Source organism: Streptomyces sp. NPDC003038 (assembly GCF_040611115.1).
Lineage (GTDB): Bacteria > Actinomycetota > Actinomycetes > Streptomycetales > Streptomycetaceae > Streptomyces.
Window position 1 is genome coordinate 1 of the sequence record NZ_JBEXNN010000003.1, and the last position, 57,671, is coordinate 57,671.

Annotated in this window: 34 protein-coding genes (1 of these 34 running past the window's edge); 27 read left to right on the forward strand and 7 right to left on the reverse strand. The window is 72.2% G+C overall.

The window, feature by feature from the left end; genetic code table 11:
• Positions 1-112: 112 nt before the first annotated feature.
• From panD to ABZX75_RS05100, 6 genes are all read right to left on the reverse strand, one after another.
• Positions 113-574, reverse strand: a complete 462-nt coding sequence (panD, locus tag ABZX75_RS05075; RefSeq protein WP_355407964.1) for an aspartate 1-decarboxylase — start codon at positions 572-574, stop codon at positions 113-115.
• 338 nt (positions 575-912) lie between these two features.
• The gene (locus ABZX75_RS05080; protein WP_355407966.1) at positions 913-2,190 is read right to left on the reverse strand and encodes an aminotransferase class I/II-fold pyridoxal phosphate-dependent enzyme; all 1,278 of its coding nucleotides are present in this window, start codon (positions 2,188-2,190) and stop codon (positions 913-915) included.
• 45 nt (positions 2,191-2,235) lie between these two features.
• Complete coding sequence (locus ABZX75_RS05085; RefSeq protein ID WP_355407968.1) at positions 2,236-2,733, reverse strand: hypothetical protein; 498 nt, start codon at positions 2,731-2,733, stop codon at positions 2,236-2,238.
• Between the two features lie 5 nt (positions 2,734-2,738).
• Positions 2,739-5,294 (reverse strand): penicillin acylase family protein, encoded by a 2,556-nt coding sequence (locus ABZX75_RS05090; RefSeq protein WP_355407970.1) that lies wholly within the window; start codon positions 5,292-5,294, stop codon positions 2,739-2,741.
• A 38-nt stretch (positions 5,295-5,332) separates the two neighbouring features.
• Positions 5,333-6,742: an aldehyde dehydrogenase family protein gene (locus ABZX75_RS05095; protein WP_355407972.1), complete on the reverse strand. Its 1,410-nt coding sequence runs from the start codon at positions 6,740-6,742 to the stop codon at positions 5,333-5,335.
• Positions 6,739-6,984, reverse strand: coding sequence for an MbtH family protein (locus ABZX75_RS05100; protein ID WP_355407974.1), 246 nt, complete (start codon positions 6,982-6,984; stop codon positions 6,739-6,741). Before ABZX75_RS05100 ends, ABZX75_RS05095 begins: the two co-directional genes overlap by 4 nt.
• 93 nt (positions 6,985-7,077) lie before the next feature.
• Here ABZX75_RS05100 and ABZX75_RS05105 point away from each other — a divergent pair, with 93 nt between their 5' ends.
• On the forward strand, positions 7,078-7,950 hold the full coding sequence (locus ABZX75_RS05105) for a polysaccharide deacetylase (protein ID WP_355407976.1): 873 nt from the start codon (positions 7,078-7,080) through the stop codon (positions 7,948-7,950).
• Positions 7,951-7,970: 20 nt separating this feature from the next.
• Here the strand turns inward: ABZX75_RS05105 and ABZX75_RS05110 are convergent, their stop codons facing one another.
• The gene (locus ABZX75_RS05110; RefSeq protein ID WP_355407978.1) at positions 7,971-8,672 is read right to left on the reverse strand and encodes an amino acid racemase; all 702 of its coding nucleotides are present in this window, start codon (positions 8,670-8,672) and stop codon (positions 7,971-7,973) included.
• A 533-nt stretch (positions 8,673-9,205) separates the two neighbouring features.
• On the opposite strand from ABZX75_RS05110, the gene ABZX75_RS05115 reads away from it, so the two are divergent.
• From ABZX75_RS05115 to ABZX75_RS05240, 26 genes are all read left to right on the forward strand, one after another.
• Positions 9,206-9,520, forward strand: a complete 315-nt coding sequence (locus tag ABZX75_RS05115) for a phosphopantetheine-binding protein (protein WP_355407980.1) — start codon at positions 9,206-9,208, stop codon at positions 9,518-9,520.
• Between the two features lie 349 nt (positions 9,521-9,869).
• Positions 9,870-10,829, forward strand: a complete 960-nt coding sequence (locus tag ABZX75_RS05120) for a fatty acid desaturase (RefSeq protein WP_355407982.1) — start codon at positions 9,870-9,872, stop codon at positions 10,827-10,829.
• Positions 10,819-12,189 carry a condensation domain-containing protein gene (locus ABZX75_RS05125; RefSeq protein WP_355407984.1) on the forward strand — a complete coding sequence of 457 codons (1,371 nt, stop codon included), beginning with the start codon at positions 10,819-10,821 and terminating at the stop codon, positions 12,187-12,189. The genes ABZX75_RS05120 and ABZX75_RS05125 overlap by 11 nt, the downstream gene beginning before the upstream one ends.
• Complete coding sequence (locus ABZX75_RS05130) at positions 12,179-13,585, forward strand: condensation domain-containing protein (protein WP_355407986.1); 1,407 nt, start codon at positions 12,179-12,181, stop codon at positions 13,583-13,585. The genes ABZX75_RS05125 and ABZX75_RS05130 overlap by 11 nt, the downstream gene beginning before the upstream one ends.
• Before the next feature lie 2 nt (positions 13,586-13,587).
• A complete protein-coding gene (asnB, locus tag ABZX75_RS05135) occupies positions 13,588-15,441 on the forward strand; it encodes an asparagine synthase (glutamine-hydrolyzing) (RefSeq protein WP_355407988.1) in 1,854 nt (617 codons plus the stop codon).
• A gap of 43 nt (positions 15,442-15,484) precedes the next feature.
• Positions 15,485-17,377 (forward strand): non-ribosomal peptide synthetase, encoded by a 1,893-nt coding sequence (locus ABZX75_RS05140; RefSeq protein WP_355407990.1) that lies wholly within the window; start codon positions 15,485-15,487, stop codon positions 17,375-17,377.
• Between the two features lies 1 nt (position 17,378).
• A complete protein-coding gene (locus tag ABZX75_RS05145; protein ID WP_355407992.1) occupies positions 17,379-19,868 on the forward strand; it encodes a condensation domain-containing protein in 2,490 nt (829 codons plus the stop codon).
• Positions 19,865-24,415 (forward strand): amino acid adenylation domain-containing protein, encoded by a 4,551-nt coding sequence (locus ABZX75_RS05150; protein ID WP_355407994.1) that lies wholly within the window; start codon positions 19,865-19,867, stop codon positions 24,413-24,415. Before ABZX75_RS05145 ends, ABZX75_RS05150 begins: the two co-directional genes overlap by 4 nt.
• Entirely contained in the window at positions 24,412-26,205 is a 1,794-nt protein-coding gene (locus ABZX75_RS05155; protein WP_355407996.1) for an ABC transporter ATP-binding protein, read from the forward strand. Before ABZX75_RS05150 ends, ABZX75_RS05155 begins: the two co-directional genes overlap by 4 nt.
• Entirely contained in the window at positions 26,205-28,028 is a 1,824-nt protein-coding gene (locus ABZX75_RS05160) for an ABC transporter ATP-binding protein (RefSeq protein ID WP_355407998.1), read from the forward strand. Before ABZX75_RS05155 ends, ABZX75_RS05160 begins: the two co-directional genes overlap by 1 nt.
• A complete protein-coding gene (locus ABZX75_RS05165) occupies positions 28,012-29,595 on the forward strand; it encodes a class I adenylate-forming enzyme family protein (protein ID WP_355408000.1) in 1,584 nt (527 codons plus the stop codon). The genes ABZX75_RS05160 and ABZX75_RS05165 overlap by 17 nt, the downstream gene beginning before the upstream one ends.
• Entirely contained in the window at positions 29,592-33,326 is a 3,735-nt protein-coding gene (locus ABZX75_RS05170; RefSeq protein ID WP_355408002.1) for a condensation domain-containing protein, read from the forward strand. Before ABZX75_RS05165 ends, ABZX75_RS05170 begins: the two co-directional genes overlap by 4 nt.
• Positions 33,323-35,851 carry a lantibiotic dehydratase gene (locus tag ABZX75_RS05175; protein ID WP_355408004.1) on the forward strand — a complete coding sequence of 843 codons (2,529 nt, stop codon included), beginning with the start codon at positions 33,323-33,325 and terminating at the stop codon, positions 35,849-35,851. Before ABZX75_RS05170 ends, ABZX75_RS05175 begins: the two co-directional genes overlap by 4 nt.
• Positions 35,852-35,866: 15 nt before the next feature.
• Positions 35,867-39,325, forward strand: coding sequence for an amino acid adenylation domain-containing protein (locus ABZX75_RS05180; protein ID WP_355408006.1), 3,459 nt, complete (start codon positions 35,867-35,869; stop codon positions 39,323-39,325).
• A 4-nt stretch (positions 39,326-39,329) separates the two neighbouring features.
• The gene (locus ABZX75_RS05185; RefSeq protein WP_355408008.1) at positions 39,330-41,903 is read left to right on the forward strand and encodes a condensation domain-containing protein; all 2,574 of its coding nucleotides are present in this window, start codon (positions 39,330-39,332) and stop codon (positions 41,901-41,903) included.
• A 28-nt stretch (positions 41,904-41,931) separates the two neighbouring features.
• On the forward strand, positions 41,932-44,703 hold the full coding sequence (gene uvrA / locus ABZX75_RS05190) for an excinuclease ABC subunit UvrA (RefSeq protein WP_355408010.1): 2,772 nt from the start codon (positions 41,932-41,934) through the stop codon (positions 44,701-44,703).
• A gap of 71 nt (positions 44,704-44,774) precedes the next feature.
• Positions 44,775-46,310 carry an amino acid adenylation domain-containing protein gene (locus ABZX75_RS05195; RefSeq protein ID WP_355408012.1) on the forward strand — a complete coding sequence of 512 codons (1,536 nt, stop codon included), beginning with the start codon at positions 44,775-44,777 and terminating at the stop codon, positions 46,308-46,310.
• A gap of 134 nt (positions 46,311-46,444) precedes the next feature.
• A complete protein-coding gene (locus tag ABZX75_RS05200) occupies positions 46,445-47,602 on the forward strand; it encodes a hypothetical protein (RefSeq protein WP_355408014.1) in 1,158 nt (385 codons plus the stop codon).
• 21 nt (positions 47,603-47,623) lie between these two features.
• Positions 47,624-48,928, forward strand: coding sequence for a nucleotide sugar dehydrogenase (locus tag ABZX75_RS05205; RefSeq protein WP_355408016.1), 1,305 nt, complete (start codon positions 47,624-47,626; stop codon positions 48,926-48,928).
• Positions 48,921-49,901 carry an NAD-dependent epimerase/dehydratase family protein gene (locus tag ABZX75_RS05210; RefSeq protein ID WP_355408018.1) on the forward strand — a complete coding sequence of 327 codons (981 nt, stop codon included), beginning with the start codon at positions 48,921-48,923 and terminating at the stop codon, positions 49,899-49,901. The genes ABZX75_RS05205 and ABZX75_RS05210 overlap by 8 nt, the downstream gene beginning before the upstream one ends.
• Entirely contained in the window at positions 49,898-50,977 is a 1,080-nt protein-coding gene (locus ABZX75_RS05215; protein ID WP_355408020.1) for a glycosyltransferase family 4 protein, read from the forward strand. The genes ABZX75_RS05210 and ABZX75_RS05215 overlap by 4 nt, the downstream gene beginning before the upstream one ends.
• Positions 50,978-51,122: 145 nt before the next feature.
• Positions 51,123-52,274: a DegT/DnrJ/EryC1/StrS aminotransferase family protein gene (locus ABZX75_RS05220; protein ID WP_355408022.1), complete on the forward strand. Its 1,152-nt coding sequence runs from the start codon at positions 51,123-51,125 to the stop codon at positions 52,272-52,274.
• Complete coding sequence (locus ABZX75_RS05225) at positions 52,271-54,175, forward strand: beta-galactosidase (protein ID WP_355408024.1); 1,905 nt, start codon at positions 52,271-52,273, stop codon at positions 54,173-54,175. The genes ABZX75_RS05220 and ABZX75_RS05225 overlap by 4 nt, the downstream gene beginning before the upstream one ends.
• Complete coding sequence (locus ABZX75_RS05230; protein WP_355408026.1) at positions 54,172-55,053, forward strand: amidohydrolase family protein; 882 nt, start codon at positions 54,172-54,174, stop codon at positions 55,051-55,053. Before ABZX75_RS05225 ends, ABZX75_RS05230 begins: the two co-directional genes overlap by 4 nt.
• Complete coding sequence (locus ABZX75_RS05235) at positions 55,050-56,096, forward strand: alcohol dehydrogenase family protein (protein ID WP_355408028.1); 1,047 nt, start codon at positions 55,050-55,052, stop codon at positions 56,094-56,096. Before ABZX75_RS05230 ends, ABZX75_RS05235 begins: the two co-directional genes overlap by 4 nt.
• Positions 56,093-57,671, forward strand: partial view of an amino acid adenylation domain-containing protein gene (locus tag ABZX75_RS05240; protein WP_355408030.1) — the start only. The gene runs 1,673 nt beyond the window's last position; 1,579 of the gene's 3,252 nt are visible here — the first part of the coding sequence; it begins with the start codon at positions 56,093-56,095; its stop codon lies beyond the right edge, outside the window. Before ABZX75_RS05235 ends, ABZX75_RS05240 begins: the two co-directional genes overlap by 4 nt.

The window sequence follows — 57,671 nt, forward strand, 5'->3', positions numbered from 1 at the left end:
GGAGCGTCCTTGTACTGGACGTACTGGGGCGCTTCCGACAACGCAGCGAGGTGCGGTGCCGGGCAGCGCGGGCCCGGCAAGATCCGAAAGAGACGGCCTAGGCCCGGCCCCGTCACCGCAGCGCGGAGCCGGTGCCCAGCTGCGCCTCGGCCGCTGCCACCGCCACGGCGTGGGGGCTGCGTTCCTGGTCGGTTCCCGGCACCGGGGCGGACGGATCCGCACCCAGTTCGACGATCCGATTGTCGCCGTCGACGTGCACGACGCGGGGCTTGAACACCCGGGCCTCGGCATCCTCGACCTGCGCGTAGCTGATGAGGATCACCAGGTCGCCGGGGTGCACGAGATGCGCGGCGGCCCCGTTGATCCCGATGACCCCGGACCCGCGCTCCCCCTCGATGACGTACGTCTCCAGGCGCGCACCGTTGGTGATGTCCACGATGTGGACGAGCTCCCCGGGCAGCAGATCCGCGGCGTCCAGCAGATCGGCGTCGACGGTCACGGAGCCGACGTAGTGCAGATCGGCCTGGGTCACCGTGGCCCGATGGATCTTGGACTTGAACATGGTGCGCAGCATGAGGAAACTCCCGATTTGTCTGCTCCCTGCCTGCTTCCCGCAGGTCAAGGGCGGTCTCCGCAGACTACAACGATTCGCAAGTTCGGTCAGCTCTCCCCAGGTCTTTCAGGACTCATGCTGACCTGCTGCTGACTTTTCCGACGCACCATCAGGGCAGTGCAGCACCCCTCCCGCGCCCCGGCTCCCTGCCCCGGCGACGACCAGTCGAGACGTACCCGAGGGCGGAAGTCGGCGCCGGGACCTCGACCGCACCGGCAGGAACAAGGAGCCGACGACAAGACGGATCACTACCCCCGACAGCAGGTTCCGAGACTTCGGTACCTGCTGCCGGGGCGATCTCAGCTTCCGCCGCACATCTCGCGGAGGGTCTCGGCGATCAGTACGCTGCCCCGCGCCAGCACCGACAGGTCGGGGCTGAGACTGACGCGGAAGCACTGGGTGCGGTGGGCTCCCGATCCCTGGGAAGGCGCCGCCGGTTCGTCCACGAAGAAGTGCCGGCCGGGGACGATGAACACCCTCTTGCGCTTGAGTCGCTCGTACAACTCCCTGTCGTCGAAGCGGCTGTCGTTGATCCAGAACCAGCAGAACATGCCGCCGTCCCCGGAGTGCATCCGCCAGTCCACGCCGTCCGGCATGAGCTCGAGGAACATCTTCTCCGCCATCAGCCGCCGCTCACGGTAGAAGGGGCTGATGACCTCGGAGACGAGCGCGTCCAGCCGGCCCGTCGACAGTGAGCGCGCGATAACCGTCTGTGCGAGCTGGGGCGCGTGCAGGGCGGAGTTCGCGAGGAACGACACCATGGGGCTGATGTAGTGCTCCGCGCCGATGGCGAAGGCCACCCGCTCGCCGGGCAGTCCCGCCTTGGACATGGTGAAGCAGTTGATGACGTGCTCATGCCAGGTCGGTGATACTTGGGTGAGGCCGATCCGGGGGAAGGGCTCGCCGTACGCGTGGTCGAGCAGGAGCGGCACATCCCTCCGGGCGGCGAGGCCCGTCAGGAAGTCCAGCTCTGCGGCGTCGACGGTGCGGCCGGTGGGATTGCCGGGGCTGGACAGCAGCAGCATGCCGATGTCGTCCTGACGCTCCAGGGCCGGGAAGTCGAAGGAGTAACGGAAGAAGTTGCCCTCCTCCGCCACCGGTTGCGCCGGCACCCCGGTGATGCCTCCGGGGTGCATGGCCAGCCCCTGGTATCCCGTGTAGTCGGGTGCCATCGGCAGTACGACCTTGCTCAGGCGGCTTCCCGGCGGCTCCCCCGGCCCCGAGAACAGCGCTGCCGCGATGAAGCAGAGCATCTGGCTCCCGGGGCCGACCACGACGTTCGACGGTGATATCCCCCACCCGTAGCGGTCGTTGAAGTAATCGGTGATCGCCTGCACGAGCACCGGCGCCCCGCGGGATGGCCCGTACAGGCAGCTGGCGGAGGCGAAGTCCTCGGCGAGCGCCTGCTCGGTCAGGCTCCGCCATTCCGCGATGGCCTGCGGGATCGGGGCCGGGTTGCCGATCCCCAGGTTCAGCCAGTCCGCCGGACCCGAAGCCGTGCTGACCGCGATGTCTTCCATGATGTTGCGCAGGCCCGAGAGCGTGGCCATCTTGCTGCCGATGAGGGACAGCGCCATCTCGTGGTTCCCTTCTGCCGTGGGGGGGGTGACCGACTGCGGCGATCAGATCGTGGTGGCGGCCTGGGCGGGCGTCGCACGGCTTTGGCGCCTGGGGACGACCGTGCGTCCGAACCAGACGCCGGCCAGCGCCTGGACCACAGCGACCAGGAAGGTCAGTCCGAACGCCACCGCGGCCAGCGGCGGCAGGCCCGCGAGGGCGGCGGTCGTACGGGCCACCTCCCCCACCGGCGCTCCGCCCAGGGCCTGCACACCCAGCGGCAGCGCCCAGCCGAGTGCCGCCGCGCACGACGCGACGAGGTAGCCGCGCGGGCGCCCACCGGCCGTGAACGTGGACACGACGCCGGTCACGGCGCCCACCAGGAACGGCAGGAACCACATCGCGGCCAGGGTGCCCAGCCAGACGAGGGCGGCGCCGCCGAGGATCGTCACGGCTCCCCTCAGGGCCCGCCGACGTGTGACCGGGGCGGGAGAAGCGGTGAATTCCGCTTGCTCCGACACGGTCCGCGCGCCTGGGTCGTGCGGGGTCTCGGTCGTGGTCATGTCGGTCACCTTTCCGCCCGGAGCGTCCACTGGATGTCCCCGCTGCCCTGCTCGTCGGCGGTGCGCAGCGGCCGGAGCTCGCCCTTCCACCAGTACGGGGCGAGGTTCTTGTACCAGGGCGACGCGGGATGGTCGCTCTGGCCGCCCGGGTAGACCGCGCGGGCGTCGGCCGTACCGGAGGCGCTCCAGCCGACCACCATCCGCAGGCTCGGGCCGTAGTCGGACGTCAGGCCGTTCTCGGCGACGTTCACCGTCCACGGACTACCGCCGGCGGGGTAGGGCCCGTCTCCCAGCGCGGGTGCTCCCGTCAGGGACGGAATGACCCGCTCGTGGATCCGGCCCCAAGTCCAGCCGGCGGGGTCCTTGCCGAGACGTCCGTCGAGGAAGGCGACGGCACCGGTGAAGGCGGCCCGCATGGCATCGGTGGAGGTCCGGGCCGGCTTGCCCGGCGGCGTGAAGGCCGCGTTGCCGGGGTCGGTCAGGGTCCACTTCTCCAGGTTCTGCATGAGCGCGACGGGGGTGCGCAGCAGGTCCAGGCCGGCCGGGTCCGTCTCGACCGGGACCTTGGCGGAGTCCCACCAGGGTTGGAAGACCTCGGAGACGTACCCGCCGTAGAAGGCGAACCAGACGGCCGCCGCCGGGGATTGGGCGTCCATGGAGGCGTTCCACTCGGTGAGCAGCTTGCGGGCGGCCTCCTGCTGGGGGGTGAGCTCGGCGCCCTTGAGGGCTTCGAGCAGCTTGGGCAGCATGCGCTGGGCCAGCTCGTCGGTGACGTCGTTCTGAAGCTTCGAGAAGGCGTCCACCGTGTGCGTCTCGGCCTTGGTGAGCTCGCCGAGGATGCGGTTGGTGCGGTAGCCGGTGTCGAAGCTCGAGGCGGGGCCGATGTAGTACGGGTAGTCCGCGCCGACGGGCCGCTGGTTGGCGGTGACCAGGAGGTGCGACGGGGGGTTGTAGACCTGGGGGACCGCGTCGAAGGGGATGGTGCCGACGACGTCCGACTCGCCGGTGCCGGGGAGCGGGCCCCGGGCGTCGCCCTGGGCGATCTGCGGGTAGGCACCCGGCGCGATCACGCCGATGTTGCCCTTGCGGTCGGCGTACGCGAAGTTCTGGGCGGGGGCCTGCCAGTCACGCAGGGCGTTGCGGAAGCCGTTCCAGTCGCTCGCGGTGTTCAGGTTCAGCAGGGCGGTGAGGTTCTGGGAGGGCCGGTTGCCCATCCACTCGACGGCGGTGGTCTCGCCCTTCTTCGTGAGCAGGGGGCCGTGGACCGTCAGGTCCACCTCGATGGGGACGGGGGCGCCGCCACGGACCGGAACGGTGTACTTGATCTTCTGAACCGGGTGCCAGGCCCCCTTCCAGAAGTACGCGTCCTCGTGCTCCGGGTCGGTCTTCTCGCGGTAGAAGAAGGTGGACTGGTTCTGAACGGCCGTCAGCGACCAGGAGATGTCGGCGTTCCGGCCGATGAGGATGGCCGGCATGCCGGGCAGGCTCGATCCGCTGACGTCGTAGCCGGGGGACTTCAGCGACATCTGGTACCAGTACGAGGGCAGCGACAGCTTCAGGTGCGGGTCGCCCGCGAGGAGCGCGCCGTCGCCGGCCTTGGGGCCGTTGGCCACCCATGCGTTGCTGTTCGGGTACAGGTGCCGTGTGGTGTCGGGGAGTCCGGCCATGCTCGTGAGGATGGCGGTCGCGGCCTCGGCGGACGCCTTGCCGGTCTCTGCCACCGCGGGGGTCGCCGAGGTCGCGGGGGCGGTGGGAGCGGCCGGGGCCGCGGGCGAGCCGTCGGCGCGCGTTCCGGTGTGGCCCCCGGCTTCGGCGGCGTTGGCGTTCGGGCTGGGCAGCGGCGCGATACCGAGGTTCTGGTACGGGCCCGGCGCGTACGGGTGCTGCTCGTTGGCCGGCAGCACCGGGAACCACTCCGAGGCCCGTTCGGCGCCGAGGGAGCTGCTGAGCAGTGCGTAGGTCAGCGGCCGGGAGTCGAAGCTGAGCGTCTGGGTGAGCACGCCTTGGACGGTCAGGCTGTCCACCGGTGACCAGCGTTCGGGCCGCACTCCGGTCAGGCCGTAGACGGTGGGCCACTGTCCGTTGGCCTCGAGCTCGTCCAGCCGGGCGTTGACGCCTGCCGCGTAGGCGGTGAGCGCCTTCGCCGCCTTGCCGTCGCGTGGAGTGGCCGCCCACGTGGCCTCGGCGGTACGCCGGATGCCGAGGGACAGCTCGAAGACGTCCGAATCGATTCCGGAGGGGCCGTTGAGTTCGGCGAGCCGGCCTGCGCCGAGCCGGCGCTGCACGTCCATCTGGACGAGGCGGAAGCGCGCGGCGAGGTAGCCCTGCGCCACGAACAGGTCGTCGTCCGAGGAGGCCCGTACCGAAGCGACGCCGTCCGAAGTGAACGAGACGTCCACGGGCTTCGACAGCCCGGGGATGTGAAGCCGCTCGTTGCCGGGGGTGCGGGCGTCCTCGGCGGACTGCCAGACGCCGCCGCCGGGCGACAGCGCCTTGCCGAGGGCCGGCACCGGCCCGAAACCGGCCCCGAAGACGAACAGCGTGACGCCTGCGGTGCACACGGCACCCAGAATCCCGGCCGTGCGGCGGATCCCCGCTCTCATCGCTCCCCCTGTGAGGCACTGTTGCGGACCTTGATCCGGGTGTACTCCAGGAATCCCCAGTAGCCGTACTCGACGCCCAGGCCCGAGCAACGGGCACCGCCGAAGGGCACGTTGGGCCGCAGATCCCCGTGGGTGTTGATCCAGACCGTGCCGCTGTCCAGGAGCGGCGCCAGCTCCTGGGCAGCCTCTTCGGAGCCCCACAGGGAGGCGCCGAGGCCGTAAGGGGTGGCGTTGGCGCGGCGCACGGCCTCGGCCGGCTCGTCGTACGCGATGACCGGGATGACCGGGCCGAACTGTTCCTCCAGTTCGAGCTCCGTACCCTCGGGGAGCCCGGTGACCACGGTCGGGGGGTAGAAGTGGCCCGGACCGTCGAGCGGTGCACCGCCCGTGACCACGTGCGCCCCGCCCTTGACCGCGTCGTCGACGAGCCGGGCGACCCGCTCGAGCTGGGCGCGGCTGATGAGGGGGCCGAACACCGAGGCCGGGTCGCTCGCGGGGCCGACGACAGCGGCGTCCGCCAGGGCGGCGAGCGCCTCGGCGAGTGCACCGGCCTTCGCTCGCGGTACGTAGATCCGCTTGATCGCGGCGCAGAACTGGCCGCTGTTCACCATGGCGCCGTGGAAGAGCGCGGGCGCGATGGCCGCGACGTCCGCGTCGGGCAGGACGATCGCGGCGTCGTTGCCCCCGAGTTCGAGGACCACCGGGCGCAGGTGTCCGGCGGCCTGACGCGCGATGGCGCGGCCGGTCGCGACGGACCCGGTGAAGGAGATCATGTCGATGCCGGGGTGCGAGGTGAGGGCCTCGCCGAGCGCGTGGTCGCCGGCGACCACGTTGAGCACGCCGGGCGGCAGGCAGTCCCGGAGCACCTCCGCCATGCGCAGGGTGGAGAGCGGGGTCTCCGGAGAGGGCTTGAGCACCACCGTGTTGCCGGCGAGCAGCGCGGGCGCGAACTTACAGACGGACAGGATGATGGGGAAGTTGGACGGCGCGATCGCCGCCACGACCCCGTGCGGCACTCGCTCGAGGGTGATCGTGGCGCTGTCGTCGCCCAGTTCCTCCACGCCGAGGCGCAGGTCGGCGGTGTGGGAGAACCAGTCCGCCGACAGCTGGACTTCGGCGCGGGCGGCGGGCGCCGGCTTGCCCTGCTCGCTGCTCAACAGGGCGGCCACCTCGTCCAGGTGGGCGCCGAGGGCCGTACCGCAGGAGCGCAGGAGCTTCGCGCGCTCGTCGGCCGGCCGGCCGGCCCAGTCCGGGCCGGCCGCCGCGGCCGCCGCGACGGCCGCGTCGAGCTGCTCGGCGGAGCAGGCGGGCGCGTCGGCGAAGTGGCGGCCGGTTGCCGGATCCTCGACCGGCGTCAGGGCGGCGCCCGGCACGGCCTCGCCGGCGATCGTCAGGGAGAGGTTCATGATCCGGCCCCCGTGTCCGGGGCACCCGCAGACAGCTGCTCGCGCAGGCTGAGGGGGCGCATGTCCGTCCACACTTCTTCGATGTGGGCGAGGCACTCGTCCTTGGCGCCCTGCTTCCCCGCGTCGCGCCAGCCGGCCGGTATCTCCCGGTCCACCGGCCACACCGAATACTGTTCCTCGTCGTTTACCACGACTCGGAACTGTCCGTCGGTCGCCGCAATATCACTCACTGGATTTCCCATCTGAACGCGTCTTCCTTTTTCTTCGCGCATTGCTAGAGTATCGTCGGAAAGCCGCATGAACGGCCTTCCATTTCACCTGGAAAGGGTTTATCAGTGATAGAAGAGATCGAGGTTCCGACCGTCGACTGGCCGGAGCGGGCGCCGGTGGGCGACTGGTTGCAGGGGGCCTCCGCGGTCGTGGTCCTGAGCGTCGACGTCGACGCCGAGTCCCCCGTCCTCGCCCGGGGCGAGCACTACCTCAACCACCTGACGACCATGTCCCACCAGGCCTACGGACCCCGCGTGGGGGTGCCTCGGATCCTCGACCTGCTCGATCGCTACAGCCTTCCCGCCACTTTCTTCGTGCCCGGTGTGAGCGCCGAGCGGTGGCCCTCGGTCATGGAGACGGTGGCCGAGCGCGGACACGAGATAGCCATGCACGGATTCACCCACCGACACCCGGTCCACCTTTCCGAAAGCGAACAGCGCGAGGAGATCGAGCGCAGCCTCAAGACCTTTTCGAAGTTCGGGGTGGAGCCGGTCGGATATCGCGCCCCGAATTGGGAGATGACCCGCTTCACCCTCGATCTGCTCGGCGAATTCGGGGTGCGCTACGACTCCTCACTGATGGACGACGACCGCCCCTACGCGATGCGCACCGGCGGTTCGACCCTCGCGGAGCTGCCGGTGCAGTGGCTGCTGGACGACTGGGAGCAGTACGCCTTCCTGCCCGAGCCGAACATCGGGCAGCTGATCGAGGCGCCCTCCAAGGTGGTCGAGCTGTGGACCGCCGAGCTGGAGGCCATGCGCAGTTTCGGATCGCTGTGCATGCTGACCGTCCACCCCTTCCTCACCGGCCGGCCCTCGCGGCTGCACGCCTTGGAGCAGTTCATCCAGTTCGCGCTCTCCCGGGGTGACGTGCGGTTCGCCCGCGCCGACGAGCTGGCGGAACTGGTGCTGGCGGGCGGGTCGGCCGAACGGCCGTAGCCCGCTCCGCGGCGCACCGCTCAACTCCTCGCCCCGCCGGCCACCGTGGCCTGCGGGGTGTAGAGCATGTCCACGCACGCGGCGGCCAGGGCGGCGAGGCTGGAGACGGACCGCTCTTCAGGCAGCCCGGCGGCGGCGTAGGCGAGGGGAAGTTCGGTACAGGCACCCAGGACGGGAAGGTCGTGCCGCTCCCACAACCGGCGTATGGCAGCGGCCAGTACGGCCCCGGCCCGGTCCGGCCGCTTCGCCTTGACGAGTACGCCCGCCTCGTGGATGTCGCCCTGCTCGGGCTCTTCGGGGATCAGCAGCCGGTAGCCGAGGTCGGCCGCCCGCTTCTGGTAGATGCCGCTGAACACCGTGCCCGTGGTCGCCGCGAGCCAGCCGCCTTCCGGGTTGGCCCGCATGGCGGCGCGCAGGGTCGCATCGACGATGTGTACGACCGGCACCGCGATCTCGGGCACGATCCGGTCGATGAAGGCGTGCGCCGTATTGCACGGGACGGCGATGAAATCAGCGCCCCACGAAGCCAGTTGGGACATTCCGCTTCGCAGCGGGGGAACCGGCTCGTCGGTGCCGGCCAGAATGGCGCCGGTCCGCTCCGGGATACCGGGATCGGAGAGCATCACAATCCGCGGATGCTGCTGATCCGATTCAGCGGGGGCAGCGAGGGCGAGCAGGCGGAGGAACTCGGCGGTGGCCGCGGGGCCCATGCCGCCGAGCACTCCCAGTGTCCGCGGTGGCGCCGGCGCGCCCCTGCGGGCTGTCGGTTGATGGTCGACTCGTATCAAGGCACTGCCCCCTGCAGATCCCGGCCAAGGCGCGCGGAATCACGATGTCCAGCCCTATTGGGAATGCCCGGAGAAGACCACTCGTGGTCCCCGGCGCAGAATGTTTGAAGAGCGCTCCTGATTGATCGCCAGGTCGCGTGGGACCGGCAGGGAGCGCGTCGATTACCGAGCTTGCAAAAGAATTGAAAACTGCTTGAGCCCCCGACGCTGCCGTGACAGTACCACAGCGTCCGACCCTCGCAACCGAGGCGCGCCCAGCACCACCCGCCCTCGTCTTCGCAGGCCAGGGGCGAGACGCAACCGGGGACCTCGGAACCTTGCAAACCGGCTCGACAGCATGTTTGGATACGGGGGTTGCTCCAACTGTAAGGCGCCAACCGGTCGACGGGCGTGTCGAAATGACCATCCACGCACGTCCCGGCTCTTCCGTTGACACTCATTCACATTACGGGGGGATCCGTATGGGCATGGACAGCAGCACTACACCGCACGACACGACCGCGTACGCGGCGGAGTTGCCGGCGGTAACCGCCGTCGTGGCGGACATCTGGGCCGACGTACTCGAAATCGAGCCCGGCCTCATCGACGCCGAGACCAGCGACTTCTTCGAACTCGGCGGCTACTCCCTGCTCGCGCTCCAGAGCATCGGGCGACTCCTCGCCGCGCACGGCATCGACCAGGACTCCGCCCTCGAGCTCGAGGGCCTGCTGCTCAACCAGCTGTTCGAGCAGCCGACGGCCTCCGCCCAGGCGGCGTGCCTCGTCGCCAACCTTCCGCGGTAGCGGGCCCGCTCTCCGACGCATTCCGCTTCCGCCGACCCCTCTTCTCCCCAACTCCCGGGTAACAAACGGCTGTTGACCCATCACAGGCTCATCACGCGAGTCGGTCCGCAGACGTCTGCCGGCGGTCGCAGCCGACCGCGGGTCCCGGGACATCCAGTGCGGTCCCTCGACGCTTCCGCACGCCCTCGACGCGTTCGACGCCTCTTCATCCACGCGCACGCCCTCCCCCACCCTCGGGGCCGACGGGCGCCACTTCCAAACTTCGTGCCTCATCCACACTGAGGTCGCTGACGCCTGCCCCGGCTGCTGCAGCGACCTCGCAGGAGGCTGCCACAGGGGAAGGTGCCACATGACTTCCGACGCAAGCACAGCGTCGCCGCAGGACCTGTTCCGGCGGGCTAAGGTCACCGCCGCCGACGAGCGGACCTTTATCTTCAAACTCCTTGTCGCATACGCCATTTGGGTGCTCGGCGCGGCGCTCGCGCTGCTGGCCGGACCGTGGCCGCTGCGCGTGCTCGGCGTCGTACTGATCGGCGCGATGTACGCACACTGGCTGGAGCTTCAGCACCAGTGCCTGCACCACTCGGCATTCCGGCGCGCCCGCTGGCACCGGATCGCCGGCGTCCCCCTGGGCGTTCCCATGCTGGTTTCGTACAGCCACTACCGCGTCCGGCACCTGCAACACCACCGCTACCTGGGCACCGATCAGGACTCGGAGTTCTTCGGCTTCGACTCGCGTCAGCCCGTCACCTGGGGGGCCCTGGTCCGCGAGGCCCTGGCCTTCGGCCGGCTGGGCGGTGCGGCCGCGGACATCGTGCGCGCCTGGACCGGCTCCTGGACGTACGACACCGGGCAGATCGCCGAGGCCCGCAAGCGCGAAGTGGTCGCCGAATACAAGCTGTTCGCGCTGCCGATCCTGGCGGCCGTCGCGCTCATCGCGCTCGGCCAGGGCGAACTGGTGGTGTGGGTATGGCTGCTTCCCCTGCTGGTCGCGGTACCCCTGCACTTCCTGGTCGAACTGCCCGAGCACATCATGTGCGACAACACGAGCACCGACGTGCTGCGCAACACCCGTTCGATCACCGGCAGTTGGTTCAGCACCTGGTACACCAACGGCAACAACCTGCACATCGAGCACCACGCGGCCATGGTCGTCCCGATCAACCAGCTCCGCGAGCGCCACGATCTGACGCTGTCGTACGCGAAGCACACCTCCCCCAGCTATCCGCAGTTCTTCCGCGCCATTGCCCGGGAGGCCGCCGCCAACGGCCGAACGGCCCGGGCCCAGGGCGGCGCGCGTGCCGAATAGCACCACCCTCAACGGTGTCCGGCACCCACTGACCCCCGGGCAGCTGGGCATGTGGTTCCTCGAGCGGATGTCGGGATCCCCCGTCTACGTCGACCCGATGACCTTCCGGCTCACCGGCACGCTCGACGTCGGGGCCATGACGCGTGCGCTCGCGCAGCTGCGCGGGCGCCACGAAGCGCTCCGCAGCACCTTCCCGGTCGTCGACGGCGCTCCGGTGCAGGAGATCGGCGCCGACACCCTCCTCGACGTACCGGTGGTCTCTCTCGCCCACCTGCCGCAGGCGGAGCGCGAGAGCGAGCTGGCGGCGCTGCTCGAGAGCGACGTACGGCGGCGCTTCGACCTCGCCCAGGGGCCGACCATGCGCGCCCTCGTGGTCACCCTGTCCCCCACCGAGCACGTCCTGCGGATCACCCTGCACCACATCGTCTCGGACGCCTGGTCGTGGTGGAACGTCCTGCTCCCGGAACTGGCCTCGCTGTACGCGGCCGAGCTGGACGGCGGACCGGCCGGGCTGGAGCCGCCGACGGCGCAGTTCTCCGACTTCGTGCACTGGCAGCGCTCCTGGGCCGAAAGCGCGGGCGCAAAGCGGCAGTTGGACTACTGGAAGCAGCAGCTGGCCGGTCTGGAACCGCTCCCCGCCCTCGCCCCCGCAGCCACCCCGGACACCCGGCCTGCCGGCACCGGTCGGGCCGTCGCGACCCAGTGGACGACCTTCCCCCGCCCCGTCCACCGTGCACTGCAAGAGGTGGGGCGGCGCGAGCGGGTGACCCCGTTCATGCTGCTCCTCGCCGCCTTCACCGTCGTGCTGCACCGTGCCAGCGGAGCCAGCGACATCGCCGTCGGCACCAGGGCGGCCCTGCGCAGCAGGCCGGAGTTCGAGTCCGCGGCGGGCTTCTTCGTCAACCTGCTCGTGGTCCGCACCGACGTGTCCCGCGCGGCCACCTTCCGTGATCTGCTGGGACTGGTGCGCCGTAGCTCGCTCGGTGCGTACGCCCACCGCGAGCTGCCCTTCGAGCGCATCGTGGAGGAGCTGCGGCCGCGGCGCCGGGCAGGCTTCCAGTCCCTGGTGAACGTGCTGTTCTCACACCAGAGCACCCCCGAAGTGCCCCCCGCCTTCCCCGGCCTCACCGCCGGCCTGCTCAACCACGACCCGCACACGCTCTACGACCTCGACCTCGTCTTCTACGAGGATGACGGAGACCTGCGCGCGCTGCTCAGCCACGATCTGACGCGCTGCACCGAGCAGACGGCGACCGCCCTGCTCGCGGAGATCACCGACGTGCTCGTTGCCGTCGCGGAAGATCCCGGCACCGCCTTGGACACTCTTCTGGCAACGGCAAGGAAGCACCATGACGGATAGTTCCGAGTGGGGCCACGACCCGCGCGGCGGCGCCCCCCTGTCGGTCACCCAGGAGCAGCTGTGGCTGCTGGACCGCGTGGACCCGGGGAACGCCTCGTACAACTCCCCCATGATGTGGCGCCTCGACGGCCGGCTCGACGCCGCGCTGCTGACCCGGGCCCTGGAGACGGTCGTCCGTCGGCAGGAGATGCTGCGGGCGTACGTGGTGAGCGCCGACGGGGTGCCCCACCAGGTGGTGGCCGACGAGGTGCCGCTGCCGCTGGAGGTCACCGATCTGACGCACCTGCCGGAGGCGGAGCGCGAGGCAGAGGCGGAGCGGGTCCTCGCCGAGGCCGTGCACCGCCCCTTCGACCTCGGGCGGCCTCCGCTCTTCCGGGTGGCGCTGATCAGCACCGGCCCCGAGCGGCACATCATGGCCCTGGTCATCCACCACATCGTCTCCGACGGCTGGTCGCTCCAGGTGCTGCTGCAGGAGGTGGCTGACCTGTACGCCGGGTTCGTGACCGGCACCGAGGTCACCCTGCCGCCGCTCACGGCGCAGTTCACCGACTACGCCCGGATGCAGCGGGAGCGCCTCGCCGGACCGCGCGGCGAGGCACTGGCGGCGTACTGGACCCGGCAGCTCGCGGGCGCGCCCGTCGACCTGGGCCTGCCCACCGACCGGCCGCGTCCGGCGGTGGCCGGCTTCGCCGGCGACCGGTACGTCTTCCAGGTGCCCGAGGCCCTGCGCGCGGAGCTGGTCACGCTCGCCCGCGCCAACAAGGCCAGCCTGTTCATGGTCACCCTCGCCGGCTTCGTGTCCCTCCTCTCCCGGCTCACCGGCCGCCAGGACCTGCTGGTGGGCACGCCCGTCGGCAACCGGGACAAGCCCGAATGGGGCCCGCTGGTCGGCTACTTCGCCGACACCCTCGTCATCCGCGGCGACGTCGGCGGCGATCCGTCCTTCCGCGAGCTGCTCAGCCGCACCCGTGCCACGACCCTGGCGGGTTTCGTGCACCGGGACCTGCCGTTCCGGGCGCTGGTGGAGAAGCTCCAGCCGGAGCGGGCGGCCAACCGCAACCCGCTGTTCCAGGTGATGTTCATCCTCCAGAACATCCCTGCGCGGCGCCGCCGGGCCGAGATGCCGGGCGTGACCATGACACGGCTGGACGACGTGCGGTCGACCTCGATCTTCGACATCCGCTTCGACCTCTTCGAGTTCGAGGACGAGCTGCGCGGCCAGCTGGAGTACAGCACGCAGCTCTTCGACCGCGCCACGATCGAGCGGATCGCCGCGCAGTACCTGGCCCTGCTCACGGACGCCTGCGCCGACCCGGACCGCCCGGTCTCTGCGCTCTCCCTGGGCGAGGCGTACGCCGGTGCCGCCGGTTTCAACGACGATCTCGAGGAGGTCTGACCATGTGCGGCATCACCGGATACGTGAACCTGCCGGGCGCGGCCGTCGAGGACGACGGCGTGCTCGACCGGATGACCGCGACCCTGCTTCACCGCGGCCCCGACTCCGGCGGCCGGTACGTGCGCGACGGCGTGGCCATGGGCTTCCGCCGGCTCAGCATCGTGGGCCTCGAAGGCGGCGAGCAGCCGATCCTCAACGAGGACGGCTCGATCGCCATGGTCTGCAACGGCGAGATCTTCAACCACCGCGAGCTGCGGTCCGAACTGGAGTCCAAGGGCCACCGGTTCACCACAAGTACGGACGTCGAAGTCCTGGTCCACCTCTACGAGGAGCACGGAACCGGTCTCCTGGAGCGGCTGAACGGCCAGTTCGCCTTCGCGATCCACGACAGCCGGCGGCGGCGGCTCTTCCTCGCCCGGGACCAGATGGGCATCCTGCCCCTGTACTACGCGCAGCCGGCGGGGCAGTTCGTCTTCGGCTCCGAGATCAAGGCGGTCATCGAGCACCCCGCGGTCGCCCGGCGGCCCGACCTGACCGGCCTCGACCAGGTCCTCACCTTTCCGGGCACGGTCGGCGCGCGCACCCTGTTCCAGGGGGTCAGCAGCCTGGAGAACGGCCACTACCTCCTGGTGGAGGACGGCAAGGTCCGCACGGCCAAGTACTGGGACCTGGACTACCCGCTCGACGGCGAGGAGACGGGCGGCCACCCGGACGCGTACTACATCGACACGCTGCGGGATCTCTTGGAGCAGTCGGTCCGCAGGCGGCTCCAGGCGGACGTGCCGGTCGGCTACTACCTGAGCGGCGGCCTGGACTCCTCCCTGATCGGCGCGCTCGTGCACCGCGTCGGCACCGGCACGACCCCTCGGTCGTTCTCCATCTCCTTCGCCGACCGGGGCATCGACGAGTCCCGTTTCCAGCGGCTGATGGCGCGCCACCTCGGGTCCGACCACCACGAGACGGCCTTCCGCCCCGCGGACATCGCAGGCGACCTGCGACGGATGGTGTGGCACGCCGAGTGCCCGGTCAAGGAGACGTACAACACGTGCTCCATGGCCCTGTCGGCCTCGGTCCGGGAGTCCGGGACCCGGGTGATCCTGACCGGCGAGGGCGCCGACGAACTGTTCGCCGGCTACCTCGGCTACCGTTTCGACCTCGGCGGGCGGCGGGCCGCGGGCGACCCGTTCGAGGACGACCTGCGCCGTCTGATGTGGGGCGATCCCCACCTCTTCTACGAGCGCGACTACCACGCCTGGCGCGAATCGAAGCTCGACCTCTACGCGCCGGACGTCCGCGACTCCTTCGCCGGCATCGACTGCCTGGCGGAGCCGGTCGTCGACCCGGAGATGCTGCGCGGACGCCATCCGGTGCACCAGCGCTCGTACCTCGACTTCAAGCTGCGGCTCACCGACCACCTGCTCTCCGACCACGGGGACCGGATGGCGCTGGCCCACTCGGTCGAGGCGCGCTACCCCTTCCTGGACCCCGACCTGGTGCGCTTCGCGACCACGGTCCCGCCCCGCCTCAAGGTGACCGAGCGCACCGAGAAGTACGCGCTCAAGGAGGTCGCGCGGGGGCTCGTACCGGACGAGATCATCCACCGCGAGAAGTTCGGCTTTCGCGCCCAGGGCAGCCCGGCGCTGCTGCGCGAGGGGGTCGACTGGGTGGAGGACCTGCTGTCCTACGACCTGATCAAGCGGCAGGGGTACTTCGACCCGGACGTGGTCGAGCTCCTCAAGAAGCAGTATCGGCAACCCGGTTACGAGGTCCACCCGCACCTCGGGGACGACCTCCTGCTGACCGTGCTGACCTTCGGCGTACTGCTCGACACCTTTTCACTTCCCGACAACGCATGAACCCCGGGGCGCCGTACCCGCCCCAATCGATGGAGGAAGCTCGATGGCCTTCCAGGCAGTCCACGGTCTCGTACAGCAGACCGCCCAGCGCTTTCCCGAGCAGGTCGCGATCGAGTGCCCGCAGGGACAGCTGACGTACGCGGAGCTCGACGCCCGTGCCGACGAACTCGCGGTCGCCCTGCGGGCGTCCGGCGCGGGGGTCGGCTGCGTGGTGCCGGTCCTGGCGGACGACCGGCGCGAGCTGGTCGTCGCGGTCCTCGCCGTGCTGAAGGCCGGCGGCGTCTTCGTGCCCGTCGACCTGTCGGCGCCCCGGCTGCGGCTGCGCACCATGCTGACCGCGACCGCGCCCGAGTGGGTGATCGTCGGTACGTCCGCCGCCGACCGGGCCGGGGAGATCCTCGACGAGGCGCTGCCGCTGGCCCGGCGGGTCGGGCTGGACCTGTCGGCCGAGCCGGCCGGCGAGGCCCCGGAGCGCATCCACCAGCCCGACCCGGACGACGCCGCGTACATCTTCTTCACCTCCGGCTCGACCGGGCAGCCCAAGGCCATCGTCGGCCGGATGCAGGGCATCGACCACTTCGTCCGCTGGGAGAGCGGACTGCTGGGTGTGGAGCCGGGGTGGCGGGTGGCCCAGCTCGCCTCGCCCGCCTTCGACGCGATCCTGCGCGACCTGTTCGTACCGCTGACCACCGGCGGTACCGTGTGCGTCCCGCCGGCGGGCCTGACCCTCGACGGACCGGCCCTGGCCCGCTGGATCGACACCGAGCGGATCGACCTCGTCCACACCGTGCCGACCGTCTTCCGCGGCCTGCTGCCCACGATCGCCGCGCCCGGCGGCCCGGAGCTCGCGTCGCTGCGCTGCATGGCGCTGGCCGGCGAGCCGCTGGCGCCGAGCGACGCGGCCCAGTGGTTCGAGCGGTACGGCGAGCGCATCGCCCTCCTGAACCTGTACGGCCCGAGCGAGACCACCATGACGAAGACCTTCCACTTCGTCACCCCCGCGGACACCGAGCGGGCGAGCATCCCGATCGGCAAGGCCATGCCCGGCGCCCGCGTCGTCCTCCTCGACGGCCGCAACCAGCCCTGCGCGCCCGGCGCCGTCGGTGAGATCCACATCCGCACGCCGTACATGTCGCTCGGCTATTTCCACCAGCCCGACGCCACCCGCGCCGCGTTCATCCCCAACCCGCTCGGCGACGACCCCGAGGACTTCGTCTACCGCACGGGCGACTTCGCCCGGACGCTCGCGGACGGCAGCCTGGAGTACGTCGGCCGACGGGACCAGCAGGTCAAGCTCGGCGGCGTACGCGTCGAGCTCGGCGAGGTCGAGCACCTTCTGCGCGGCCACCACGCGGTCCGCGACACGGCCGTGGTCGTGGTACCGGACGAGGCGGGACATCCGCTCTACCTGTGCGCGTTCGTCGAAACGGCGCAGCCCGTGGCACCGGAGGAGCTGCGCGCCCACCTCGCGCCCCGGCTGCCCGACGGCCACGTCCCGCAGGTGTTCGTCCCCGTGGACCAGCTGCCCCGCACCATCAGCGGCAAGGTGGACCGGCGTGCGCTGCCCGCTCCGCTGCCCGCGCAGCAGGAGGCGGCCCAGGACCACGTCGCCCCCCGCACCGCCACCGAGGAATCCCTCGCGGCGATCTGGGCGGGACTGCTCCCGGTCGCCCATCCCGGCGTCCGGCACGACTTCTTCGCCATCGGCGGCCACTCACTGCTGGTGATGAGGCTCCTCGCGGCGGTCACCGCCGAGTTCGGGGTGGAGGTCCACCTCCAGACGTTCCTGGCCGCGCCCACCATCGAAGCGCTCGCCCTCGAGATCGAGGACGCGCTGCTGGCCGGCGGCTCGGACCTCGACGACCTGCTCGCCGACCTCGACGACGTGACCGAGGACGACGCCGAGCGACTGCTGACCCAGAACGGCGGCAACTGAGATGACCACGACCCCTGCGGAGACCCGGGGTTCCCTGGACCCCGAGCAGATCCGCCTGCTGGAGCGCCAGATCGAGGACGCTCTGATCGACTACGAGCCGATCGCCGACTGCGCGGTCGTCTTCCACGGCACGGCCGTCGAGTCGGTTCCGGCCGAGCGCTGTGTGCGCTGCGGCATGGACGCGGGCTACCCCGGCACCGTCCTGGACCAGGACGGGGTGTGCGATCTGTGCGTCATGTACGCCGCCCACGAGAAGGGCATCCTGTCCTACTTCGGTGAAGTGGACGAGTTCGTCCGCCTCGTGCGGGAGCGGGCCGAGGCGGCCGGATCGGAGTACGACGCGCTGCTGCTGTTCAGCGGCGGCAAGGACTCCACGTACGTGCTCCACCAGCTCGTGCGGCTGGGGCTGAAGGTGATGACCTTCACCTTCGACAACGGCTTCATCTCCAAGACCGCCCTGGACAACGTCGAGAGCATCACCAAGGCCCTCGGCATCGAGCACGTGACGATGACCCGGGCGGACCAGAACCGGATCTTCCTCCAGAGCCTCCAGCAGAACAAGAGCGTGTGCAACGGCTGCTTCCGCTCGCTGCTGGACCTGAGCAACCAACTGGCCCACGAGCGGGGCATCCCCAGCATCGTCACCGGTCTTTCCCGCGGCCAGATCATCGACGAGCGGCTGCTGTGGTTCTACCGCAACGGCGAGTTCGAGCGGGAGCGCATCGAGCACCAGCTGGAGGTCGGCCGCAAGGTCTACCACCAGGTGGGGTCCTCGCTGACCGACGGAGTGCTCGACCGGGTGGAGGTCATCGACTACTACCGCTTCTCCGAGGTCACGAAGGACGACATCCGGGCCTTTCTGACCAGCGGGGAATCGCTGTGGTCCGCGCCGAAGGACACCGGTTTCTGCAGCTCCAACTGCATGATCAACGACGTCGGCGTGTACGTGCACAAGCTGGAGCGCGGGTTCCACAACTACGAGTCCCCGACGCGCTGGGAGGTCCGCCTCGGGCACCTGTCGCAGGACGAGGCCGACGCCGAGCTGCGCACCCCCGTCAACATCGGGCGGGTCCGCTCGATGCTCGGGAAGATCGGGTACACCGACCCGGGCGACCGCAGCCAGCTCGGCCGGCGCATGACCGCGTACTACGTGCCGCGCGACGCGGTGAGCCCCGCCGAGGTGCGCGACGCGGTGGCCGCGCGGCTGCCGGAGATCCTGCTCCCCGAGTACTGGGTACAGGTGGCCGAGGTGCCGCGCGCCGCCGGCTCCGTGGACCGGCGGGCGCTGCCCGATCCGGCGCCCACGTCGGGCAAGCGGCTGTCGGGACCGGAAGGCTCCGGGACGGCCGACGCGGCGGTGGCCGGGACGGCGCTGACCGCGGCCCAGCGGCTGCTGCTGGCCGGGGACGGCGACGCGCTCGCGGGCCGGGCCCGCGCCCTGCTGCTGGAGCTCCCTTCGGGCATCGCTCCGGACACCGTGAAGAAGGCGGTCCTGGAACTGCTGATGCGCCACGAGACGCTGCGCGCCCCGTTCGAGCGGCACGACGGCGGCTGGCGCCGCGCGGCGGCCGGTCCGATCGGCCAGGTGCCGGTCGCCCGCCTCGACGTGTCGAAGCACGACGGCGCACAGGAGTCCAAGGTGCTGAGGGTGGCCGCCGAGCGGCTGCGCGGCCGCCTGGACATCACCCGGGGGCCGCTGGTGCAGGCCGCCCTCGTCGAGCGGGGTGAGGAGGCTCCCCGGCTGCTGCTGGTCGTGCACGAGCTGGCCGCCGACCTGCCCGGCTGGCAGCGGCTACTGACGGACCTGGGCAGCGCCCTGCGCCAGCTCGCCGAGGGGGGCCGGGTCGCCCTGACCGGTGAGCCCGCCCGCCCGGCCCCGGCCCCGGAGGAGGCCGCCCCCGCCGTGTACGAGGGGGCGCTGTGGGCTCCCCCGGCCGGTACGCAGGCCACTGCCCCGGCCACCACGCACCGCACGGTCCTGGACGCGGAGCGAACCGCCGCCCTGGTCCGCGGCGACGCCCCGGTCGCCGCGGCCGTGGCCGCCGCCGTCACCCACGCCCTCACCGGCGGGTTCCCGGCGCCGGCGGTGCTGCTGGGCGTCACCGACCACACCGGTGAGCTCGCCGCGGGTGTCTTCGCGCTCGCCGCGGACCCGCAGGCGGCGCCCGGCGCCGCGGTGCGCCAGGTCCGGGCCCTGCTCACCGTCCCCGTGGCGGCGCCCTCCGGTGCCGCCGTGGTCCGGCTCGGCCATCTCGGCGACCTGGACAACCTGTTCCCCGAGGACGGCCCGCTCCGGTCCGCCAACTCCGCGGACCACGACCTCGTGGCGCCGTTCGGACCGCAGCCGTACCCGCTGGCCGTCGTCAGCCACCTGCGCGGCGGACGGCTCCACCTCGACTGGACGGGTCCGGCCGAGCTGCTGGAGGCTGCCGGCGCGGCGGCCACCGCGCTCGCCTCCTTCGCCGGCACGAACGGGGAGGGCGCGGCATGAGCGACACCTCGGAGCGGCTGCGGCGGCTGCGCGAGCAGTCCCCCGCCAAGTACGCCCTGCTCATGCGGCAGCTCAAGGAGCGCGCCGCGGCGACGCCGGCCGGGATCGCCAGGCGCCCGGCGGGCGCGGGCGCCCCCCTGTCCTTCGCACAGCAGCGCCTGTGGTTCCTGGACCAGCTCGGTCCCGGAGACACGGCGTACAACATGCCGTACGCGCTGCGCCTGTCGGGTCCGGTGGACCTCGGCGTGGCCGCCCGGGCCTTCCAGGCCCTGGTAAGGCGGCACGAGACCCTGCGGACCACCTTCACCTCGGTCGACGGGGAGCCGGTACAGACGATCGCCCCGGCGGACACCTACGCGTGGGAGCCCCTGATCGTCGACCTGCGCGGCGTGGACGACGCCGAGGAGCAGGTGCGCCGGCTCGCGGCGGAGCACGCCCGGGCACCGTTCGACCTCACCCGGGGTCCACTGCTGCGGGTGACGCTGGTGGCGCTCACCGAGCGGGAAACCGTCGCGTTGATCAACCTGCACCACATCATCACCGACGACTGGTCGATGGCGGTGCTGACGGGCGAGTTCGGCCGCCTGTACGAGGCCTTCCTCGGCGGCGGCGCCGATCCGCTGCCGCCGCTCGCGGTCCAGTACGCCGACTACGCCCACTGGCAGCGCGAGCAGCTCGAGGGCGGGGCGGCGGGCCGGGTGGCCCAGGGGCTGGCGCACTGGCGCGAGCGGTTCCGCGGCGAGCTGCCCAGCCTGCGGGTGCCGACCGACCGCTCCCGCCCGCCGGTCCAGACGTACGCGGGCCGGACCCGCTCCTTCACCCTGTCCGCCGAGGTGACCGCAGGGCTGCGGGAGCTGGGCAGCGCTGCGGGCGCCACCCTGTTCATGACGCTGCTCGCCGGATACGCGGCCCTGCTGCACCGCTACTCGGGCCAGGACGACATCGTGGTGGGCACGTCGGTGGCCGGCCGCCACCGGCCGGAGACCGAGCCGCTCATCGGCTTCCTGGTGAACACCCTGGCCCTGCGTACGGACCTGGCCGGCGACCCGACGTTCCGCGAGCTGCTCTCGCGTACCCGTCAGGCGTGCCTGGCGGACTTCGCCCATCAAGACGTTCCCTTCGAGCGCGTGGTCGAGGAGGTGCAGCCGGACCGGGATCTCAGCCGCGCCCCGCTGTTCCAGACGATGCTGTCGCTGCACAACGTCCCCCGGGCCACGCTGGACCTGGCGGGGCTGCGCATCAGCCCGTTCAGCGGCGAGGGCCGGGCCACGGCGATGTACGACCTGAGTCTCGACGTGGTCGACGAGGGCGAGCGGCTGCGCTGTGACTGGGAGTTCAACGTCGACCTGTTCGTCGACGCCACCATCGAGCGGATGGCCGACCACTTCGAACGGCTGCTGGCCGGTGCCGTGGCGGATCCCGGTCTGCCGCTCTCCCGGCTGCCGCTGCTCTCGGAGCCGGAGCGGGCCGAGGTACTGACCCGGGACAACCGGATCTCCGTCGAGGTCGCCCCCGACGCCTGTGTGCACCGCCTGTTCGAGGAGCACGCCCGCACCACCCCCGACGCCGTGGCGGTGGTGGACGGGGAGGACCGGGTCACCTACCGCGAACTCGACCGGCGGGCCGGGATCATCGCCACCCGGCTGCGCGCGCTCGGCGTCGGCCCGGAGTCCCGGGTGGGGTTGTGCGCGCCGCGCTGCCCCGACTCGGTGGCAGCGGTGCTCGGCGTCCTCAAGGCGGGCGGCGCGTACGTGCCGCTCGACCCGGCGCACCCGGTGGACCGCCTGCGGTACGTGCTCTCGGACGCCTCGGTCCGGCTGCTCCTGACCCGCCACGACGTGGTGGCCTCGATACCGGGGCTCACCGACGGGGTGAGCGTCGGCCACTTCGACGACTGGCTCGCCGAGGGCGCCGGTGCGGCTGAGGGCGAGCCGTCCGCCGGTACGCCGGTGCGGTACGCCGAACCGAACGCGGACAACCTGGCGTTCCTCGTGTACACCTCGGGATCCACGGGGCGCGCCAAGGGCGCGATGCTCACCCACGGTGCCCTGATGAGCGCCTTCCGCTCCTGGGAGCGGGTCTACGGCCTGGGCACGGTGGTGCACCGGCACCTCCAGGCAGCGAACATCGCCTTCGACGTGTTCACCGGCGACATGGTCCGCGCACTGTGCTCCGGCGGCACGCTCGTGCTGTGCCACCGCGAGACGCTGCTCGACCCGGCGCGGCTGTACGCGCTGCTCCAGCGGGAGCGGATCGACTTCGCCGACCTCGTACCGGTCGTCATCCGCCTGCTCAGCGCTCATGTGGCCGAGCAGGGGCGGCTGCTGGACAACTTCAAGGTGCTGGCCGTCGGCGCGGACATCTGGTTCATGCGGGACTACTGGAACTTGGCGAAGCTGTGCCCCCCGGGCACCCGTCTGGTCAACTCGTACGGCATCACCGAATCGACCGTGGACAGCGGCCTGTTCGAGACACCGATGCCCGAGCGGGGCGACGAGGAGCCGGTGCCGATCGGACGCCCCCTGCCCAACACCGAGTTCTACGTGCTCGACAGCCGGCTCCAGCCCGTGCCCGTCGGCGTGAACGGCACCCTCTACATCGGCGGCCTGGCCCTGGCCCGCGGCTACGTGGGGCGCCCGGCGCTCACCGCCGAACGCTTCCTGCCCCACCCCTTCTCGGACCGGCCGGGCGCCCGCCTGTACAACACCGGCGACTTGGCGCGGATGCTGCCCACGGGGGACGTGGAGGTGCTGGGACGGGTGGACCGGCAGGTCAAGCTGCGCGGGTTCCGGATCGAGCTGGAGGAGGTCGAGTCGGTACTCGGCCAGCACCCGGACGTGCAGGCCGCCGCCGTGATCGTCCGGGAGGACGCCCAAGGTGAGCGGCGCCTGGCCGGCTACGTCGAGCCGCGGGCCGGACGCAGCCCCGGCCCGGAGGCCCTTCAGGAGCATCTGCGCACCCAACTGCCCTACTACATGGTGCCGTCCACCATCACGCTGCTCGAGCGGATGCCGCTGAACGCGAACGGCAAGCACGACCGCAAGGCCCTGCCCGCTCCGGCACCCGTGGCAGAGGCGGCCGAGCGGCCCGCCGCCGTGTTCGCCACCGCCACGCAGGAGCGCGTGGCGCAGATCTGGACCGAGGTGCTGGGGGCCGACGAGGTCACCGCCGAGCACGACTTCTTCCAGCTCGGCGGACACAGCCTGCTGGTGCCGCGGGTCCTCTTCGCGCTGCGCCGCGCCTTCGGCGTGGACCTGCCGCTGATCACCCTGTTCGAGGCGACGACGGTGGAGGAGCTGGCCCGCCGCGTCGACCTCGCCGTGTCGGCGCCCGCTCCGTCCGGGCCCCCCTCCGGGACCCCGTCGGCCGCGTCCGGGCAGGGCCCGCTGGAGGTGCCCGTACTGGATCCGGCGATCCGGGTCGAGCCGCACGGGGCGCGGCCCCGGACGGGAGCGCCGAAGGCGGTCCTACTGACAGGAGCGACCGGCTTCCTCGGTGCCCATCTCCTGGACGGGCTGCTGCACCGCACCTCGGCCACGGTCCACTGCCTCGTACGGTGCCAGGACCCGCAAGAGGGTCTGGAGAGGCTGCTGAAGGCCTTCGCCTCGTACGGGCTGCCGCAGCCCGACAGCAGCCGGATCGTGGTGGAGGCGGGCGATCTGGGAGAGCCCCTGCTCGGCCTCGCTCCGCAGCGCTTCGCCGAGCTCGCCGAGCGGCTAGACGCCGTCCACCACAGCGGCGCGTGGGTCAGCTTCACGCTGCCGTACGGGATGCTGCGCGCCGCCAACGTCGACGGGACGGCCGAAGTGCTGCGGCTGGCGGCGCTCGGCGGCGGCATCCCCGTCCACCACGTGTCCACCGCTTCGGTGCCCGAGCCCGGCGTCGACTCCGCGGCGCCCGTCTCGGGCGGCTACAACCAGAGCAAGTGGGCGGCCGAACACCTCGCGGTGGCCGCGCGCGAGCGGGGCGTCCCTGTCTCGGTCTACCGGCCGGACTACGTCGGCGGCCACAGCGCGACGGGGATCGGCAACGCGAAGGACTTGATCTGGGCGATGATCAAGGGCAGTGTGCAGGTGGGGTGCTGCCCCGACCTGCCCCTTCCGGTCCAACTGGTGCCGGTCGACCGGGTGGTCGACGCCTTGCTGACGCTCTCGCTGTGCCCTGCCGAGGAGCCCGGCTCCTTCGATCTGGCCCATCCCGAACCGGTCTGCCTGACCACGGTCTTCGAATGGGTCGAGGCCCACGGGTACGACCTGCGGGTCGTCCCCTACGCCGACTGGCTGGACGCCCTGCGGGAGTCGGCCCGGTCCTCGTGGGACAACGCGCTGTTCCCCTTCCTCACCCTGTTCGAAGGCCCCGCCGGGGCCCCGGGCGCCACCGCGGTTCCGGCAGCCGGCGCGGCGCGGTCGGCGTACGCGGCGGCGGGCGTCGACTGCCCGCCGCTCGACGAGCCGCTGCTGCACTCGTACCTGAACGAACTGGTCCGCAGTGGATACCTGCAGGCCACCGGTCCGGTTTCGGACCTCCCCCCTCTGGAGAACCCATGACCACGGCCACGAAGCGGCGCCCCGCTCCTCCCGCGAGCGCCGACGAACGGGTCGGCCGCTGGCTGCGGTCGCACCTGGCCCGTTCGAAGGGGTGGATCGCGGCCCACCTGGGCGGCACGGTGCTGTGGCACCTGCTGGCGGCCTCGACCCCGCTGGTGATCGGCGCGGCATTCGACGCGCTGCTGGGTGACACGCCCGACCGGGGCCGGTTCGACACGATGGTGGTGGTGCTGCTCGCCCTGGTCGCGGTGCGCGGTGTGGCCGGGTTCATCGCGACGTACTCGCTGGAGGCGTACGCCTGCGGCCTCGAACGCGATGTGCGCGCCACGCTCTTCTCGTCGCTGCTCCACAAGGGCCAGCAGTTCTTCAACCGGCGCCCGGTCGGGGACCTTTCGGCCCGTGTGACGGGGGACGCGCAGACGGTCAACCTGATGCTGTCCCCCGGCCTGGACCTCACCATCGACATGCTGCTCGGCCTGCTGGTGCCGATCGTCTTCATCGGACTGATCGACGCCCGGCTCCTGCTGGTGCCGCTGCTGTTCCTGCTGCTGTTCGCGCTGTCCCTCGTCGAGTACGGGCGCCGGCTCGACCCGGCGGCCGGCGCGACCCGGGCCCGCTTCGGCGAGCTCAGCGCGCACGTCTCGGAGACCATCTCCGCGATGGAGACGGTGGAGGCCACCGGACGCCGGCGTGCGGAGCAGCAGCGCTTCGTCGAGCGGGCGACGGCCTACCGGGACGCCTCGGTGCGCCAGGCCCGCGCCCAGGCCCTCTACCTGCCCACCCTGCTGCTGGCGCTCGCCCTCGCGGCGGCGCTCCTGCACGGGGCGTACCTGGTGGAGCAGAACCAGCTGACGGTCGGTCAGCTCATCGCCTACCTGGGGCTGATGAGCGCGCTGCGCAGCCCGACGCAGCTGGCCTCGTTCAGCATCGGCCTGGTCTTCCTCGGCATCGCCGGCGCCCGGCGCATCCTGGAGATCATCAACGACCGGGCCGGGTCCGAGGAGCAGGCCGCGGGGCACGAGGCGGAAGTCGAGGGCGCCGTCGTCTTCGACCGGGTCTCCTTCGGCCACGGCGCCGATCCCGTGCTGCGCGACATCTCCTTCCGGGTGGAGCCGGGGATGACGGTGGCGCTCGTGGGTCCGACCGGCAGCGGCAAGTCGACCCTGCTGCAACTGGTCAACCGTACGTACGTGCCGGACTCGGGCGAGGTGCTCGTGGACGGGGTCTCCACGGCGGACTGGAATCCGCAGACGCTGCGCTCGCAGATCTCCGTGATCGAGCAGGACGTCGTGCTGTTCTCCCGGTCGATCGCGGACAACCTCGCGTTCGGCGTGGGGAAGGACGTGAGCCGGGAACGGCTGGAGGAAGCTGCGCGGGCCGCGCACGCCCACACCTTCATCACCGAGACCGAGAACGGCTACGACACGATGGTCGGCGAGCGGGGCACGACCCTCTCCGGCGGCCAGCGCCAGCGGATCGCGATCGCCCGTGCACTGCTCGCGAACCCGCGCATCCTGCTGCTGGACGACTCCACGAGCGCCGTGGACAGCGCCACGGAGCAGCAGATCCAGCAGGCCATCCGGAAGGCCTCCGCGGGCAGGACCACCTTCATGATCACTCCGCGGCTCTCGCGGATCCGCAGCGCCGACCTCGTCCTGGTGGTCGACCAGGGCCGGATCGTCGGCCAGGGCCGGCACGAGGAGCTGCTGGACAGCTGCGAGCTCTACCACCGGATCTTCGCGCCGCACCTGCAGGAGCAGACCGGCGCATCCGGAAAGGAAGTCCACTGATGGCGCACCTTCTCGACGGCATCACGCCCGACAGTTACGACCGTTCCTACGGCGACCGGGAACTGCTGCGGCGCATCGCTCCGCTGTTCACCGTCAAGGCCGGCCTGGTGGCGCTGATCGCGGCGGCCGTGGTCGGCGCGGCGGCGGCCGGCGCCGCGTTCCCCCTGCTGATGGCGAACGTGGTGGACACCGCCCAGCGCGACAGCGTCGCCGACAGCGTGATGCCCCTGGTGGCGGCGGCGCTCGGCACCGGTCTGGTGGCCTGGGTGCTGACGTTCTTCCAGCAGCGGGCCATCGGCACCCTGGTCGGCGACGTGGTCCTGGAGATCCGACGCCGCGCGTTCGAGGCGGTCCTGCGGCAGGACATGTCGTTCTACGACGGCCAGGCGTCCGGAGCGGTGGCCAGCCGGATCACTGCCGACACCCAGGCGTTCGCGACGCTGGCGACGCTGACGCTGGGACTCGTCGGCCAGGTACTGCTGATCGTGATCATGCTGGTCGCGATGTTCGTCATCAACGTGGGGCTGGCCCTGGTCACGCTCGCGACCGCCATCGCCATCGTCCTGGTCAGCCTCGGCTTCCGCTGGATGTCGCGGCGGGCCTCGCGCCAGCAGCAGCGCTCGCTCGCGCAGATCAACGCGTACGTGCAGGAGACGCTGCGGGGCATCGCGGTGGCCCGCAACTTCCAGCGCGAGGAGTCCACCAACGCCGGTCTGATCGACGTCAACCAGCGCTGGTTCCGGGCGACCGTACGGCTCAACCGGCTGTTCAGCGGCATCTTCCCGCTGCTGCTCACCCTCACCGGCCTGGGCACGGTCGCGGTCGTCCTGCTCGGCGGCTCCCAGCTGACGTCCGGCCGGCTCACGGCGGGCGAGTGGTCGCTGTTCCTGGAAGCGCTCATGCTGTTCTGGTTCCCGCTGACGAGCATCGCCTCGTTCTGGAACCAGTTCCAGCAGGGCCTGGCCGCCTCCGAGAGGATCTTCGCCCTCGTCGACCTGGAGCCGGGGGTGCGCCAGACCGGCCAGGCACACGTGCCCTCCCTCTCCGGCCGGATCGAGTTCCGCAAGGTCGACTTCTCCTACCGGACCGACCAGCCGGTGCTCAAGGGTCTCGACCTGGAGATCGGCAGTGGGGAGACGGTCGCACTGGTCGGCCACACCGGGGCCGGGAAGTCGAGCATCATCCGTCTGATCGCACGGTCCTACGAGTTCGACGGCGGCGAGCTGCTCGTGGACGGGCAGGACATCCGCAGCCTCGACCTGGACAGCTACAAGGGCCACCTCGGCATCGTCCCCCAGGCGCCCTTCCTGTTCTCCGGGACGGTCGCGGAGAACATCGGCTTCGGCCGTCCGGGCTCCTCCGAGGAGGAGATCCTCGCGGCGGCCCGCTCGGTCGCGGGCGGCGACTGGATCGACGTACTGCCCCAGGGGCTCGAGACCCCGACGAACGAGGGCGGCCGCAACCTGTCGGCCGGACAGCGCCAACTGATCGTGCTGGCCCGGGTGATGCTGAAGAACCCGTCGCTGCTGATCCTCGACGAGGCCACCGCGAACGTGGACCCCCTGACCGAGGCCCAGGTGCAGGAGGGGCTGGACGCGGTGTCGGCGGGCCGTACCACGGTGATCGTCGCCCACCGCCTGCCCACCGTCCGCAAGGCGGACCGGATCCTCGTCGTGGACGGCGGCCGGGTGGTCGAACAGGGCGATCACACGACCCTGCTGGCGGCCGGCGGCCGGTACGCGGAGCTGTACGACCACTACTTCCGCCACCAGCAGCTCGACTTCGAGATCGGAAAGGAGGCCGTCGATGCCCTCCCCCGCTGACCAGCCCCGCACGCTGGGCACCCTCGTCGCCGACGCGGCGGCGCGCTGGCCCGAGCACACCGCCCTCGAGCACGACGGCCGCCGCCTCGGCTTCGCCGAACTCCACCTGCGGGTGGAGCGCGCCGCGGCCCGGCTGGCCGCGGCCGGCCTGACGCGGACGAGCACCGCCGCGCTGCTGTTCGACAACACCGTCGACTGTGTGATCGCCTTCCTGGCCGTCGCCCGGACCGGCGCCCGGCTGGTTACCGCCGAGCCCCACTCGACTCCCGCACAGCTCAGGGCCCTTGCCGACGAGCTGGGCCGGCTGACGCTGATCGGCCGGGCGGAGCGGCTCGCCGCCCTGCGCGCGAGCGGGCCGTGGCCGGGACCGGTGGTCGAGGCCGGGGAGTTCGGAGCCGGGAAGTTCGGAGCCGGGGAGTTCGGAGCCGACACACCCCGAGCCGGCGCACCCGGCCCGGAGGCCCCGGCCGGCCCGGCCGGCGACGCACCGTTCCTCTACCAGTTCAGCTCCGGCTCCACCGGCGCCCCCAAGGCGGCGGTCCACACGCAGGACAACCTGGTGCAGGGCGCCGAGATCTACCGCGAGTCGTTCGGCTACGGCCCTCAGGACACCGTGGTGACCGCGGTGCCGCTGCTGCACTCCTTCGGACTCGTGGCCGGACTGGTGGCCTCGCTGCTGACCGGGGCCCGGCTGGTGGTGCTCGGCCGGTTCGCGCCCGGACGGCTGCTCAGCGAACTGGCGCGCACCGGAGCCACCGTGCTCGTCGCCACACCGCAGGCCTACGACCTGCTGACGCGCTCCGTCGCCGCCGCGCCCGAGGCCGCCCTGTCCCTGCGGCTGTGCCTCTCCTCCGGGGCGGCGCTCCACCCGGACACGGGGCGGCGTTTCACCGAGCGGCTCGGCATCGCGATCAGCGAGGTCTACGGCTGCACCGAGGCGGGCATCATCGCCTCCCAGCGGGCCGTGTCCGGCTCCGCTCCGGCCGCAGGGGGCGGCGGGGTCGGCCGGCCGGCACCCGGTGTCGAAGTCCGGCTCGTCGACGACGCGGGCGAGCCCGTCGCGCCGGGCTCGGCCGGACTGCTCCTGGTGCGTACGCCCGCCATGTTCCTGGGCTACCTCGACCGGCCCGAGGTCACCGCGACGGTCCTGCGCGAGGGCTGGTACGTCACCGGCGACCTCGCCCGGCTCGACGAAGACGGCCGGCTGCACCTGATCGGCCGCAAGGACTCCTTCATCAACGTCGGCGGCAAGAAGGTCAATCCGGTGGAGGTCGAGCGGGTTCTGCTCGGCCACCCCCTGCTGACCGAGGCCGTCGTATGGGGCGAGGCCCTCCCCGACGGCGGGCAGCGGGTCCGCGCGACCGTGGTGGCCGCGGGGCCGCTGAGCGCCGCCGAGCTCAGCCGCCACTGCCGGGAGCGCCTTCAGCCGCACCAGGTGCCCGGCAGGGTCGAGTTCGCCGACTCCCTGCCGAAGTCCTCATCCGGCAAGACACGGCGCGCCGAGGTGGCGGCGGCAGCTCCCGGCGGCACCGCCGGCACCATCGATCAAGGGGGAGCCCGTTCATGACCTCGACACTCGTCGAGCTGCTGCGCCGCCGCGCCGAGGCGACGCCGCAGCGCACAGCCTTCCGCTTCCTCGGTGACGAGGACAGCGCCGAGAGCACCGACTACGCGGCACTGGACCGGGACGCCCGGAAGGTCGCCGGCCTGCTGCGGGAACAGGGCGCCGCCACCGGGGACCGTGCACTGCTGCTCTACCCCCCCGGCCTCGACTACATCAGGTCGTTCTTCGGCGCGCTGTACGCGGGGGTCGTGCCGGTCCCTGTGTATCCGCCGCGCACCCTGCGCAACGTCAGCCGGCTGGGCGCCATCGCCGCCGACTCCCGGGCGCGCTTCGCCCTCACCGTCGGCCCGGTCCTGGACCTGCTCGGTGACGACGGCAGCGCGCTCGGCCTGGACGGCCTGCGCGCCGCGGCCACCGACGCACTGCCGGAGGGCTTGGCCGACGCCTGGAGCGGGCGGATGCCCGACGCGGACGGCCACGCATTCCTCCAGTACACCTCGGGCTCCACCGCGAACCCCAAGGGCGTAGTGCTCACCCACGGCAACCTGCTGCACAACCTCGGCATGATCAGCAACGCCTTCGAGTGCCACGAGGACACGAGCGCTGTCGTCTGGCTGCCGCCGTACCACGACATGGGCCTGATCGGCGGCATCCTCACGCCCCTGTACGCCGGCTTCCCCGTGACCCTCATGTCGCCCATGAGCTTCCTGCGGCGCCCCCTGCACTGGCTGCGCACGATCTCGCGGGAGGGAGCCGAGCTCAGCGGCGGCCCCAACTTCGCGTACGAGATGTGTGCGCGACTGGCGACCGACGAGGACAAGCAGGACCTCGACCTCAGCAGCTGGCGGGTCGCCTTCAACGGCGCCGAGCCCATCCGCGCCGCCACCCTGGACGCCTTCGAGGAAGCGTTCGGCGGGTGCGGGTTCCGCCGCAGCAGTTTCCTGCCCTGCTACGGGATGGCCGAGGCGACCCTGTTCGTCACCGGTGCGCCGGCGTCCGCCGAGCCGACGGTGCTCGACGTCGATGCGGCCGCACTGGAAACGGACCGCGTGGAGGCCCCGGCCCCGGACGGCAAGGTCCGCCGCCTGGTCGGCAGCGGCCGGGCCGCCGCCGACCAGGAGGTCCTGGTCGTGGAGCCCGAGTCCCGGATCCCGCTGCCGGACCGCCGGGTCGGGGAGATCTGGGTGCGGGGCGCGAGCGTCGCCCTCGGCTACTGGGACAACGCACGGGCCACGGAGCAGGCGTTCGGCGCCCGTACGGGCAGCACCGACGGCGGTGGGGACGCGGGGTACCTGCGCACCGGCGACCTGGGCTTCCTCGCCGACGGCGAGCTGTTCGTGACGGGCCGCCGCAAGGACCTCCTCATCGTGCGCGGCCGCAACTTCTATCCCACCGACATCGAACTCGCCGTCGAGGGCGCGCACCCGGCGTTCCGCTCCGGCTGCGGCGCGGCCGTCACCGCCGAGCACGACGGTGAACAGGTCCTCGTGGTCCTCCAGGAGGTCGAGGGCCGCGCGCTGCGCACCGTGTCGGTGCCGGAAGCGACGGCGGCCGTCCGCGCCGCGGTCATGGAGGCCTGCGACCTCGCCGTGCACGCGGTGGTCCTCCTCAAGCCCGGCGCCATCCCCAAGACCACCAGCGGCAAGGTGCAGCGCTCGCTGGCCCGGGAGCGCTACGCGGCGGGTGCCTTCGAAGCGCTCGGCGGCGACGCGGCTTCCGAGCCGGCCGTCGCAGTGCCCGGCCCCGCCGAGGTGGCGGAGCTGGCGCCGGCCGAACGGGCCGCGCTGGTGGCCCGTGTGCTGCGACTGCGGATCGCGGAGGCGCTCGGCACGACCCCCGGCGAGGTCGGCACCACGCTTCCGCTGCCGAGCCTCGGCATCGACTCGCTGGCCGCCGTCCTGCTGGCCAACCGCATCCGCGGGGACCTCGGGGTCGAGCTGTCCCTCGGACGGATGCTGGGCGGCGCCGACATCGACACGCTGGCGGCCGAGGCCACCGTGGTCACCGGCTCGGACTCCGATGACGGGGAGGAGCAGACCGAGCCGTCCCCGGACGCGATGTCGGTGGGCCAGCGGGCCATCTGGCACCTGCAGCAGCAGGACCCGCAGGCTTCCGCCTACAACATTCCCGTCGCGCTGCGTCTGTCGGGCGACGTCGACGCGGGGGCGCTCGAACGGGCCGTCGCGCAGGTGGTCACCCGCCACGAGATGCTGCGGACCCGCTACCGCCTGGTGGGGGGCGAGACGGTGCCCTTCCGCGGCGAAGAGCCGGTGACGCTGGAGGTGCTCGACGCCCGCGCCGACGGGGAGGATCAGCTCGCGGAGCGGCTCTACGCGCTGGCACACCGGCCGTTCGACCTCGAGCACGACGGCGTACTGAGGGCGCACCTGCTGACCCTCGGGGAGCGGGAGCACGTCTTCCTGCTGACGGTGCACCACATCGCTGCGGACCTGTGGTCGTTGGTCACCCTCTCCGCGGAACTCGGCCGCTGCTACGCCGCCCAGGCCGCCGGCACCCCGCTGGAACTGCCCGCCCCGGCCGGGCGGTACGCCGACCACGTGCGGCGGGAGCAGCGGATGGTGGCCGGACCCGAGGGCGCGGCGCACCGGGCGTACTGGCGGACGGCGCTGGCCGCTCCCCTCCCGCTGCTTGACGTGCCACTGGACGCCCCCCACCCGCCCGCGCCCAGCTACCGGGGCGCACGGATCCCCTTCCACGTCGATCCGGCACGGAGCGCGCGGTTGCGGGAGTTCGCCCGGGAGTGCGGAACCACCCTCCACACGGTGCTGCTGTCTGCCTTCCACATCGCCCTGCACCACGCGAGCGGCCAGGACGACGTCGTCGTCGGCACGGCGGCGGCGAACCGGGGTGCCCGGGACGCCGAAGAGGTGGTCGGGTACTTCACCAACGTGCTCGCCGTCCGCGCCTCGTTGGCGGAAGGCGTCACCGGAAGGGAGGTCACCGGCCGGCTGCACGACACCGTGCTCTCCGCCCTCGACCACCAGGCCCTTCCGCTCCCCTTGGTGCTGGAGAGCGTCCAGCCTCCGCGCGCACCGGGCCGCAACCCCCTCTTCCAGGCGGTCTTCGTCCTCCAGCGGCCCCATGCTCACGCCGAGACGGCCGCGTTCGTCCTCGGCACCCCGACCGGGGCCGGCACCTCCTGGGGCGGGCTGCGCGTCACGCCCCACGCGCTGGCGCACCGGACCGCGCAGTACGAGCTGATGCTGACGTTGGTGGACACGGGTCCCGACCTGCACGCCGCCCTGGAGTACAGCACCGACGTCTTCACCGAGGAGAGCGCGCAGCGGCTGGCCGCGCACTACCGGGCCGTCCTGGACGACCTCCTGGAGCGGCCCGACCGACCGATCGCCGAGCTCTGCCCGGCGGACATGCTGACCCGGCGCGCCGAACGCGACGCCGCGACCGAGGAGGACGTCCTGACCGGATATGTGGCCCCCCGTACCGACAGCGAGCGGGTGCTGGCGAAGATCTGGTCCGAGGTGCTGGGGGTCGAACCCATCGGTGTCGAGGACGACTTCTACGATCTCGGCGGACACTCGCTGCTCGCGGTCCAGCTGATCTCGGGGGTCCGGGACGCCCTCGGCGTGGACGTTCCGGTCCGCAGCGTGATGCAGACCCGGACCGTCGCCCAGGGCGCCGCCGTCATCGACGCACTGCTGTGGGCCCGCGAGAGCGCACCCGCCGGCAGTGCCCGCGAGGACGGCGAACTGTGACCGTCTCCGAGGACTCCCAGGACCGCCCCGACCACCTCGTGCCGCTGCCGTCCGGCGACTGGCACATGTGGCGCACGATGGGTCTGCGCGGCACCGGCTTCCCGGCCGACCGGGTGCTGGCCCTGGCGGCGCCGGACTCGGCGGCCGCCGCCGAACACCTGCTGGGGCTGCGGGAGGCCGCCGCGGCCGCACGCGGCGACGCGCTCGCCGCGCTGCGCTCCGCGCTGGACGCGCTGCGGGCGGAGGGCCACTGGGACGACCTGGAGCGCCGCCGCCCGCTCCTTCGGGCCATCACCCGGCTCAACAAGGGCAAGCTGCCGGGCGGGGAGTTCGCGCACTGGCCGCAGGCCGAGCGGCTCGCGGAGGCCGAGGACGCGGCGGCCACGGCCGGCCGTGAGCTGGACAAGACCTTCGGCGACGACATGGCGATGCTGTCCGCCACGCTGCGCGCGACGGCGGCCGACCCGCGCTTCCGGGAAGCCGTGATCTGGCAGAACCGCAAGGCGTACGCGGACGGCGTGAGCAAGCTGGGCGTCGAGGACGACGGCCGGCGCAACTCCCGGCGCCGCGAGCACGAATCGCTCGTCGCCGGCTACCTCCAGCGCTACACCGTGAAGAACGACTCGATCGGATTCTTCGGACCGGTCGGCTGGGCAGAGGCCACCGAGAGCGGAGAACCGCTGACGGTGCGTCCCGGAGACGGCCTGATCGCCTCGCGAGGGGTGTACTTCGAGCAGTGGTGCCTGGACGCGCTCGTGCGCTCCCTCGGCCAGGACCTCTCGGTGCGCCGCTGGTTCGCTCCCCGGCGGCTGCCCACGGCCGCCCTGGAGGGGGCCACCCTGCGGCTGCCGGGCCGGACGGCCGAACTGCCGGCCGCCAAGGCCGCGGCGCTGCGCGCCGTTCTGGCTCTGTGCGACGGCAGCCGGACCGCGGCGGAGCTGGTGGACGCGCTCGGCCTCGGCTCGCCGGAGGAGGGCTTCGGACTGCTGGAGTCCCTGTGCGCCGCCGGGCTCATCGCCTGGGACCTGGAACTGCCCGTGCAGCCGGAGCCCGAGAAGGCCGTGCGCCGCCAACTGGAGCGGATCGGGGACGAGGCGCTGCGCGCCGATGCGCTGGGCCGGCTCGACCGGCTCACCGCGGCCCGGGACCGGGTGGCGGCGGCTGCCGGCCTGCCGGAGGAGCTGGACCGGGCCCTCGCGGGCCTCGAGGCGACCTTCACGGAGCTCACCGGTACGGCGCCGACGCGGGCGCACGGTGAGACGTACGGTGCGCGCACCCTGGTCTACGAGGACTGCCGGCGCGACGGCCGGGTCGAGGTGGGCCCGGATCTGCTGGCGGAACTGGGCGGCCCGCTGTCGCTGATGCTGGATTCGGCGCGCTGGCTGACCGTGCGGGTCGCCGAGGAGTACCGCAGCGAGTTCCGCGCCGTCTACGACCGGATCAGCGCCGAGAAGCCGGGGCAGCAGCTGTGGCTGACGGACTTCTGGCAGCGCGTCCAGTCGGCCGTGCTCGGCCCGGACCAGGCGATCATCGACCGGGTCGTGTCGGAGCTCCAGTCGCGGTGGGGCGGGATCTTCGGACCGCTGGAGGGACGCCGGGCCGAGTTCACGACCGACTCCCTGCGCCCGCTGGTGGCCGAGGCCTTCGCCGCGGAGGCACCGGGCTGGCCCGGCGCCCGGTACCAGGCTCCGGACGTGATGATCGCGGCCGAGAGCCCGGAGGCGGTCGCGGCCGGGGACTACCGGCTCGTCATGGGCGAGTTGCACGTCGGCGTCAACACCCTGCGCAACCTGCTGTTCGTGAACCAGCACCCCGATCCCGACGCGATGGTGCGGGCGACCGAGCTGGACGTGCCGGTGCCCCGGGTGCACCCCGTCCTGCCCAAGCAATGGCTCTACTCCACGCGCACCACGACGCGGCTCGCCACCGCGCACGACCACCTGCTGCTGCTCGGCGAGGAGGGCTCCTGGCTGACCGGCGACCCACGGGCGGTGGAAGGTTCGCAGGTGAGCATCGGGCTCCGCGACGGCCGCGTCGTGGCGCGGGCCGGCGCCGAGGGGCCGGAGTTCGACCTCGTCGAGCTGCTGGCGGAGGCGATCAGCTTCAAGGTCGTCAGCCGCTTCCAGCCGCTGGCCTCCCGCAGGCACACCCCGCGGGTGTCCATCGACCGGCTGGTCGTGCACCGCGAGTCCTGGCGCTTCCACCCCGGCGAACTCCCCTTCGCCCGGGAGACGGAGGAGGCGTCCCGGTTCGTCGCGGCCCGCGCCTGGGCCCGCGAGCACGGCATTCCGCGCTTCGTCTTCGTCAAGGCCGCACACGAGACCAAACCGTTCTACGTCGACCTGGACAGCCCGCTGTTCGTCAACGCCTTCGCGCACGCCGTCCGGGGTGCGCCCGAGCAGCCGGACGGGCGGTTGACCATCGCCGTCAGCGAGATGCTCCCGACCAGCGAGCAGACCTGGCTGAAGGACCTTCAGGGTCAGCGCTACACATGCGAGTTCCGCGTCATCGCGGTGGACAAGTAAGGAGTGCGACGCACCATGTCGCTGATCGACCTGATGGGCCGCCTGCGCGAGCAGGACATCCACCTCCGCCTCGAGGACGGCCGGCTGCGCTACAGCGCACCGGCGCAGGGCCTCCCCGAGGAGCTGCGCGCCGAGATCACCGCGCACAAGGACGAGCTGATCGCCTTCCTGACGGCCGGCGGGGCCGCGGCGGGGCCGCGGCCCGTGCCCCGGTCCCACGACGGCACATTGCCGCTCGCCCCCGTACAGGAACGGCTGTGGCTGCTGGACCGGATGGAGCCCGGCAACCCCTCCTACCACATGCCGGCGGCGATCCGGCTGAGCGGAGCGCTGGACACCGACCTGCTGGAGCGGGCCGTGGGTCTGATCGTCGCCCGGCACGAAGTGCTGCGCACGAACTTCGAGGCCCCCGAGGGGCGTCCGGTGCAGCGGGTCACGCCCGAGCGGCGGATCCCGCTGTCCCTGCGCGACCTGCGGGAGCTGCCCGAGGCCGAGCGGGAGGCCGAGGCCCGGCGCCTGTCCCAGGCGGAGGCCGTCGCCCCCTTCGACCTGGCGCGGGACGCCCTGCTGCGCACGACGTTGCTGCGGACGGGCGAGAACGAGCACATCCTGCTGCTCACGCTGCACCACATCGTGGCCGACGGGTGGTCCGTCTCGGTCCTCGCCAACGAACTGGCCGTGTGCTACCGGGCGTTGGCGGAGGACCGGCCCGCCGACCTGCCGGAGCTGAAGCTCCAGTACGGCGACTTCGCCGCCTGGCAGGCCGAGTGGCTGGAGAGCGAGGCGTGCGCGGAGCAGCTCGCCCGCTGGCGGGAGCGGCTGGGCGGCGAGCTGCCCGACCTGAACCTGCCGCTCGACGTGCCGCGGCCCGCGGTGCAGACCTTCCGCGCCGCGCGCATCGAGCGCGCCCTGCCGCCGGAGACGGTGGACGGCCTCAAGCGGCTGAGCCAGGAGTCGGGCGCGACGCTCTTCATGACCATGCTGGCCGCGTTCAAGGTGCTGCTGCACCGCCACAGCGGCCAGGACGACCTGATCGTCGGCATTCCCGAGGCGGGCCGCAACCACTCGGACATCGAGCCGCTCATCGGCTTCTTCATCAACACGCTGGCGGTGCGCACCGACCTCTCGGGCGACCCGGCCTTCCGGGACCTGCTCGCGCAGGTGCGGGACACCGCGTACGACGCGTACGCCGACCGCGACGTGCCGTTCGAGCGGATCCTCATCGATCTGCAGCCGACCCGGCGCCTGGACCGCACGCCCGTCTTCCAGGTGTTCTTCAACATGGTCCCGTTCGCCGAGCAGCGGCTCGAACTACCGGGTCTGGCGGCCGAGTTCCTGCACGTTCCGGACACGGGCTCCAAGTTCGACCTCACGCTGTACGTCGGGACCGAGGGCAGCGACCTGACGCTGGTCTACAACGCCGACCTGTTCGGCGCCGAGCGCGCCGGCCACCTGATGGACCAGTACGTACACCTCGCCGGGCAGCTCGCGCAGGCTCCCGACCGGGAGATCTCGCGGTTCGGCCTGGTGACCGGCGCGGCCCTCACGGTGCTGCCCGATCCGGCCGCCGCACTGTACGCCGCGTGGACCGGCAGCGTGGCCGGGGCGTTCGCCGAGCGGGCCCGGCAGGAGCCGGACCGGATCGCCGTCCGGGAGCCCGCGCAGAGCTGGACGTACGGCCTGCTCGCGGAGCGCTCGCACCGGCTCGCGCACCGGCTGCTCGCCGACGGGGTGGCGCCGGGCGACGTGGTGGCGCTGTACGGGCCGCGCGGAGCGGAGCTGGTCTGCGCGATGCTCGCCACGCTGAGCGCCGGAGCGGCCTTCCTCGTGCTGGACACCGCCGAGCCCGCCGCGCGGCTGGCGGAGCAGATACGGCTCGCCGCCCCCCGCGGCTGGATCACCACCAACGGTGCACAGGCCCCGGACGAGGTGGTCCGGGCGGCCCGCGCCACCGCCGTGTCCGAGACGACGCTGCCCTGCTGGGAGGCGCTGTCGGAGCTCCCCGACACGCCTCCGGCGGTCACCGTCGGCGCCGGCTCGCCCGCCTACCTCGCCTTCACCTCGGGCTCCACCGGCCGCCCCAAGGCCGTACGCGGACCGCACGGACCGCTGGCGCACTTCGCCGCCTGGTACCGGGACACGTACGGGCTCACGGACCGCGACCGGTTCGCGCTGCTGTCGGCGCCCGGCCACGACCCGATGCTGCGCGACACGCTGGTACCGCTGACGCTCGGCGCCACGGTCTGGGTACCGGACCACGCGGCCCTGCCCGGCAAGCTGGCGTCCTGGCTGGCCGAAGCGCAGATCACCGTGGCCAACCTGACGCCCGCGACGCTGGAGTTCCTCACGGGTGGCGCGCCGTCCGCGGCCGCCGCGGTCCCGCTGCGGTACGTGTTCTTCGGCGGCGACCGGCTGCAGGGGCGCCACGTCGCGCTGGCCCGCTCCCTCGCGCCCGGCGTGCGGTGCGTCAACTTCTACGGAGCGACCGAAACGCCCCAGGCGGTGAGCGCCTACGAGGTGCCGGACGGCGAACCGGCAGCCGAGATCCCCCTGGGTCCGGGGATCGACGGCGTCCAGCTGGTGCTGCTCAACCCGGCCGGCGCACCGGCCGGCGTGGGCGAGCTGGCGGAGATCCACGTCCGCTCCCCCCATCTGGCCGACGGGTACCTCGGGGATCCCGGGCTCACCGCCGAGCGGTTCCTCGCGAACCCACTCACCGGGGACGCCGCGGACCGCTGGTTCCGCACCGGTGACCTCGGGCGCCACCGTCCTGACGGGACCGTGCAGTTCGTCGGCCGCGCGGACCGGCAGGTGCAGATCCGCGGCTTCCGGGTGGAGCCCGGTGAGGCGGAGGCCCGGCTGCGCGAGCATCCCGGCGTGGCCGAGTGCGTGGTGGGCGCCGACGGCACCGATGACCGCGACCGCCGCCTGGTGGCGTACTACACGCCGGCGGACGGCGCCGCGCCCACGGCGCGGGAGCTGCGGGACCACATGCGGGCCGCCCTGCCGGAGTACCTCCTGCCGGCCGTCTTCGTACGGCTCGCCGGCTTCCCCCGCCTGGGCAGCGGAAAGATCGACGTGCAGGGCCTGCCCGTCGCCCCGGCCGCCGAGCGCGACGCGGAGGAGCGCTACGTCGCGCCCGTCACCGGGACGGAGAAGACGCTGGCCGCCATCTGGGCCGAGGTGCTCGCGGTGCCCCGGGTCGGCCTGCACGACGACTTCTTCGCCCTGGGCGGTCACTCCCTGCTGGCCACGGTCGTGACGCACCGGGTGCGCGAGGCCCTCGGCGTGGAGATTCCGGTCCGCTCGCTCTTCGAGGCGCAGACCGTCGCCGCGCTCGCCGCCCTCATCGAGCAGCAGAGCGGCGGGGCCGCGCCGGGCGCCCCCGGCCCGATCCGTTCGGTGACCCGTACCGACGCGGGCCTGGACGACCTCCTGTCCCGGCTCGGCGCGCTGACGGACGGCGAGGGGTGATCTGATGCGCTGGAGCGAGAAACTGGCCGCCCTGTCGGCGGCGGACCGGGGTCGGCTGGGACGTCTGGTGGAGAGCGAGGGCAGCGCCCTCAACCTCTTCCCGCTCTCGTACACCCAGGAGTGGGTCTGGTGGAACAGCCGGCTCCAGCCGTCCTCGGCGATGTACCACGTGGGCGCCACCCTGCGGCTCGACGGGCCGCTGGACGCCGAGGTGCTGGACCGCGTCCTGCGTGAGATCGCCGTCCGGCACGAGATCCTGCGCAGCAGCTTCCACGTGCTGGGCCGGACCGCCGTGCAGGTGGCCGAGGAGCCGCAGGAGGATGAGATCGTCGTCCGGCACGACCTGCGCGGCCTGGCGGGGGCGGCGCAGGACGAGGAGGTCGCCCGGCTGGTGGCCGAGGACCGCCGGCGGCCCTTCGTCCTCACCGAGGGCCGGCTGCTGCGGGCGCTGCTGCTGCGGCTGGGCGACGACCACGCCGTCCTCGCCCTGACCACCCATCAACTGGTCTTCGACGACTGGTCCATCGGGGTGCTGGTGCGCGAGGTGGGCGTCTTGTACGCGGCGTTCGCCGCCGGTGAGCCCTCACCGCTGCCCCCGCTTCCCGTCCAGTACGCCGACTTCTCGCTCTGGCAGCGCCAGTGGATGGACGAGGCGCGGATGGAGGGCGAGTTCACCTACTGGGAGGACAAGCTGCGCGCGCTCCCGGCGCTGCTCGACCTGCCGGCCGACCTGCCGCGTCCCGCCACCCGCTCCTTCCTGGGCACGCTGCACGACCTGCACCTGGACGAGGCGTACACCGAGCGGCTGCGCGGCCTGTGCCGCGGCTCGGGCGTCACCACGTACATGGCCCTGACCGCGGTGTTCCACCTCCTGCTGGCGCGTGCGACCGGACAGCAGGAGTTCGCCACGGCCACGCTGACGGCGTACCGCACCCGGCCCGAGGTCGAGCACGTCATCGGCGACTTCGGCAACATGATCTCCGTTCCGGCGGCCGGGCACGGGCCGGGGACCACCTTCCGCGAGCTGCTGCTGAGCACCCGGGACGCGGTGCTGGAGGCGCAGGAGCACGCGGACATGCCGGCCCACCGGATCACCGGCAGGCTGCGGCCCCGGCGGGAGGAGAGCCACAACCCGCTCACGCAGGCGATGTTCCTGAGCGTGCAGGCGATGAACACCGTGGCCGGTGCCGAACTCGGCGAGCTGAGGGTGGGGTTCACCCGGATCGGCGAGACCCACGTCTCCAGCCCGTTCGACGTCGAGGTCCGGCTCGTCGAGAGGCCCGGGACGGTGACGGTGCAGTTCGTCGTCAGCCGGGACCTGTTCACGGCCGAGGGCACTGCCCGTCTCGTGGCCCAGTACGAGGAGCTGCTCACGGCCGCGCTCGCGCAGCCGGACGCCGCCCTGGACGCGCTGGCCGTCCCCGTCGGCACGGTGTCCGGGCCGCGCGCGGCGCCGGACCCGGCGGAGGGCGTGTACGAGGCGGTGCGCCGCCGGGCTCGGGAGCAGCCCCGGCACACCGCCGTCGCGGATGCCGACGGCCCGGTGAGCTACGGCGAATTGTGGCGGCGCGTGGAGAAGGAAGAGGCGGCGGCGCGTGCGGCGGGCGCCGACGGCCCGGTGGAACCGGCCGGGGCCGTCGGCCACGGCGCGGCGGCTGCCGTGCGGCTCCTCGCGGCGCTGGGCGCCGGGCGGGCGGTCGACGCCGGCGACGGCCGGGTACTGGAGCCCGCCGTCCTGGCCGAGATCCTGCGGCTATGGGCCGACCGGTGCGCGGTCGGGGCGGTCGACCGCTGCCTGGCCTCGGGCGCCGCGGGGACGGCGACGGCGCTGATCGAAGTGCTGCTGCCGCTGTACGCCGGAGCGACGCTGGTCCCGGCGGTGCCCGAGGAGGTCCTCGAGGCCCCCGACGGCGACCTCGTGGTGCTGCCCGCGGACGAGGCGGTCCGGCTCGCCCCGGCGGCCGCGGCGCGGCTGCGGACCCTGGTCGTCACGGGCCGCCACGGCAGGCTGCCCGGGACCCTCACGGGCCCGGACGCGCCCGCGGTCCTGCGCGCGGTCGGTCCGGAGGGACTGGCCCTGTGGCCGGTCCCGGCCGGCGCCGACGAGGGGCGCGGTCCGTCCCTCGCCCCGGACGAGACGGGTCCGGAGCTGCGGGTCACCGATGCGCGGGGACGGCGGGTGCTGCCGGGAGCCGTCGGCGAGCTGCGGCTCTGCGGTGCCCCGGTGCCGGGCGGCGAGCTGGCCACCGGGCTGCTCGCCCGGGAACCGGCGGCCGGCGGGGTCGAACTGCTCGGCAGCGCCGGGGAGCAGCGGACCACCGCGAGCGGCTACCGGGTCAGGCCGGCCGAGGCCGGCTGGGCGCTGACCGCGCTGGCCGGGGTGACCGGCGCGGTGGTGGACTTCGACGCCGACGGCACGCTGGTCGCCCACGTGACGGTGGCGGACGACGGCAGCGGTTCGGCGCCGGACGCGGGCGGCCTGACCGCCCGCCTGCGGACGCTGCTGCCGGGATACCTGCGGCCCGCCCGGATCCTGGTGGGCACGCCGGTGCCCCCCGAGCCCTACCCGCACGACTGAACGACGCTCAGGAAGAACTGGTGAGGACATGAACAGGGCCGACCACGGCAGCGGCAGCGCCGCCGCCACCGATCCGCGCGACTGGATCGCGCTCCGGGGAGTCCGGGAGCACAATCTGCGGATCGACGAGCTGGCCGTTCCCCGGCACGGGGTGACGGTGTTCACCGGTGTGTCGGGCAGCGGCAAGTCGTCGCTGGCCTTCGACACGATCTACGCGGAGGGGTACCGGCAGTATCTCGACAGCCTCTCCGCCTACGTACGGCGCAAGCTGCCGAAGGTGCCCAAGCCGTCCGTGGAGTGGATCAGCGGTCTCAGCCCGACCGTGGCGATCGAGCAGCGGACGATCAGCCGCAATCCCCGCTCCAACGTGGGGACGATCACGGAGATCTCGGACCGGCTGCGCCTGCTGTTCGCGCGGGCCGGCCGTCACGAGTGCCGCGGCTGCGGCCGGGACATCCGGCCCCGGGACGTCCCCGAGCACCTGGCGGCGCTCGCCGAGGCCGCGGCCGACGGACCACTGGTGCTGTCCCGGCCGTCCGAAGAGGGCCCCGCCACCCGCGTCTTCGTCCTGCCCGCGGCTCCCGACGCCGCGGATCTGGCCAGGGCCGGCGAGGCCATCGAGGCCGCCCACCGGGAAGAGCAGCCGCTGGTCGCCGTGCGAAGCACCACCGTGGTGCGTCACCTCACCGGGGGCTGGGTCTGTGTCGCCTGCGGCACGGAGGCCCGCGCCGTGTCCTCGCACTGGTTCACCCCCAACTCGCCCGCCGGCATGTGCGAGGAGTGCCAGGGCCTCGGCTTCACCTACCGGGTGGACCCGGCGCTGCTCGTCGGTGATCCCCGGGAGTCGGCGCGCTCCGGCGCGCTGACCTTCTTCGGGGACCGCACGCGCAGCAAGAAGACCTGGTGGCCGCTGCGGGAGCTGCCCGCGGTCCTGGAGCTCGCCGGTGCGGGGCTGGACACGCCCTGGTACCAGCTGCCGCCGGGCGTCGCGGAGTTGCTCCTCGCGGGCTCTACGAGCGAACGCCTTCCGGCCGCGCTCGCGGCGCAGGTGGAGAAGAAGCCCTTCGACGGGCTGGCCCAGCATCTGGAACGGCTCTTCCGCGAGGCGGACTCCCCGGAACGCAAGTCCTTCTACCAGGCGTTCATGGCGGCCCGCGGCTGTACGGTCTGCGGCGGCACCCGCCACCACGCGGAGGCCCTGGCCGTACGGCTCGGGGACCTGAACATCGCCGAGGTGAACGCGCTGCCGGTGGCCCGCCTGGCCGCCTGGCTGAAGGCCGTCCGCTCGGAGCTGGCGCCGACGTTCCTCGCCGACCTGGCCGAAGAACTGCTGGCGCAGATCGAGGTCCGGCTGGAGTTCATGCTCGACGTCGGTCTGGGCTACCTGTCCCTGGACCGGTCGGCGCCGACGCTCTCCGCGGGCGAGGGACAGCGGCTGCGGCTCGCCCGGCAGCTCGGCTGCGGGCTGGTCGGGGTCACCTACGTCCTGGACGAGCCGTCGATCGGGCTGCACTCCCGGGACAACGGCAGGCTGATCGCGATGTTGCGCCGGCTCGCGGACGCGGGCAACACGGTCCTGGTGGTGGAGCACGACCAGGAGACCATGGAGGCGGCGGACTACCTCGTGGACCTGGGGCCGGGCGCCGGAACGCGGGGCGGGCTGGTGATCGCGGCGGGGCCGACCGCCGAGGTCATCGCGCACCCCGATTCGCGTACGGGCGCCTACCTGCGCGGTGAGCTGGCCGTCGCCTCGCCGCGGCCGGAGCGGCGCCGCCCGGACGGCCGTTGGCTCACCCTCAGCGGGGCACGGCTGCACAACCTGCGCGGGGTCGACGCGTCGATCCCGGTGGGGCTGCTGACCTGTGTGACCGGCGTCAGCGGCAGCGGCAAGAGCTCGCTCGTCACCCGTACGCTGGAGCCGGCGCTGCAGCAGGCGCTCACCAGCCGCCGCGCCCCGCAGGGGCCGTTCACGGAGCTGACGGGCTGGGAGGGTTTCAGCCGTGTGGTGACCGTGACGCAGGAGTCCATCGGCGCCTCGTCCCGCTCGACGCCGGCCACCTACGTGGGGATCTTCGACGAGATCCGCAAGCTCTTCGCGAAGACCGAGGAGGCGGTGCGCCGGCGGTACTCCACCGCGATGTTCAGCTTCAACACCGAGAAGGGCGGGCGCTGCGACCGGTGCGCGGGCAAGGGGTCCATCCGCATCGAGATGCTCTTCCTGGCCGACTTCTCCGTGCAGTGCCCGACGTGCGAGGGCCGGCGCTACGCGCAGCGGGTGCTGGAGGTGACGTACCGGGGCAAGGACATCGCCCAGACCCTGGATCTCGAGGTCACCGCGGCGCTCGAACTCTACGGTGACGTGCCCGCGGTGGCGCAGCCGCTGCGGATGCTGTGTCAGGTCGGGCTCGGCTACCTGAAGCTGGGCCAGGACACCACGACGCTCAGCGGCGGCGAGGCACAGCGGCTGAAGCTCTCGCGGGAGCTGATGCGCAGGGACGACGGCCGGACGCTCTACCTGATCGACGAGCCGACGACCGGCCTGCACTTCTCGGACGTCCAGGTCCTGCTGGGCGTGGTGCACGACCTGGTGGACCTGGGCAACACGGCGGTGGTGATCGAGCACAGCGTCGAGTTCGCGGCGGCGTGCGACTGGATCGTCGATCTCGGGCCCGGCGGCGGGGAGGACGGCGGGGAGTTGGTGGCGGCCGGCCCGCCGGAGGAGATCGCGGCCCACCCCGACAGTGCGCTGGCGCCGTACCTCGCACGGCAGTTGCGGCAGGTCGCGGGAGAGCGGCCATAGCGCCGGGCCGGGCCCCGGGAGGGCCCCTCGGCCGGTGCGGATCACACGAGTGCGAAAAGAAGGAGGACACATTGTCGGGAGCGGACACCCGGGCGGTCGTCGACGTCGTCGCCGCGTTCGAGGGATGGGCGGCTCGTCGGCCGGGACACCCGGCGGTCACCGGTGAGGGCCGGACCTGGACGTACGGGGAGCTCGACGCGGCGGCCGACAAGATCGCGGCGCACCTGAGGTCCCTGGGCATCGGGCGCGAGAGCAGGGTGGCGGTGCTCGCGGGCAGGACGCCCGAGATGCTGGCGGCGCTGCTGGGCACCCTCAAGGCGCAGGCGGGCTACGTTCCGCTGGACCCCGCCTATCCGCAGGACCGGCTCGGCTACATGCTGTCCGACTCGGGTGCGACGGCGGTGCTGGCCGAGCGGCGCCACGCAGGCAGCCTGGGGTACGGCGGTCCCGAGCTGGTCCTGGAGGAACTGGTGGACTCCGCCGCCGCGGAGGCGGCGGACGGCGTCCGCGAGGAGCCGCTCGGCGGCCAACTGGCCTACCTGATCTACACGTCGGGTTCCACGGGACGGCCCAAGGGCGTACTGGTCCCCCGGGCGGCGATGTCGGAGTTCGTCTCCGCAACGGTCGGCCTGCTGGGGCCTACGGCCGAAGGGACCATGGTGGCGACGTGTCCGACCTCGTTCGACTTCTCCGTGTGCGACATCTTCGCCCCGCTCTACGCGGGCGGTCAGGTCATGCTCGCCCAGGACGTGTTCTCGCTGTGCGAGGAGGGCTCCTGGGTCCAGGGGGACGCGGTGTGCGCCGTGCCGTCGGCGCTGGCGCACATGGTGGCCTTGGGCGGTCCGCCCCCGCGCGTCAAGGCCGTCCTCACGGGCGGCGAGGCGATGCCGAAGCAGCTCCTCGCCGACCTGCGGGCGGCGGGCGTGACCGAGGTGTTCAACATCTACGGCCCGACCGAGACGACGGTGAGCGCGGCGGCGGCGCTGCTCGACTGGGACGACGAACTTGTCTCCATCGGACGGCCGTTGCCGGCGATCCGCGCCTACGTTCTGGACGAGGAGCTGCGGCCGGTGCCCGACGGCACGTCAGGGGAGCTCTTCGTCGGCGGCGAGCAGGTGACGCGCGGCTACCACGGGCGTCCCGGGCTCACGGCCGAGCGGTTCCTGCCCGATCCGTTCAGCCCCGTCCCGGGCGCGCGGATGTACCGAACGGGGGACCGGGTGAGCCGGCGGCCGGCCGGCGGTCTGCTGGACTACTACGGGCGGCTCGACGCGCAGGTCAAGGTACGCGGCTTCCGGGTCGAACTCGGAGAGATCGAGGAAGCGTTGACATCGCACGCCGGTGTCGTACACGCTGCGGTGGTACTGCGCGACGATCAGCCGGGCGGCCCCCGACTGGTCGCCTACACGGCGCCCGACGGCCCCTCCGCGCCGACCGGGGAGCAGCTGCGGACCCACCTCAGGCGCACTCTGCCGGAGCACATGGTGCCCAGTCAGTTCGTGGTGCTGGGCGCCCTTCCGATGACGCCGATCGGGAAGCTCGACCGCAAGGCGCTGCCCGCGCCCGCGCGGCTGCGCTCCCGGGCGGACGTCCTGCCCGGTCGCTGAATTCACCAGAGCATCTCCGGTCGACAAACCAATCCCTTTTCTTCTTTGTCGACAGCGCGGAACACGATAAGCTTCACGTCTACGAACCAGGGCACCAAGATTTTATCGCGGAGCCTTTTGGAGGTTGAATACCGGTGCGCCTTCTTGCGACCGAACGCGACCAGTTCGAGGATCGACTGAGGGCCCTTTTCGGCTCCCAGATCACTCCGGTCGAAGAATCATTCGAAGCCATTGACAAGTACAAAGACGGCTCGTTCGCGATGGGCCACATAGGCCTGATGCTCTACGCGAACGGATACAACGTCCGCGGGGCGAGCAGCAAATACCCCAACGGTCTCGTCTACCACGACGGCACCAACATCTTCGGGGTCGGGTACTTCAGCAAGGAGGGGCACGTCGCCAAGCACCTCCACATCGTCGCCCCGAAGGGACCCGGCCGGGTGGCGGCCGTCCGGAACTTCATCGCGGCGGTGCGCGAGGCCGGCCTGGCCAAGGCCTCCGTGTACGTCCGCCACCTGTCCCCCGAGGACCGCGACGAGTTCCTCGCGGCCGGGTTCTCGGGGATCGAGACGGACCCCTGGCACCTCGGGGCGCCGGAGGAGGACGAGACCTTCCCCAACCGCGTCTACTACCTGGACGAGCTGTTCGAGCAGGACGCCGAGGGCGAGCTCCAGGTGGCGAAACTGGCCGGCGAGGAGCGCCGGAAGTACAAGAACAAGAACAAGCTGGCCTACCGCCGGTTCCAGAATTTCCTGGACCGCAATCCCCACCTGTCCTTCACCATCGAGCCCTACGACTACTCCGGGCCCGAGAAGGAGAGCGCCCGCAGCGTGGTGGAGAGCTACTTCCAGGCCCGCCGGGAGCAGGGCACGGTCGTCGGCTCCACGCCGGAGGACTACCTGGCGATCGTCCGCGAGCAGCCCGGCGGCAAGAACGAACAGGACTACTTCTCCTACCTCGGCAACATCGTCACCGAGGACGGTGAGAAATTCCCCGCGATGTTCTTCGCGGGCGAGCGGATCAGCGAGCGGCGCGCGGCCCTCTACTGCACCATGACCATGCGATTCCGGGAGCGCCTGACCGGGCTCTTCAAGGACAGCACGGGGTTCACCGCGATTCCCCAGTACGTATGGCTCAGCGTGTTCCGCCTGATGTGGGAGCAGGGTATCCGCGAGGTCGACGCGGGCGGTTCCGAAGTAAAGGGGCTCGACGACCAGAAGCGTCAGCTCGGCGGAAAGCCGGAAAAGACATTCTGGGTCGTCGGGGCATCGACCGATCATTCTGCACGCTAAAGCAAGAGCCGAGGGGGAACCATGGAATCTCGCATTTCCTATGCGGACTACGACGTCTGCGTCGTAGGACTCGGATACGTCGGCATCACTCTCACCGCGGCCCTGCTGTCGACCGGCAGGCGCGTCCTCGGGTACGAGTACAACAAGGCGGTCGCCGAAGACCTGGCCGCCGGCGTCCTGCAGCTGTCCGAGCCGGGGGTCGAGGAGATCGTCCGCACCTCGGTCGGAGACAGGCTGCACGTGACCTCCGACCTGGCGGGCGGCAAGCTGCCGCCGGTGGTCATCATCTGCGTCGGCACCCCGATCCAGACGGACGGCCAGGACCCGAACCTGGCCCACCTGGAAGCGGCCGTCGAGACGATCTCCGAGGGGATCGACGACGAGACCCTCGTGATCGTCCGCAGCACCGTGCCGGTCGGGACGACCCGCAACCTGGTACTGCCGCTGCTGCGCCGCAAGGTCGCCGATCCGCTCGTCGCCTTCTGCCCGGAGCGGACCATCCAGGGCAAGGCGCTCGCCGAACTGCTGTCGCTGCCGCAGATCGTCGGCGGGATCAACGACGAGGCAGTACGCCGCGCCACGGAGCTGTTCTCCTCGCAGACACCCACCGTGGTGCCCGTCTCCTCCGTCGAGGCGGCAGAGATGATCAAGCTGATCTGCAACTGCCACACCGACCTGATCTACGGGTTCGGCAACGAGATCGCCCTCATGGCCGAGAAACTCGGCCTGGACGCGGTCGAGTTGATCGCCAGCGCCAACCGGGACTACCCGCGCCCCGATCTGAGCATGCCGGGCTTCGTCGGAGGCAGCTGCCTCACCAAGGACCCGTACCTGCTGATGCACGCGCTCAAACCGCACGACCACACCCCCGGCATGATCTCCGCCGCGCGCTCGCTCAACGAGTCGCTGCCGCGACGGATCGGCGAGCGGGTCATGGCCGCGCTCTGGGAGCAGGGCTGCGACCCGGCCGAGGCGAAGATCCTGGTCTCCGGCTTCGCGTACAAGGGCCAGCCCGAGACGGACGACCTGCGCGGCGCCCCGTACGAAGCGCTCCTGGAGCTGCTGCGCGGCCGGGTCGGTGAGATCGTCGCGCACGACTTCGCGGTGCCGCGCGAGCGCATCGCGGCGCTCGGACTGCGCCCCGTGGAGCTGGAGGAGGGGTTCACCGACGCACACGCCGCGGTGTTCCTCAACAACCACCTCTCCTACCGCGACCTGGATCTGGACGCCCTAGTCGCCCGGATGCGGCCGCCGGCCGTCGTGTACGACACCTGGCGCATCCTTCCCTCCTCCTCGAAGAACGTTATGAGGCTCGGCCATGCGTAAGAAGATCCTTATCACCGGCGGTGCCGGGTTCATCGGCATGCACCTGGCGCGCCGGCTCGCCGACGCCCACGACGTCACCCTCCTCGACGACTTCAGCCGCGGCCGCGAGGACGCCGACCTCGATGAACTGCGCACCCGGGTCTCGGTGTTCACCCACGACCTGACCCTGCCGCTGCCGGCCGACCTGCCCCGCGACTTCGACGAGGTCTACCACCTCGCCGCCGTGGTCGGTGTCGTGTACTCCAACGAGGAGCCGCAGCGGGTCCTGCGCACGAACCTCCTGTCGACCATCCACCTCCTCGACTGGTTCAGGGAGCTCGACGGCGCCACCCTGTGCTTCGCCTCCTCCAGCGAGGCGTACGCGGGCAGCGTCACCGCCGGCGTGGCTCCGGTACCGACGCCCGAGGACGTCCAGCTGGTCGTCTCGGACCCGACCGTGGCCCGCTCCTCGTACGGATTCAGCAAGATCGCCGGCGAGCTGCTGTGCCGCAACTACGCCCAGGCGTACGGGTTCCCCCTGCGCATGGTGCGGTTCCACAACGTCTACGGCCCCCGCATGGGCTACGAGCACGTCATCCCGCAGTTCATCGAGCGCCTGCTCGGCGGCGCCGACCCGTTCGAGATCTACGGTGCGGACCAGTTCCGGGCGTTCTGCTACGTGACCGACGCCGTGGAGGCCATCGCCGCCCTGACGGCGCTGCCGACCAAGGAGACCCTCCTCGTCAACGTCGGCAACGACCGCGAGGAGATCCAGATCGAGGACCTCGCCCGCGTGGTCTTCGACACGGTCGGCCGCCACCCGGCCCTGGAGATCCACCCCGCGCCGCCGCTCTCCCCCGAGCGCCGGGTGCCCGACGTGTCGCTGCTGCGCTCCCTCACCGGGTACGAGCCCGAGGTAGACCTGCGCGAGGGCGTCCGCCGGACCTACGCGTGGTACGCCGGGGCACGGGCGTCCCGGGCTCCGCAGGCATGACGCACGTACGAGTGGTGCACCGCGGCTACTTCCCGGCGCGGGCAGGGGCGGAGGTGATGACCCAGTACCTCGCCGAGTCCCTGCGGCGCCGGGGCCACACGGTCGGCCTCTACTCCAGCGAGATGGACGAGGAGTCCGCCCGCTGGATGGCCGGCGCTGGGGTCAGCGTCGAGGTGCTGCCCGCCGCCGCGCCGGAGGCGGACCGTCCGGACGTGGTCCACGCCGTCGACTCGGTGTGGCCCGACTACCCGCAGGCCGCGCTGCGCCTCGCCCGGGAATGGGGTGTGCCGTTCGTGTTCACCCCGGCCTCGGCCCCCGGGGTGTGGCAGGACCCGGAAGCCGTCCTCGACGTCTGCCGCCGGGCGGACGCCGTGTTCGTCCTGACCGAGGCGGAGCGCCGGATGCTCGGCGACGCGGGGGTCGACCCGGCCGCGCTGCACGTCGTCGGCCAGGGGGCACATCTGAGCGGCACGGCCGATCCCGCGGGATTCCGGGCGCGGCACGGCATCGAGGGGCCCATGGTGCTGTTCGTGGGCCGCAAGATGCGCTCCAAGGGCTACGGACTGGTCCTCGACGCGGCGAAGACGGTCTGGCGGACCCAACCCGACACCCGGTTCGTCTTCGCCGGTCCGGACTGGGACGAGGACTGCGCGGAGCTGTTCGCCGTGCACGCCGACCCCAGAATCCTGGACCTGGGCCTCATCGGCGAAGACGAGAAGGCCGATGCGCTCGCCGCGTGCGACGTGTTCTGCCTGCCGTCGACCGTGGACGTGTTCCCCCTGGTCTACGTCGAGGCCTGGGCCAGCGGGAAACCGGTGATCGGCTCCACCTTCATGGGCGGCGACGAGGTCGTCCGCCACGGCGTGGACGGGCTGATCGCCGAACCGGACACCGCCTCGGTGGCCGCGGCGGTCACCCGGCTGCTCGACGACCCCGGCGAGGCCGCGGCGCTCGGCGCCGCCGGCCGGGCCCGGGTCGACCGCGAACTCGGCTGGGAATCGATCACCGACCGCGTCGAGGACGTGTACGACCGGCTCATCGCGGACGCCGCCCGCACGGGTCGGCACCCGCTCTAAGGCCTGTCTCAACAGGCCCTGGGCCCTGGTCACGTGGTGGCTCCGCCGCCCGTCGACCACGGCCCGCAGTGCCCGATGCACATGCACCCGGCACCCGATCGAAGACCCGCGCACCGCCCTGGGCGCGCGGAGGGATGGTGGATTGATGTCCGACTGGAAGGTTTCCCTGTACCGCCCGCGGCTCGGTGACGACGAGGCCGACGCCGTGGCGGAGGTGCTCAGGTCCGGCTGGCTGTCGAACGGGCCGGTCACCCGGCGGTTCGAGCAGGCTTTCGCCGAAGCCGCGGGAACCACGGACAGCGTCGCCGTCAGCAACGGCACGGCGGCCCTGCACCTGGCGTTCCTCGCCCTGGACCTGGGCCCCGGCGACGAGGTGGTCCTGCCGTCGCTGAGCTTCGTCTCGGCGGCCGCCGTCGTCACCCTGAGCGGGGCCACACCCGTCTTCGCCGACATCACCGGCACCTACGACCTGTGCGTGGACCCTGCCGACGTCGCCGCCCGCATCACCCCCCGCACCAAGGCGATCGTCGCCATGCACTACGGCGGCTACGCGGCGGACCTGCCGGCCCTGGCTGCCCTCGCCCACGAGCACGGCGTGGCCCTCGTGGAGGACTCCGCCCACGCTCCGGCCACCCGCTCGGAGCACGGCGTGCTCGGCACGGTCGGCGACATCGGCTGCTACAGCTTCTTCGCCACCAAGAACCTGGCGACGGGCGAGGGCGGCATGGTCGTGGCGCGGGACCCCGAGGTCCTGGAACGGATCCGGCGGCTGCGTTCGCACGCCCTCACCGTCAGCGCACAGGACCGCCACCGCGGCGGCCCGTCCGTCTACGACGTCGACGGGTTCGGCCTCAACTACCGTCCCACCGAGGTCGGCAGCGCGATCGGCCTGGTCCAGCTCCGCGGCCTGCCCGACCGCCAGCGCCGCCGCGAGGAGATCGTCCGGCAGTACCGCGCCGGGCTCGCGGACGTCGAGGGCCTCGACATCCCCTTCCTGGACCGCCCGGTGGAGCTCGGCGCGCACCACCTCTTCCCGGTCCTGCTCGCCGAGGGGACGGCGCGGGCCGCCTTCCAGGAACACCTGACCGCGGCGGGTGTCCAGAGCGGTGTGCACTACCCGCCGAGCCACCTCTTCACCGCGTACCGCGAGCGGTTCGGCTACGGCGAGGGCCAGCTCCCGGTCACCGAAGCCGCGATGGAGCGCCAGCTGTCCTTGCCGCTGTACGTCGACATGAGCGACGACGACACGGCGCTCGTGGTGGACGCGGTCCGCCAGGCCGCGCGGGCGACCGCATGACGCCGCCTCCCGCCGGCCGGTACACCCTGAGCGACGGCGCGCTGCTGCGCGACGGCGAACCGTACTTCTGCATCGGCGTCAACTACCATCCCTCCCAAACCGGCTGCGACTACTGGCGTGCATGGGACGCCGAGCAGCTCGACGCGGACTTCGCCGCGATGGCCGAATCCGGCCTCAACACCGTCCGCTTCTTCGTCTTCTGGGCGGACTTCGAGCCCGAGCCCGGCGTCTACGACCCCGAGATGACGCAGCGGCTGCGCCGGTTCGTCTCGCTCGCCATGCGCCACGGCCTGCAGTGCCTGCCCTCGCTGCTCACCGTCTGGATGAACGGCCAGCGCTTCGACCCGCCCTGGCGTGCCGGTCGGGACCTGTGGCACGACGCGGACATGGTCGAACGCCAGCTGGCCTTCGTCCGGCACGTCGCGGGAGCCCTGCGCGACGCGGGGGACGTCCTCGCGTACGACATCGGGGACGAGGTCATCCACGTCGACCAGGCCGCCTCCGGGTCGCTGGGGCCGGACGGCGTCCGTGCCTGGTGGGGCGCGCTGGCCGACGCCATCCGCGAGGCCCATCCCGGCGCGCTGGTCCTCCAGGCCAACGAGCTCTCCGCGGTCACCGGCGAGCACGCCTTCCGTCCCGAGCACGCCGAACCGCTGGACCTGGTGGGCCTGCACGGGTTCCCGGTGTGGACGCCGTTCCACATGGAATCGGTCGCCTCCCCGAAGGCGGGCGCCCTCGTGCCGTACCTGGTACGCCGGGGCCGCCCCTTCCGCCCGGTCCTGGTCGACGAACTCGGCAGCTACGGCTGCGACGAGGAGACGGCACGCGACTACCTGAGGGTCGCGGCGCACGGCGCGTTCGCCGCCGGCGCCTGCGGGGTCGTCGTGTGGTGCTGGCAGGACTTCACCACGGAGCGCAAGCCCTACCGGCTGCGCCCCAACGAGCGCTTCGTGGGGCTGCTGCGGACCGACGGCACGCCGAAGCCCGCGATGGAGGCGTTCCAGGAGTTCGCCCGGCGTGCGACCGGCGAACTGGCGGGCTTCCGGCCGCTGCCCTCGCCCGTCGGCGTCCACCTGCCGGAGCACCGCTCGGAGGGCGACGCGGGATACCTCGCAAGCGCCGGCGCCGACCCGGCCGCGGGCTTCTACGCCGCCCAGCTCCTCCAGCGCGCGCAGCTGCCGTACGAGTTCACCCGCGGCGCGCCGGGAGACCACCGGCTGCTGATCTGCCCCTCGGTGGGGCATATCACCCTCGACGACCAGCGGCTGCTGGCCGGCTACGTGGCCCGGGGCGGGATCCTCCTCTACACCGGGGGCGATCTGCTCCACGGTTTCGGGGGCGAGGAGCTCTTCGGGGTCCGCATCGTCGACTTCACCCTGCGCACCGAGGAGGCCGACGGCTTCACCTGGCAGGGCACGCACTACCCGCTCGTACGGGAGCCGGGCCAGCTCCCGGTCCTCGCCGCGACCACCGCGGAGGTCCTGGCGGCCTTCCCCGACGGCTCCCCCGCACTCACCCGGCACACCTACGGCGAGGGCGTCGCCTACCACCTCAACGCCCCGCTGGAGCGGCAGTTGAATGCTCCTCACCGCCTCGACGCGGCGCCCTGGCACCGCTTGTACGCCGATGTCGCCGCGGCGGAGGGCCTCACCGAAGCGCTGGCCGCAGACGTCCGCACCGACAGCCCGGACACCGAGGTCACCGTCCTGGGGCGCGGCGACGAGCGCTGCGCGCTGGTGATCAACCATGCGCCGCGCCCGGTCGCCACCACCCTGCACCGGGCCGGTCACTCCGAGCCCCTCACGCTCGGCCCCAAGGCCGTCCACCTCGTCACCTGGACCCGAGAACCGCACGGCCACCCGGCAACGGCGCCGGCCGACCGACTGGCAGGCACTCCGTGATCATCGATTCCCATGTCCACGCGGGCGAGTACTACAAGCACTTCACCGCCTCCTTCGCCGAGGAGATGATGGCGACCACGGGGATGCCTGCCGAGGCGCTCACCTCGCCCGAGGCGAAGCTGCTGGCGCACATGGACGAAGCGGGCGTCGACCAAGCGTTCCTGCTCGCCTTCGACGTCCAGCGGGTCGAGGGCTTCAAGGTCCCCAACGAGTTCGTCGCCGCGATGTGCGCACGCCATCCGGGGCGCTTCACCGGCTTCGCCTCGGTCGACGCCGGCACCCCCGGCGCCGCGGCCGAACTGCGCCACGCCGTCACCGAGCTCGGTCTGCGGGGCCTCAAGACCGCACCGTGCTACCTGCGGATGTCTCCGGCCGACCCGCTCTGGTACGACGTGTACGAGACGGCCCAGGAACTCGGCGTGCCGGTGCTCGTGCACACCGGGTACACGCCCGCCAAGAAGGCCGACCCGCGGTTCTTCTCCCCGCGGCTCCTCGACCAGGTCGCCCGGGACTTCCCCGGCCTGCGGCTGATCCTCGCCCATCTGGGCACCCCATGGACCGACGCCGCCCTCGACCTGATGGTCCGTCATCCCCGGGTGCACGCGGACCTGTCGATCTTCAGCTGGTACCGGCCAGCCGCCACGGTGGCCGCGGCCCTGGCGAAGGCCCGCTCCCTCGGCGTACTGGACCGCCTCCTGTGGGGGACGGACCACCCCTTCTGCACCATGACCGACTCGGTGTCCCGGATGCGCGAACTGGCCGCCGACGCCTCGCTCTGGCCGGACGGGGTCGCGCTGACCGAGGCCGAGTACGCCTCCCTGATGGGCGGCGCGGCCGCCGCACTCCTGTCCACCACCCTCGGGGGAGGAATCCGATGAAGGCCCTGAGCTGGCACGCGCCCTACGACGTGCGCATGACCGACGACGTACCCGTACCTTCCCTCGAAGGGCCCCGCGACGCCGTGGTCCGCGTGGTCCGCTCCGCCGTGTGCGGCACCGACCTGCATCCCTACCGCGGCGAGATCCCGGGCTTCACGCCGGGCACGGTCACCGGTCACGAGTTCACCGGGGTCATCGAGGAAACCGGCTCCGGCGTGCACGGCCTGCGTCCGGGCGACCGGGTCGTGGCCTCGGACGTGATCGCCTGCGGGCGCTGCTGGTACTGCCTGCAGGGCTGGCACTACCAGTGCGCGGAGGTCGGGCTGTTCGGCTACGACACGGTGGTGGGCCGCACCGCGGTCGCGGGCGGGCACGCCGAGTACGTGCGCGTCCCCTTCGCGGACACCGTCCTGTCCCCCATCCCCGACGACGTCACCGACGAGCAGGCGCTCTTCATCGGCGACATCCTCTCCACCGGATACGCCTGCGCCGAGCGCGGCGAGGTGGCGCCCGGCGACGTGGTCGCCGTGGTCGGCTGCGGGCCGGTGGGGCTGATGGCGATGAAGTCGGCGCAACTGATGGGCGCCGCCCGGGTCCTGGCGATCGACCCGGCGGCGAGCAGGCGCGCCCTGGCCTCCCGCCACGGCGCGATCCCCCTGGAGCCCGGCGACGACCTCGCCGACCGGGTCGGCGCGCTCACCGAAGGGCGCGGGGCGGACGTGGTCCTCGAAGCCGTCGGCCTGGACGCCGCACTGCGCAGCTCTCTGGAGATCGTGCGCCCGCGCGGCACGGTCTGCGCGGCCGGCGCGCACGCCTCGCAGGCCATGCCGATGCCGACCGGCCTCGCCTTCGGCAAGGAGCTGACCCTGCGGTTCGCGGTCGGCGACCCGATCAGCGTCCGGGACCGGCTGATGCGGGCGGTGCAACAGGGGCGGATCGACCCCACGTTCGTGATCTCGCACCGCCTGCCCCTCGCCGAAGCGGAGGAAGGCTTCAAGCTCTTCGATTCCGGACAGGCCACGAAGGTGGTGCTGGTGCCGTGACCACCTTCCCCACCCCTGCCGCCACCCCCACCCCCACCGCCCCCGGGCCGGGCACGCTGGACGCCCTGTTCGCGGAGCGGGTCCGCGCCACACCCGAGGCACCGGCGCTCAGCTGCGGCGGCGTCGTACTGAGCTACCGCGTCCTCGACGAGCGCGCCGACCGGCTCGCCGGCCGGCTGCGCGCTGCGGGCGTCGGACCCGAGGTCGCGGTCGGAGTCCACCTGCGCCGCTCGGTGGAGCTGGCGGTCGCGCTGCTCGCCGTGATCAAGGCCGGCGGGGCGTGCGTCCCGCTGGACCCGGGCTACCCGCGCCGACGGCTCGGCTTCATCCTGGCGGACGTGGGTGCACCCGTCCTGCTCACCTCCGCCGCGCTGGCGGACCAACTCCCCGACCACACGGCGCAGGTGCTCCTCGTGGACGGGCCGGGCGGCGACCCTGCCGACCAGGCCGACCCTGCCGCCGCGGGATCCGACGGGCGCCACGGTGCCGCCGCCGGTGCGACGGCCGTCCGGCCGGGGAACCTCGCCTGGATCGCGTACACCTCGGGCTCCACGGGGCGGCCGAAGGGCGTGCCCCTCTCCCACGGCCCGCTGGCCTCCCTGGCGTCGGGCATCGCGCAGCGGCTGGACCTGACCCCGGCGGACCGGGTCCTCCAGTTCGCTTCGATCGGCTTCTCCGTGGCCGCCGAGGAGGTGCTGTCCACCTGGGCGGCCGGGGCCTGCCTGGTCCTGGATCCGGCCGAGGAGCTCGCCGACAGCGCCCGGCTGCTCGCCCTGATCGTGCGCGAACAGGTCTCCGTGCTCCAGCTGACCCCCTCGTACTGGTACGAGTGGCTGCGCGAGCTCCACACCGGGGCGGGGCCGGTGGCCCCCGCCTCGCTGCGCCTGCTGGTGGTGGGCAGCGAGCCCGTCGCCGTCGAGCGGGTCGCCGAGTGGTGCGCCACGGGTGTGCGGCTCGTCCAGGAGTACGGCGCAACGGAGGCCACGGTCTCCCAGCTGCTGTACGAGACGCAGGCGGGAGCGCAGGAGATCCGCGGCTGGGACCGGGTGCCCATCGGCACGCCGCTGCCCGGCACCCGTGCGTACGTCCTGGACGAGCGCATGCTGCCGGTGGCGACGGGCGAGCCCGGGGAGCTGTTCCTCGGCGGGCCGGGGGTGTCGCGCGGGTACATCGGCATGCCGGGCATGACCGCCGAACGCTTCCTGCCCGACCCGTTCGCTGGGCGTCCGGGCGAGCGGATGTACCGGACCCGGGACCTGGCACGCCGGCTGCCCGGCGGGGAGCTGGAGTTCCTCGGCCGCATCGACTACCAGCTCAACATCCGCGGGATACGGATCGAGCCCGGCGAGGTGGAGAACGCCATCGGCCAGTTCCCGGGAGTGCTGGAGAGCGCCGTACTGGCACGGGCCGACGGCTCCGGTGCGGAACAGCTGGTGGCCTGCGTGGTGTGGGCCGGAACGCCCGAGACGGCGGCCCTGCGGGCCCGGCTGCGCGAGACCCTGCCGCCCGCCCTCGTCCCCGCCCGGTTCGCGGCCGTGCCCGCCCTGCCCCTGAACGCCAACGGCAAGGTGGACC

What these genes read in the sequence shown, in the direction of transcription:
- panD (WP_355407964.1), bottom strand. Translation starts at nt 574, where the DNA reads ATGCTGCGCACCATGTTCAAGTCCAAGATCCATCGGGCCACGGTGACC.
- ABZX75_RS05080 (WP_355407966.1), bottom strand. Translation starts at nt 2,190, where the DNA reads ATGGCGCTGTCCCTCATCGGCAGCAAGATGGCCACGCTCTCGGGCCTG.
- ABZX75_RS05085 (WP_355407968.1), bottom strand. Translation starts at nt 2,733, where the DNA reads ATGACCACGACCGAGACCCCGCACGACCCAGGCGCGCGGACCGTGTCG.
- ABZX75_RS05095 (WP_355407972.1), bottom strand. Translation starts at nt 6,742, where the DNA reads ATGAACCTCTCCCTGACGATCGCCGGCGAGGCCGTGCCGGGCGCCGCC.
- ABZX75_RS05100 (WP_355407974.1), bottom strand. Translation starts at nt 6,984, where the DNA reads ATGGGAAATCCAGTGAGTGATATTGCGGCGACCGACGGACAGTTCCGA.
- ABZX75_RS05115 (WP_355407980.1), top strand. Translation starts at nt 9,206, where the DNA reads ATGGACAGCAGCACTACACCGCACGACACGACCGCGTACGCGGCGGAG.
- ABZX75_RS05120 (WP_355407982.1), top strand. Translation starts at nt 9,870, where the DNA reads ATGACTTCCGACGCAAGCACAGCGTCGCCGCAGGACCTGTTCCGGCGG.
- ABZX75_RS05130 (WP_355407986.1), top strand. Translation starts at nt 12,179, where the DNA reads ATGACGGATAGTTCCGAGTGGGGCCACGACCCGCGCGGCGGCGCCCCC.
- asnB (WP_355407988.1), top strand. Translation starts at nt 13,588, where the DNA reads ATGTGCGGCATCACCGGATACGTGAACCTGCCGGGCGCGGCCGTCGAG.
- ABZX75_RS05140 (WP_355407990.1), top strand. Translation starts at nt 15,485, where the DNA reads ATGGCCTTCCAGGCAGTCCACGGTCTCGTACAGCAGACCGCCCAGCGC.
- ABZX75_RS05145 (WP_355407992.1), top strand. Translation starts at nt 17,379, where the DNA reads ATGACCACGACCCCTGCGGAGACCCGGGGTTCCCTGGACCCCGAGCAG.
- ABZX75_RS05150 (WP_355407994.1), top strand. Translation starts at nt 19,865, where the DNA reads ATGAGCGACACCTCGGAGCGGCTGCGGCGGCTGCGCGAGCAGTCCCCC.
- ABZX75_RS05155 (WP_355407996.1), top strand. Translation starts at nt 24,412, where the DNA reads ATGACCACGGCCACGAAGCGGCGCCCCGCTCCTCCCGCGAGCGCCGAC.
- ABZX75_RS05160 (WP_355407998.1), top strand. Translation starts at nt 26,205, where the DNA reads ATGGCGCACCTTCTCGACGGCATCACGCCCGACAGTTACGACCGTTCC.
- ABZX75_RS05165 (WP_355408000.1), top strand. Translation starts at nt 28,012, where the DNA reads ATGCCCTCCCCCGCTGACCAGCCCCGCACGCTGGGCACCCTCGTCGCC.
- ABZX75_RS05170 (WP_355408002.1), top strand. Translation starts at nt 29,592, where the DNA reads ATGACCTCGACACTCGTCGAGCTGCTGCGCCGCCGCGCCGAGGCGACG.
- ABZX75_RS05180 (WP_355408006.1), top strand. Translation starts at nt 35,867, where the DNA reads ATGTCGCTGATCGACCTGATGGGCCGCCTGCGCGAGCAGGACATCCAC.
- ABZX75_RS05185 (WP_355408008.1), top strand. Translation starts at nt 39,330, where the DNA reads ATGCGCTGGAGCGAGAAACTGGCCGCCCTGTCGGCGGCGGACCGGGGT.
- uvrA (WP_355408010.1), top strand. Translation starts at nt 41,932, where the DNA reads ATGAACAGGGCCGACCACGGCAGCGGCAGCGCCGCCGCCACCGATCCG.
- ABZX75_RS05205 (WP_355408016.1), top strand. Translation starts at nt 47,624, where the DNA reads ATGGAATCTCGCATTTCCTATGCGGACTACGACGTCTGCGTCGTAGGA.
- ABZX75_RS05210 (WP_355408018.1), top strand. Translation starts at nt 48,921, where the DNA reads ATGCGTAAGAAGATCCTTATCACCGGCGGTGCCGGGTTCATCGGCATG.
- ABZX75_RS05215 (WP_355408020.1), top strand. Translation starts at nt 49,898, where the DNA reads ATGACGCACGTACGAGTGGTGCACCGCGGCTACTTCCCGGCGCGGGCA.
- ABZX75_RS05220 (WP_355408022.1), top strand. Translation starts at nt 51,123, where the DNA reads ATGTCCGACTGGAAGGTTTCCCTGTACCGCCCGCGGCTCGGTGACGAC.
- ABZX75_RS05225 (WP_355408024.1), top strand. Translation starts at nt 52,271, where the DNA reads ATGACGCCGCCTCCCGCCGGCCGGTACACCCTGAGCGACGGCGCGCTG.
- ABZX75_RS05235 (WP_355408028.1), top strand. Translation starts at nt 55,050, where the DNA reads ATGAAGGCCCTGAGCTGGCACGCGCCCTACGACGTGCGCATGACCGAC.